Source organism: Xanthomonas sp. LF02-5 (assembly GCF_034105325.1).
Lineage (GTDB): Bacteria > Pseudomonadota > Gammaproteobacteria > Xanthomonadales > Xanthomonadaceae > Xanthomonas_A > Xanthomonas_A sontii.
The window spans coordinates 113,956-170,017 of the sequence record NZ_JAXGGF010000004.1 but is presented as its reverse complement, the minus strand read 5'-3'; the positions used below and the strand labels follow the sequence as shown (position 1 = coordinate 170,017).

The window sequence follows — 56,062 nt, the reverse complement described above, 5'->3', positions numbered from 1 at the left end:
ATGCGCAGCACCCTGACCCTGGCCGGGGTCTCGTGCACCACGCTCGGCGCCTTCTGGACCGTGTGCTACCTGTACTACGGCCGGCCGGAACTGGCGCTCGCCTTCGTCGGGCTCACGGCGGTCGGCCTGCTCGCGCTGTGCCGCCGCCGCCATTGCGACGAGGCCTCGTTGTCGCTGGTGGCGCATGGCGTGTTCGTGGTGGTGCTGGTGATCTCGTTCATCGATGCGCCGATCGGTATGGTGCCGCGCTCGGTGCACACCTTCTTCCTGCCGCTGGCGGCCGGCGCGCTGTTCGTGTTCGACCGCAGCCGCCGCTACCGCGCGCTGGTGTTCCCGCTGGCGTGCCTGGGCGCCTTCGTCGCGTTCGGTTCGGGCGAACTGGACTGGCTGGCGCCAGCGTCCTCGCCGCCGCCGGGGATGCGCCGGCTCGGCGCGATCTCCAACATGGCCTGCGCGGCCGGCCTGCTCGCGGCGATCCTGCACATCTACCGCAACGACGTGAACGCGCGCATTTCGCTGGAGCGGGAACTGGCGCGCGCAGTCGGCAACGGCGAGATCGAGGTGCTGTACCAGCCGCAGGTGAGCGCGAACGGCAGCATGCTCGGCGCCGAGGCGCTGGTGCGCTGGCGCCATCCCAGCGGCAAGCTGCTGACCCCGGACAAGTTCATCCCGCTGGCCGAAGAAAGCCAGCTGATCCGGGACGTGGGACTGGAAGTGCTGCGTCAGGCCTGCAGCACGCTGCGGCGCTGGTCGCACGAGCAGGATCTGCGTGCGCTGGTGGTCGCGGTGAACGTCAGCCCGGTGCAGTTGCTCGATCCCAACTTCGTGGCGTCGGTGAAGCAGGTGATCACCAGCGAGGGCGTGGCGCCGGCATCGCTGGAATTCGAGCTGACCGAATCGGCGCTGTACGTGGACACCGCCGGGGTGCGCGCCAAGATGCACGAACTCAAGGCGTTCGGCATCGGCTGGGCGCTGGACGATTTCGGCACCGGCTTCTCGTCGCTGGCCATGCTCAGGACGCTGCCGGTCACCAAGCTCAAGATCGACCGGCAGTTCGTCAACGACGCCAAGGCCGACGAGTCCTCGCGGCGCCTGCTGGCCAAGATCGTGGAGATCTCGGAGGTGATGGGCATGGTCGCGCTGGCCGAAGGCATCGAGGATGCGCAGCAGTGCGAGATGCTTTCGGCCATGGGTTGCCGGCACTTCCAGGGCTTCCTGTTCGGACGGCCGCAGCCGGCGCACGACCTGGAACGGCTGGCCTTCCTGCAGGCCGGCACCGAGCGCAACCTGATGAGCGGCGCGGCCACGCGCGCCCCGGACGCGCCGCCGCCGTCCAGCGCGTGCTAGGCGGCCGCCGCCTCGCGCGCCACCGCGCGCTTCAACAGCATCTCCAGCGCCTTGCCGACCGCAGCGAAGGCGAACGCACCGGTGATGTGGGTGGCCGCGCCCAGCCCGGCACCGCAGTCCAGGTTCAAGGCCGCATCCGGCCCCAGCACCGGCCGCAGTCCGCAGACGCTGCCATCGGCCTGCGGATAGCGCACGTTCTCCAGCGAGTACACCGCCGGCACGCCGAAATAGCGCTGCGGGTTCTTGGGGAAATTGAACTCGCTGCGCAGCTTCTTGCGGATCAGCGCCAGCATGGCGTCGTGCTCGGTGCGCGACACGTCGCGGATCCGCACCAGGGTCGGATCGGTGCGCCCACCGGCCGAGCCCACGGTCAGCAGCGGCAGCTTGCGCCGGCGGCACCAGGCGATGGTCTCGACCTTGACCCGAAAGCTGTCGCAGGCATCGATCACCAGGTCGAAGCCGGCATCGAGCAACTCGGCGATGTTGGTCGGGGTGAGGAAAGCCTCGACCGCCACCGCCTCGATCTGCGGATTGATCGCCACGCAGCGCTCGGCCATCGCCACCGCCTTGTTGCGTCCGTACTGCCCGGCCAGCGCCGGCAACTGCCGGTTGGTGTTGGACACGCAGATGTCGTCGGCGTCGATCAGGGTCAGATGCCCGACGGCCGAGCGCGCCAGCGCCTCGACCACCCACGAGCCGACCCCGCCCATGCCGACCACCGCCACACGACAGCGCGCCAGCCGCGCGATCGTGCCTTGCCCGTAGAGCCGGTCGATGCCGGCGAAGCGTTCGCGCCATTGTTCGTTCATCCGCGCATTTTAGGGGATTGCCTGGGGAGCCGGGATTGGGGGATTGGGGATTGGGGATTCGCGCCTGGCGTCCGCGCGCCGCCTTGCAGCAGGCGTACCATCGGCACTCCATCCCGCTGCGCATGCCTGCCATGGCCAAGCCGCCCTCATCCCCGCCCGCCTCCACCTCACGCTATCTGTTCGTGCTGCTGGCCGGCCTGTTGCTCGGCCTGGTGCTGACGGTGATGGCGCTGCGCGCGGTGCAGGCGCGGCAGGATCCGTTCCCGCGCAGCCTGATGCAGGTGATGGGCAAGCAACTGGCGCTGCTCGAACGCGACACCGCGCACCGGCAATGCAGCGGCGCGGGTCCGCAGGCGCGGCTGCGCACGCTGCGCCTGCTCGGCGACGAACTGGGCACGGCGTTTCCCGACCTGGCCGACGACAGCCGCTTCCGCGAGCACGCCGATGCGCTGCGCGCCGGTGTGGACGCGGCGCTGGCACAGCCGCCGACCGACTGCGCCGCGCTGGCGCAGGCGCGCCAGCAGATCGACGAACGCTGCGACGCCTGCCACCGCGATTTCCGCTGAGCGTTCGCTGAGAGCGGCGCCGAGCTTGCTGCAGGGGTTTCGCTGACGGACCGACGCAGGCCTCGCTGCGCTGTCGGCGTGGCTTCAGCGCACATGTGCCAGTGCGCGTATCGATGAATTGCCGCTGACGCAAGCCGGCGCGAGGCTGAACGGCACCTGCCAGGGTTGGCGTTTCATTCACGCAGGGGTGGACAGGATGCGTGCGAACGCGGCGCTGCCGCCGCGCTCCATCACTGTCGAGGAGAGCACCCATGAAGATTCAACTGATGGCCACCGCTGCCGTGGCGACCCTGGCGCTGGCAGGCTGCGCCACGTCCCCGGGCTATGGCGGCGGTTACGGCGGCGGCTACAGCCAGCCGGCGCGCGGCGGTTACACGCAGACCCGCTGCGCCGACTGCGGCATCGTCACCCGCATCGACACCGTACCGTCCGGCCGCACCGCGCCGTCGGCCACGGGCGCGATCCTGGGCGGCATCGTCGGCGCGGTCGCCGGCCACGAGATTTCCGACCACACCGGCGGCAGCAAGGGCAACCAGAACGTGTCGGCGGTGGCCGGCGCGGCGGCTGGCGCGCTGGCCGGCAACCAGATCCAGAAGAACGTCACCAGCGACACCTACGACGTGCATGTGCAGATGGACGACGGCCGGGTGATCGTGGTCAACCAGCGCGACCTGGCCGGGGTGCGCGAGAACACCTACGTGCGCGTGGTCAACGGGCGCGTCGTGCCGCGCTGATCGGCCTCGGCGAGCTGCCCCGAAACGCAAAAAGGCCCGCAGCGCGGGCCTTTTTGCTGCGCGCGGCGCCGCGCGCGACAGCGCCTCAGAGCGGCTGCACCGCGTCGGCCTGCAGGCCCTTCTGGCCCTGCACCACGGTGAAGCTGACCTTCTGGCCTTCCTTCAGGCTCTTGAAGCCCTGGGTCTGGATCGCCCGGAAGTGCACGAACACGTCCTCGCCGTTTTCGCGGCTGATGAAACCGAAACCCTTGGCATCGTTGAACCACTTCACGGTGCCGTTTTCGCGATTGCCAGTGCCGTTCATGATCGACTTACTCCTTGGAACACGTCTCAGGGGTGGGTACGCCGTGGGGTGCGGCGGCTGGTTGCAAGGAGGAAGCGAGGTATAACGATGTAGCGGATCGGTGGATCTACCGCATCAGGCCACGATTCACGGTGACCTTTGCAAACGCAGCGGCTGCAACTTACCCCGGTCAAAATGAAAATGCAATCAGCAAAAAGACCCCATCTGTCAACCCCCAAATCTCCCCCGCGGTGAGCCACGTGGACCCTGCGTTCATCTATTACGTCTGTGCCGGTCTCCTGGTTCTGGTCGGGCTGGCAGGGGTGCTGCTGCCGGCCCTGCCCGGCACGCCGCTGATGTTCGCCGGGATGCTGCTGGCGGCCTGGGCCGACGGCTTCCAGCGGCTGGGCTGGCCGACGCTGACCGTGCTGGGCGTGCTCACCGCGCTGTCGCTGCTGGTCGACCTGCTGGCCACCGCGTTCGGCGCGCAGCGCGTCGGCGCCAGCCGCAAGGCGCTGTGGGGATCGGTGCTGGGCGGGATCGCCGGCATGTTCTTCATGCCGATCGGGCTGTTCGTCGGCCCCTTCGTCGGCGCCCTGGTCGGGGAGTACTGGCACGGCCGCGAGCTGCGCCAGGCGACCCGCGTCGGCGTCGGCACCTGGCTGGGCATCGTCCTGGGTACCGCCGCCAAGCTCGGCCTGGCGCTGGCGATGCTCGCGGTGTTCGCGGTGGCCTGGCTGCTCTGACGCAGTACGCCTGAAGCCGGCGTCGCGGCGGCAGCATGAACGTGTGATGACCCTGTTGTCGTCACTTCCTGTATTTTCCCTGCCGGCCATTCACCCCGGCAGCGCACCACCCGCCCGCGCCGCCCGTTGCAGCGAGAACCGCATGTCCCATCGTCAGGTCCGTCCCCTGTTGCTGCTGTCGATCGCGGCCGTGCCGCTTGCGCACGCGCAGGAAGTCCTGCCCACCCCCGCCTCGCCGGAAGCCTGCGTGGCGATTTCCAGCGACGCCGCCCGCCTGGCCTGCTACGACCAGGCGTTGTCGCGCCGCACCGCCGATCCGCAGGCCGCCGATGCCGCGGCAAAGGCTGCCAGCGAACGCCAGAAGCAACAGCTGGACGCCAGCGTGCCAGAAGACGCCGGCGTCGCCGAGCGCACCCGCCAGCGCGCCGCCGCGATCTTCAAGCAGGACCGCTACGACAGCACCATCGCCAATGCCGGCAAGGGCTCGCTGCTGGACAGCCGCTGGGAACTGGCCAAGGACTCCAAGCTGGGCACCTTCCAGCTGCGCGCCTACAAGCCGGTGTACCTGCTGCCGGCGTTCTGGACCAGCAAGAAGAACGAGCTGCCGTCCTCGCCGAACCCGGTCAACACGGTGACCACCGCCGAGCCGCTGGACAGCGTGGAGGCGAAGTTCCAGCTGAGCTTCAAGACCAAGATCGTGGAGAACATCTTCGGCGACAACGGCGACCTGTGGGGCGCGTATACCCAGAGCTCGCGCTGGCAGGTCTACAACGCGGAGCAGTCGCGGCCGTTCCGCGAGACCAACTACGAGCCGGAACTGATGCTGGTGTTCCGCAACAACTACAGCCTGTTCGGCTGGAAGGGACGGATGACCGGCATCCAGCTGACCCACCAGTCCAACGGCCGCAGCGATCCGCTGTCGCGCAGCTGGAACCGGGCGATGCTCAACATCGGCCTGGACCGCGACAACTGGGCGCTGGTGCTGCGTCCCTGGTACCGCATCCCGGAGAGCCGCAAGCAGGACAACAATCCGGACATCGAGGACTACATGGGCCGCGGCGACGCGACCCTGATCTACAACCGCAACGGCCACGAGGTGGCGCTGATGGCACGGCATTCGCTGCGCGGCGGCGACCGCTCGCACGGCGCGGTGCAGCTGGACTGGGGCTTCCCGATCAGCAACCTGCTGCGCGGCCATGTGCAGGTGTTCGACGGCTATGGCGAGAGCATGATCGACTACAACCACCGCGCCACCTACGTCGGCGTCGGCATCTCGCTGCTGGAATGGTTCTGATCGGCCACGGCTGAGCGGCGCACGCGACGCCCGCCTGGGCGTCGCGTGCGCCGGTCGCTCAGAACCGGTAGTTGCCCTTCAGCCAGAGATTGCGGCCCGGTTCGGCGATACGCACCGGGTCGGCCGGGAAGCCGAAATCGGCGCTGCCGGCCAGGTTGAGATGTTCGCTGTAGCGGCGGTCGAACACGTTGTCGATGCCGGCGCTCAGCCGCAGCCCCTCACTGACCCGGTAGCCGCCGCTCACCCCCAGCGTGGCGAAACCGGCGCTGCGGCCGAGGTCGCGGCCGACCACGTTGCCCTGGTCCAACGCCACCCGCCCCTGCCGCGCCACCGCGCGCAGCAGCGCCCCGGCCGACCAGCGCTGCCCTTCCCACTCCAGTCGCAGCCGCGATTCCAGCGGCGGCATCTGCGGCAAGGGCGTGCCGTCGCTGCGGTTCTCGCCCCAGGCATAGGCCAGCGTGCCGCCGAGGGTCAGGCCGTGCAACGGCTGCCAATCCAGTCCCGCCTCGGCGCCGGCGATGCGCGCATCGACATTGTCGACGCGGGTGGTGGTGCCCATCATGCCGCCGTCGGCATAGGTGAAGAGGATGAAGTCCTGCACCCGCCCGGCGTAGGCGGAGACCCAACCCTGCACGGTCGCGCCGCGGTACTGCAGGCCGAGATCGAGCTGGGTGGTGCGTTCCGGGCGCAGCCCGGCGAAGGCGTTGGCCGCGCCCATCGGGCCCATGTCGGCGGAGAACAGTTCCCAGTAGTCCGGCATGCGTGCGCTGCGGCCCAGGCCGGCATACCAGACGGTGTCGGCCGAGAGGTTGCGCTCCACGCGCAGAAAACCGCTGCCCAGGTCTTCGCTGCGCGTCTGTCCGGCAGTGGATTGGGCATGCCCATCATGCCGATGCTGCGCCGGGTGTCCTCGACCTGCGCGCGGTCCAGGCGCAGGCCGGCGATCCAGCGCTGCGCCGTGCCGGCGCCGAAGGTCGCCTCGGCGAAGGCGCCGAGATTGTCGAACCGCGCGTCGGTGCGCCACGGCACGGTCCGGTATGCGCCCTCGCCGCTGGCGCTGCGGTCGCGGTGGCGGCTTTGCTGGGTGTCGACGCCGGCCTGGACCACGACTTGGTCCCAGCGCCACTCCGATTCCACGCGCCCGCCGCTGGTGCGCCGGTCCACGTTGGCGGCCATCGGCATCGGCATCGCCGACTGCGGGTTGGGCCGGCGCAACGTGTAGTTGTCCATGACGTGGTCGGCGTCGTTGACGTAGGCGTTGGCGCGCAGCGCTTCCCAGGCGCCGGGCAGGTCGGTGCGCTCGAAGCGCGCGGCGTAGCTGGTGCGACGGAACTGGGTGCCGTCCATGCTGCGCCCGGCGTAGCGAGCCAGGCCGTCGCCGCTGCCGGCGGAGAGTTCCAGCACGGTGTCCGGGTCCGGAGTCCAGCCGACCGCGGCGTCGGCATTCCACTTGCGCCAGCGCGACGGCACCACTGCGCCGTCGCCATCGCGGTAGTCGCCGGACTCGGAGCGGTTGGCGTCCACGCGGGCGTAGCCGCTGCGGTTGCCGCCGCGCAGGTCCAGATTCTGATCGTTGCGGTTCCAGGACCCGACCAGCGCGCTGGCCTCGCCTTCCAGCGTCGGCGCCGCGTAATGCGGGGTGTCGCGCTCGAAGCGCACGGTGCCGGCGGAGGCGCCGGGCCCCCAGCGCACGGTCTGCGGGCCCTTGACGATGGTGAGCCGGTCGAAGGTCTCCGGCGCGATGTAGGACAAGGCGTTGTCCATCCGCGCCGGGCACGCCCCGACCAGGGTGCCGTCGTTGCTGAGCACGTTGAGCCGCGAGCCGAACATGCCGCGCAGCACCGGATCGCCGTTGGTGCCGCCGTTGCGGATCGCGGCGAAGCCCGGCACGGTCTTCAGATAGTCGGCGCCGTCGCTGGCCGGCACCGGCTGCCGCGGCAGCTTCGGATCGACCGTCCAGGTCAGCGGCGCGACCGGCGCGGTGGCGGTCACCTGCATCCGGTCGAGGGTGGTGGCATCGGGCGCCTCGGCATGGCCGGAAGCGGGAAACAGACTGACAAGAATGCAGCACGACAACGCCGCCCGCGCGGGCGACGGCAGGAACTGAGGCATGAGGTGAACTCCAGAAAAGAACGGCGCCGGCGCGCCTAGCGCACCGGAAACAGGAGAGCGTTCTGGAGATTCGGTGGCGGCCCGCGTGCGCCGTGCGCACGCCAGCGCACGGCGGCATGGACGCGATGACGCAGCGGCGTCGCGGCCCTCGGCGCCGGCAAGGCCGTGGCCAGCAGCAGGACGATCGCCAGCCACGGCAGCAGCCGTGCGGCGAGCAGGCAGTAATCGCAGGCGGCATGCGCCGGGCCATGGTCGCGCTGTGCGCCCGACACCTTGTGGTGATCGGCGTGGATCGCGTGCGCGGCACCGTGTTCCGGTGGCAGTTCCGGCATCGCCTGCAACCCGGCCGTCGTGCACATCGGCACCGACAGGCTTGCGGTCTCCAGCAGCCGGCTGGCCACCGGCGCGACCACCAGCAACAGCGCGGCCAGCAAGGCGGGCCAGCGCATCAGGCGGCGCAGTCGGGCGGGAGCACGGAGGACGGACACCGCATCATTCTAGGCGGCCGCGTCGGCAGCGGGTCGGCCGCAGTGGCGGGTGCGACAACGTGACGCAGGCGGGGGCGCCGCGTGCTGCTCGACGACGCGCGACGCCTCTTGCGCGCGGTGAATCACGTGAGCGGTCAGCGCATGTGCCTGTGAATCAGCGCTTTGCTGATTCGGCTCTCATGTCGAAGACCAGAAAAAAAGGACGAGCGGAGTCTCAACGAACCTATCTTCGTTGTCCGGGGAAGCTGCCGCGCCCCGACAGCCGACGCCCCACGACGTAGCCACCGTTGCTTCCGGAACCACGCTTCCGCGCCATACCTCACGCCCAATCGGTAATGCCTTCCCGCCGATAGGTTTCGTGGAACGCCGGGCGCGCCTTCATCCTGTCGGCCAGCGCCTTCAGCGCCGGCCAGCTGTCGGTGGGCCGCGGCATGTTGCGCGACCAGCGCATCAGCATGACCAGCACGAAGTCGGCGGCGCTGCAGTGCTCTCCCAGCAGATACGGGCCGCCCTGCTCCAGATGCGTCGCCACTTCGTCCCAGGCCTTTTCCAGGAACGCGCGGGCACTGGCGCGCACGCGCTCGGCATTGTCGGCACCGGCCGGTTCGTCGGGATAGAACCAGTCGCGGTAGGCCGGCATCAGAGTGTAGGCGCCGAACAGCATCCAGCGGTAATAGGCCGCGCGTTCATGGGTGCCGGGCGGCGGCGCCAGGCCGGCGTGCGGATAGAGGTCGGCCAGGTGCATGGCGATGGCGACCGATTCGGTCAGCACCTGCCCGTCCAGCACCAGGGTCGGTACCCGCCCCTGCGGGTTGAGCGCCAGGTACTCGGGGCTCTTCTGCTCCTGGCGCTCGAAATCGAGCATGCGCAGTTCGAAATCGACCTGCAGTTCGATCAGCAACCAATGCACGACGAACGAGGCGGTACTGGGCGAGCCGTAAAGCACGATGGACACGACGCTTTCCCCGGAGACGGAACCAGCGCCGATTATTGCCGCGGCGCCGGCGCACCGCCAGCGCCGCACACAACGCCGGCGACTTCGCCGGCGTTCGCGCTGCGGCCGATCAGGCCTCGACCACCACCGGGATCTTGCCGATGCGCGCCTGCCACTCGCGCGGGCCGGTCTTGTGCACCGACTCGCCGCTGGCATCGACCGCCACGGTCACCGGCATGTCCTTGACCTCGAACTCGTAGATGGCCTCCATGCCCAGGTCTTCGAACGCCAGCACCTTGCTGGCCTTGATCGCCTTGGACACCAGGTAGGCCGAACCGCCGACCGCCATCAGGTACACCGCCTTGTTGTCGCGGATCGCGGCGATCGCCGCATCGCCGCGCTCGGACTTGCCGACCATGCCCAGCAGGCCGGTCTGCTCCAGCATCTGCCGGGTGAACTTGTCCATGCGCGTGGCGGTGGTGGGACCGGCCGGGCCGACCACTTCGTCGCGCACCGGATCGACCGGGCCGACGTAGTAGATGAAGCGGTTGGTGAAGTCCACCGGCAGCGTTTCGCCGCGGTTGAGCATGTCGATCATGCGCTTGTGCGCGGCGTCGCGGCCGGTGAGCAGCTTGCCGTTGAGCAGGATCGTCTCGCCCGGCTTGAAGCTGGCCACTTCCTCGCGGGTGATGGTGTCCAGGTTCACCCGGCGCGCATTGGTCGGGTTGTAGGTCAGCGTGGGCCAGTCTTCCAGCGATGGCGGATCCAGCATCACCGCGCCGCTGCCGTCCAGGGTGAAGTGCGCATGGCGGGTGGCCGCGCAGTTGGGGATCATCGCCACCGGCAGGTTGGCGGCGTGGGTCGGGTAATCCTTGACCTTGATGTCCAGCACCGTGGTCAGGCCGCCCAGGCCCTGCGCGCCGATGCCCAGCGCGTTGACCTTCTCGTACAGTTCCAGGCGCAGCTCCTCGGCACGGTTGGACGCGCCACGGGCCTGCAGGTCGACGATGTCGATCGGCTCCATCAGCGCTTCCTTGGCCAGCAGCATCGCCTTCTCGGCGGTGCCGCCGATGCCGATGCCGAGCATGCCCGGCGGGCACCAGCCGGCGCCCATGGTCGGCACGGTCTTGAGCACCCAGTCGACGATGGAGTCGGAGGGATTGAGCATGGCGAACTTGCTCTTGGCCTCCGAGCCGCCGCCCTTGGCCGCGACGATGACGTCGACGGTGTCGCCGGGGACGACCTTCACGTTGACCACCGCCGGGGTGTTGTCCTTGGTGTTCTGGCGCTTGCCGGCTGGGTCGGCCAGCACCGAGGCGCGCAGCTTGTTGTCCGGGTGGTTGTAGGCGCGACGCACGCCCTCGTTGACCATGTCCTCCACGCCCATGGTGGCGTCGTCCCAGCGCACGTTCATGCCGATCTCGAGGAACACGGTGACGATGCCGGTGTCCTGGCAGATCGGCCGGTGGCCCTCGGCGCACATGCGCGAATTGATCAGGATCTGCGCGATGGCGTCCTTGGCCGCCGGCGACTGCTCGCGCTCGTAGGCCGCGGACAGATTCTTGATGTAGTCGACCGGATGGTAGTAGCTGATGTACTGCAGCGCGTCGGCGACGGACTGGATGAGGTCTTCCTGCTTGATCGAGGTCACGGCTGGCTCTGCGGCTGGCGGGGGGAAACCCGCCCATTTTAGGGCAAAGTGGCGGCCCCGCCCGCTGTCACGCCGGCACGCCCTGTTCCGTCCTGGTCATCATGACCCACGATCCGACCTTCGAATCCCACCGCCCCCGGCTGTTCGGCCTGGCCTACCGCCTGCTCGGCAGCCGCGCCGACGCCGAGGACATCGTGCAGGACGCCTGGCTGCGCTGGCAGGCCAGCGACCGCGGCACGATCCGCGACCCCGAGGCCTGGCTGGTGACCGCCACCACCCGGCTCGGCCTGGACCGCCTGCGCGCGGCGCGCAGCGCCCGCGTCCACTACGTCGGCCCGTGGCTGCCCGAGCCGCTGGAGATCGCCAACGACGCCGACCCGGCCGAGCGCCATGACCGCGCCGAGCAGGTGTCGCTGGCGTTCCTGGCATTGCTGGAGCGGCTGAACCCGCACGAGCGCGCGGCGTTCCTGCTGAAGGAGGCGTTCGACTACGACTACGCGCAGATCGGCCGCACCCTGAAGCGCAGCGAGGCCGGCTGCCGGCAACTGGTGCACCGGGCGCGCGAACGGCTCGGCCAGGGTCAGGCCCGCTTCGCGGTCACGCCCGAACGTCACCGCCAGTTGCTGGAGCGCTTCCTGCACGCCTCGCAACGCGGCGACCGCGCCGCCATCGTCGCCTTGCTGCATGCCGACGCGCAGTTGCGCTCCGACGGCGGCGGCAACGTCACCGCCAGCCTGCGCCCGCTGCACGGCGCCGAGCGCATCGGCCGGCTGTACTGGGCCGTGGCGCGGCGCGGCCTGGGCCTGCAGGCGCGGATCGGCACGGTCAACGGCGAACCGGCGATCCTGCGCTTCCTGGGGCCGCGGCTGCAGTCGGCGACGCTGCTGGTGATCGACGGCGAGCGCATCGCCGAAGTGCTAACGCTGATGAACCCGGACAAGTTGCCGGCGCCGACGGCGCGACCTGCAGCCAGCCGTGACTGACCTGCGCCGGCGCTGTCACGCCGCGACGCACCGCCGCGTCCTGGAGGGGAAGGCGGCCATGGTGGCCGCCATGCGCGACCCACCATGCACTTCCATCGCATCGACTACACCCGCCACGAACCCGACGCATTCCGCGCCCTGCTCAGCGCCAGCCAGCAGGTCCACGACGGCACGCTCGGCAGTGCCCTCACCGAACTGGTGTTCCTGCGCGTCTCCCAGCTCAACGGCTGCGCCTACTGCATCGACATGCATGCCACCGCCCTGCGCAGGGCGAGCACCGAACCGCGCAAGCTCGACACCCTCGCCGCCTGGCGCGACAGCCGCTTCTTCGACGCCCGCGAGCGCGCCGCGCTGGACTGGGCCGAAGCGCTGACCACGCTGCCTGCCGGCGCGCCGCCGCAGGCGGTGTACGACGCACTGACGGCGCAGTTCGACCCGGCCGGAATCAGCGCGCTGACCATGGCCGTGGCCCTGATCAATGCCTGGAACCGGCTGGGCGTGGGGCTGCAGCCGGCGCTGCCGTAAGGGTGCTGCGCGTCGGGATTGGGGATTCGGAGGCAGGATCGCGCAACCGGCGGGATGCATAGCGCTTCCGAATCCCGAGTGCTGGCAGCTGGACGTACGGCCTATACGCCAACGCCAGGCAGCCCCCCAGCGCGCGCGGTTCTGCTTGCACGAATCCCCAATCCCGAATCCCCACTCCCGCCACCAAGACCGACATGTCCCCGCAACACGCCGCCGCTAGCGTGGCGCGCATCCCAGACGTGGAGCGCGCGCATGATCGAGAACGCCCTTGCTGTCGGCCTGGCCGACGAGACCGACCTGGCCCTCGCCTCCCCCGAACCGCAGTCCCGCGCCAGCGCCAGCTACCGCCATCGCCTGCTGATGTGCGCGCCGCAGCACTTCGCGGTGGACTACGTGATCAATCCGTGGATGGAAGGCAACGTCCACGCCGCCAGCCGCGAGCGCGCGCAGGCGCAGTGGAACGCGCTGGTGGCAGCTGCCGAGGCGGCAGGCGCCCGCGTCGACTGCATCGCTGCCGCGCCGGGCCTGCCGGACATGGTGTTCAGCGCCAACGCCGGCCTGGTGCTCGGCGACCGTTTCGTGCCCAGCCGCTTCCGCCACGCCGAACGCCGTGGCGAGGAAGCCTTGTTCGCCGCCTGGTGCCGCCAGGCCGGCCTGCGCATCTGCGAACTGCCCGAGCAGGTGTATTTCGAAGGCGCCGGCGACGCGCTGCTGGACCGCGGCGCTCGCCGGCTGTGGATGGGCCACGGCCACCGCAGCGACCTGGCCGCCGCGCACGAGCTGACCGACCTGCTGGACATCGAGGTGGTGCCGCTGCGCCTGGTCGACGCGCGCTTCTATCACCTGGACACCTGCTTCTGCCCGCTGCGCGACGGCTACCTGCTGTACTACCCGGCCGCCTTCGACGCCGACGCGCAACAGGCGATCGCCCAGCACATCCCGGCGTCGCGGCGCATCGCCGTGGGCGAGGCCGATGCCCTCGCCTTCGCCTGCAACGCGGTGGACCTGGACGACACCCTGCTGCTCAACCGCGCCTCGCCCGCGCTGTGCGCCGCTTTGGCCGCGATCGGCTACCGCGTGGTGCAGACCCCGCTGGATGAATTCCTCAAGGCCGGCGGCGCCGCCAAGTGCCTGACCTTGCGTTTGGACGAGTAGGTCGAGCGCGGCGTCATTTGATTGGCCGTTGCACTGCGCAGTGGACTTACGCTCATGGGTTCCTGTGAGTACAGGCGGTCGCGGCTGAAGCCGCTCCTGTAGAAAGCCAGCAAAATCCCTGTAGGAGTGGCTTCAGCCGCGATAGGCTTTGCCGACACGTCCGGCGGGCACAGATTCTCTGCAGCAGTACCACGTCGAACGTCGGCAAGGGCTGGCGCAATAGCACGGTGCGCGGAATGGGCGAATGAGAGTACAGGCGACGCCTCGTGCACCCAACTCCGCGAGACGCTTCGCGCCGCACCCACACCCGTCTCCGGGTGGGAAAGAGGCTAGGTTGTTCCTTCTCCCCTCGGGACCATGGCCCCCTTCTTGGGGGAAGGTGCCCCGAAGGGGCGGATGAGGGTACGGGCGCAGCTTCGCACATCCAACTCCGCGAGACGCTTCGCGCCGGACCCTCACCCCAACCCCTCTCCCGGTGGGAGAGGGGCTTAATCCCCACACTCCCCGCGCACACCCGCCCCCGGCACAATGCGCCGATGGCATCTTCCTCCCCTTCTCATGGCGGCGCCCGCGCCGCGTCCCGCCCCGGCCCGAGCCTGCGCGAGCGCTTCGACGCGATGCGCAACCTGCCGCCGTTCCTGCGCCAGATCTGGCAGACCAGCCGCTGGCTGACCCTCAGCAGCATCGGCCTGCGCGTGATCCGCGCGCTGCTGCCGGTGGCCGCGCTGTACGTCGGCAAGCTGATCATCGACGAGGCCATCCACCTGGTTGGGCAATCGCCCGGGTTCGATTCGCTGGGCCAGGCCCTGGCCAGCGGCCGCCTGAACCGGCTGCTGGAACTGCTGGCCCTGGAGCTGGCGCTGGCGATCGCCTCGGACCTGCTCGGGCGGCTGGTCAGCTATGCCGACACGCTGCTGTCGGAGCTGTTCAACAACACCACCAGCGTGCAGTTGATGGAGCATGCCGCGCAACTGGACCTGGAGGATTTCGAGGATCCGGAGCAGCAGGACCGGCTGGACCGCGCGCGGCGCCAGACCATGGGCCGCATGAACCTGATGAGCCAGTTGTTCGGCCAGGTGCAGGACGCGATCACCGTGGTCAGCTTCGCGGTCGGCCTGCTGGTGTACGCGCCGTGGCTCATCGCCCTGCTGGCGGTGGCGCTGGTGCCGGCCTTCATCGGCGAGGCGCACTTCAACGCGCTGGGCTATTCGCTCAACTTCCAGTGGACGGCCGAACGCCGCCAGCTCGACTACCTGCGCCAGCTCGGCGCCAGCGTCGAGACCGCCAAGGAAGTGAAGATCTTCAACCTGCACAACTTCCTGATCGCGCGCTACCGCGCCCTGGCCGACCGCTACTTCCAGGCCAACCGCGCGCTGGCGCGCAAGCGCATGCTGTGGGGCACGCTGCTGGCGGCGCTGGGTACGCTGGGCTACTACGGCGCCTACGGCTACATCGCCTGGCGCACCGTGCGCGGCGACTTCAGCATCGGCGACCTGACCTTCCTGGCCGGCAGCTTCCTGCGCCTGCGGCAGTTGCTGGAAGGCCTGCTGATCGGCTTCTCGCAGGTGGCCGGGCAGGCGCTGTACCTGGACGATCTGTACTCGTTCTTCCGCATCGTCCCGGAGATCCGCACCCGCCCGGGCGCGGTACCGGTGCCGCGGCCGATCGTGCAGGGCTTCGTGTTCGAGAACGTCGGCTTTCGCTACCCGGACGCCGAACAGTGGGCGGTGCGGCACCTGGACTTCGCCCTGCGCGCCGGCGAAGTGCTGGCCCTGGTCGGCGAGAACGGCGCCGGCAAGACCACCCTGGTCAAGCTGCTGGCGCGGCTGTACGACCCGGACGAGGGCCGCATCCTGCTCGACGGGCGCGACCTGCGCGACTACGACCTGGACGACCTGCGCGCCAACCTCGGGGTGATCTTCCAGGACTTCGTGCGCTACCACTTCAGCGCGGGCGAGAACATCGGCGTCGGCCAGGTCGACGCGCTGGACGACGCGCCACGGATCCGTGCCGCCGCGCAGCGGGCGATGGCCGCCGAGCTGATCGACGGCCTGCCGCAGGGCTACGCGCAGGTGATCGGGCGCCGCTTCAAGACCGGCGTGGACCTGTCCGGCGGCCAGTGGCAGAAGATCGCCATCGCCCGCGCCTACATGCGCGACGCGCAGGTGATGATCCTCGACGAACCGACCGCCGCGCTGGACGCGCGCAGCGAGTTCGAGGTGTTCCAGCGCTTCAAGGAGCTGTCCGACAACCGCACCGCGGTGCTGATCTCGCACCGCTTCTCCAGCGTGCGCATGGCCGACCGCATCCTGGTCCTGGCCGACGGCCGGATCGAGGCCAGCGGCACCCACGACGAACTCATGGCGCAGGGCGGCCGCTACGCGGAACTGTTCGAACTGCAGGCCGCTGGGTATCGTTGAGCCTGGTCCGCCCCTCCCGACACCGCCATGCTCCGCACCCTGCCCTGCCTGTTCGCCGCCGCCCTCGCCGTCCCGGCGCTCGCCGCTCCCGCCGCGGACACGCCGGCGCCCTCCGACTACGCCGCGGCCAAGGCCCTGGCCGACCGCGACGAAGCCGGCCTGCCGGCGGCGATGCAGGAACGCCTGCAGACCCTGCAGCGCGCGGCGCTGGACGAGGGCGTGGCCAGTTGCGCCACGCCGCGTCCGGACACCTCGCCGTTCACCGTGGTGGTGCAGGTGCAGGCCGACGGCAGCGTCGGCGCCAGCTGGCGCAACGGCACCACCCCGCTGGCCCTGTGCCTGGAGCGTTTCCTGCGCCAGCGCCCGCTGCTGGCGCCGCCGCAGGCGCCGCTGTACCTGTCCTACGAGGTCTCGTTCGAGAAGTGAGCCGGATCGCCGTGATCGGCCCGCCCCCAAATGAGATTTGATCTCATTTGAACCGGCATGGGGTAGAATGGCCGCCGTTCCTTCCCCATCACGATCAACGGCATGTCTTCCGCTTTTGGCCCCGAAACGGTGCTCGATGTCCGCCACTGGACCGAGGACTACTTCAGCTTCACCACCACCCGCAACGACGGCTTCCGCTTCGACAACGGCCAGTTCGTGATGATCGGCCTGGAGACGGAGACGCGGCCGCTGCTGCGCGCCTATTCCATCGCCAGCGCCAACTGGGAAGAGCAACTGGAGTTCTTCAGCATCAAGGTGCCGGACGGCCCGCTGACCTCTCGCCTGCAGCACATCAAGCCCGGCGATTCGGTGCTGGTCGGCAAGAAGCCCACCGGCACCCTGTTGATCAGCGACCTGCATCCGGGCCGTCACCTGTACCTGCTGGGCACCGGCACCGGCCTGGCGCCGTGGCTGTCGGTGATCAAGGACCCGGAGACCTACGAGCGCTTCGACAAAGTGATCCTCACCCACGGCGTGCGCTTCGAGAAGGACCTGGCCTACCGCGACTATTTCGAGAAAGAACTGCCGCAGCACGAGTTCCTCGGCGAGACCATCCGCGAGAAGCTGCTGTACTACCCGGCGGTGACCCGCGAGGACTTCCGCAATCGCGGCCGCCTCACCGAGTTGCTTGAGAGCGGCGAAATGCAGCGCACCCTCGGCCTGCCGCCGCTGAACCCGGAACACGACCGCGCGATGATCTGCGGCAGCCCGCAGATGCTGGCCGACCTGCGCCATACCCTGGACGCCCGCGGCTTCGTCGCCTCGCCGCGCATCGGCTCGCCGGGGCATTACGTGTTCGAGCGCGCCTTCGTCGAGAAGTGACGGCGCTGCGCGTCTCCGACCATAGGAGCGGCTTCAGCCGCGACGGGCGTTCCCGGTAAAGCATCGCGGCTGAAGCCGCTCCTGCCGGATAAGCGACACGGCGGCAGGTCAAAGCGAAATAGTGGGGAGTATTTTGTGGGAGGGACTTCAGTCCCGACGCTTTTCAGCTAAACGCGTCGGGACTGAAGTCCCTCCCACAAGAGCACTACCCCAGCAGCTTGGATTCCCCAGGTTGCCTACTCACCCCAGCGCCCGCTCGATATCGGCAGCCAGCGCTTCCGGCTTGTCGGTCGGCGCATAACGCGCCAGCACCTGGCCATCGCGGCCGACCAGGAACTTGCTGAAATTCCACTTGATCGCAGCGATGCCGAGCAGCCCGGATTTTTGCTGCTTGAGCCAGCGCCACAGCGGATGCGCGCCATCGCCGTTGACCTGCACCTTGGCGAACATCGGGAAATCGACGTCGTAACTGAGCGAACAGAACTGACGGATCTCCGCGGCATCGCCCGGCTCCTGATGGCCGAACTGGTCGCAGGGAAAGCCCAGCACCACTAGCCCGCGTTCGCGGTAGCGCTGCCACAGCGCCTGCAGCCCGGCGTACTGCGGGGTGAAGCCGCACTTGGAGGCGACGTTGACGATCAACAGCACCTTGCCGGCGTACTCGGCGAGCGGCTGCTCCTGCCCGTCCAGGGTGGTCGCGGTAAAGGCATAGGCGGTGGTCGGCGTGTCCATGGATCCTCGTGGTGCGGCGCGCCGCAGCGGCGCTGTGTCGAGGCGATGCTACGCGGTGGCCGCAGGCGTCGCCAGCGGGCCGCAGCCGATGCGCGAGGCCGCGTCGCAGACGTCCGCGCGAACCAGCAATACACCGCCAGCGCACCACCGAGGCGTGACTGCACCGGCACAGCCACGCCGAAGAGCGCACTGCATCAAGGTTCACGCCAAATGCCGCAAAGCCTTGCGAAACAAGCGTCGATGCTGCAGCGCTCCCATGGCTTTCGTCACGGGTCACGCCTGCCGGCCTGGGGTAGCCTGCCCGATCACCATGATTGCGGATACCGCTTGATGACCTCTCGCCTCGCCCTTGCCCTCGCCGCCACGCTCGGACTCGCCATGCCCGCCTACGCCGCTCCGGCCACCACGCCCACCGCCGCCACGGCGGCCACGCAGGCCAACCCGTTCTTCGCCGAAAGCCCGCTGCCGCTGCATTACCCGCAGTTCGACAAGATCAAGGACAGCGATTTCGCGCCCGCGTTCGACGCCGGCATGGCGCAGCAGTTGAAGGAAATGCAGGCCATCGCCGATCAGACCGCCAAACCGACCTTCGACAACACCATCGTGGCGATGGAGAAGAGCGGGCAGGTCTTGGACCGCGCCACCACCGTGTTCTTCAACCTGGTCGGCGCCGACACCAACGACACCCGCAAGAAGCTGCAGGCAGAGTACGCCGGCAAGCTGGCCGCGCACCGCGACGCGATCGCGCTCAATCCCAAGCTGTTCGCGCGCATCCAGACGCTGTACGACACCCGCAACCAGCTCGGCCTGGACGCGGAGGGCGTGCGCCTGATCGAGAAGTACCACAGCGACTTCGTCCGCGACGGCGCCAAGCTCAACGACGCCGACAAGGCCAAGCTCAAGGCGATGAACGCCGAACTGGCCGAACTGGGCACTAAGTTCAGCCAGAACGTCCTGGCCGAAGTGAACGCCGCCGCGGTGGTGGTGGACGACGTCAAGCAGCTCGACGGCCTGTCCGACGCGCAGATCGCCGCGGCCGCCGAAGCAGCCAAGGCGCGCAAGCTCGACGGCAAGTACGTGATCGCCCTGCTCAACACCACCGGCCAGCCGCCGCTGGCCCAGCTCAAGGATCGCGCCCTGCGGCAGAAGATCTACGAAGCCTCGGTGTCGCGCGGCAGCCACGGCGGCCCGTACGACAACACCGCGCTGGTGTCGCGGATCATGACCCTGCGCGCCGACCGCGCCAAGCTGCTCGGCTATCCGAACCACGCCGCCTATTCACTGGAAACCCAGACCGCCAAGACTCCCGAAGCGGTCAACGCGATGCTCGGCAAGCTGGCCCCGGCCGCGGTGGCCAATGCCAAGCGCGAGGCAGCCGACCTGCAGGCGATGATCGACCAGGAGCAGAAAGCCGCCGGCAAGCCCGGCTTCAAGCTCGAGGCCTGGGACTGGGCCTACTACACCGAGAAGGTGCGCCAGGCCAAGTACGACTTCGACGAGTCCCAGCTCAAGCCCTACTTCGAACTGAAGAACGTGCTGGAAAACGGCGTGTTCTACGCCGCCAACCAGGAGTACGGGCTGACCTTCAAGCAGCGCACCGACCTGCCGACCTACCGCGACGACGTGCTGGTCTACGACGTGTTCGACGCCGACGGCAGCCAGTTGGCGATCTTCATCGCCGACATGTACGCGCGCGAATCCAAGCGCGGCGGCGCCTGGATGAGCTCCTACGTGTCGCAGTCGGCGCTGACCGGCGACAAGCCGGTGGTCGCCAACCACCTCAACATCCCCAAGCCGCCGGCCGGGCAACCGACCCTGCTGACCTGGGACGAGGTCACCACCGCCTTCCACGAGTTCGGCCATGCGCTGCACGGCATGTTCTCGAACGTGAAGTACCCGTACTTCTCCGGCACCAGCGTGCCGCGCGACTTCGTCGAGTTCCCCTCGCAGGTCAACGAGATGTGGGCCGACGATCCGTCCATCCTCAAGCACTACGCCAAGCACTACCAGAGCGGCGCGCCGATGCCGCAGGCGCTGCTGGACAAGGTGGTGGCCACCGCCAAGTTCAACCAGGGCTTCGCCACCACCGAGTACCTGGGCGCGGCGATGCTCGACCAGCGCTGGCACCAGCTGAGCGCCGGCCAGGTGCCACCGGCATCGGGCGTGATGGACTTCGAGGCCAAGGCGCTGGCCGCCGACGGCATCGCCTATCCGCCGGTGCCGCCGCGCTATCGCACGCCGTACTTCAGCCACATCATGGGCGGCTACGCGGCCGGCTACTACGCCTACATCTGGGCCGAGGTACTGGACGCCAACACCCAGCAGTGGTTCAAGCAGCATGGCGGGCTGAGCCGCGCCAACGGCGACCGCTTCCGCAAGACCCTGCTCTCGCGCGGCGGCAGCGTCGATGCGATGCAGTTGTTCCAGGACTTCGCCGGACACGCGCCGCAGATCGAACCCTTGCTGGAGAAGCGCGGCCTCAACGCCACGCCGGCGGCGACGCCGAGCGCACGCTGAGGCGCAGCGCGCGCTGAGGCGCAGCGCGGCACGGCCCGTGCGGCCGTGCCGCCACGTCGCGACGACGTCGCGGCGGAACACACCCGCGACCGACCGCAGAACGCAACACGCACGACGCCCGGCTCAGCCGGGCGTCGTGTTTTTCAGCCTGCCGTCGCGATGGCGACGCACGGTACGCCGCGCGTGGCCGTCAGCGGCTTACTGGCCGTCGCTGGAGGCGTCGATGCTGGCACCCAGCGAGGCATTGCCGCCGGCCTGCCCCTGCGCCTGACCGCTACCGGCCTGCGCACCGCCCTGGCCACCCGCACCCGCCTGGCCCGACACCGACCCGCCGTGCGTGCCCACGCTGTGCGAGGCGCTGCCGCTGGCCGCACCGTTGGCACTGCCGCTGCCGGACAGCGCCGGCACCGTCGGCACCGTCGGCACCGTCGGCAGGCTGCCGCCGCTGGCGGCGCCGTTGCCGCTGCCGTTACCGGCCGCAGTCGACGCAGCACCGTTACCGGTCACGCCATTGACGGCACCGCCGGCATTGCCGGCGGTCGCCAGCGCCGCCGTGGGATTGGCCGCGCTGGTCGCCGCGCCGAGCGCGCCGTCGGCCTGGCCCATCGCGCTACCGGCCGCGCTGCGTGCCGCCGCACTGCCACTGGCGGCGGCATTGCCGGCCAGCGTGCGGCCCTGGTTCACCGCAGCGCCAGCGGTCTGCGCCGCGCCGTCTGCGGTGGCCGCGCCACGCGCCGCCGCCCGCTGCGCCGCCATCCGCGCACGCTGCGACGACTGCTCGATGCCGCTGCGGGCGCGATCCAGCGGCATTCCGGCGTCCAGGCGGCCGGCGCCCATGCCGTTGCCGCCGAGGCTGCTCCCGCCCAGGCCGCCCAGGGTGCCGTTGACCGCACCGCCCACGCTGCCCGCACCGCCCAGCAACTGCGCGCCGGCCACGCCCGGGATCAGCGCCACCGACGCCACCAGCACCGCGCTCGCCAACAGAGTCTTGCCGTTCATCGCATTCTCCTCGTGTCGCCGCAGGCCATCTGCGGCTCTCATGTCTCCCTACGAATCGAGCGACGCAGAACATCCCGTGCAGGCGGGACGCAGACAGAATGTGTTCAGCCGCCCGGCGCACGCTGCAGCGGCAGGTCCGCGCCGAGCAGCCCGGCGCCGTACACCGGATCGGTGCCGGGCGCACCGAGATCGCGCGCCTGCGCCTGCAACTGCGTGCGCACCTGCGCGGCCGCCTGCGGATTCGGCTGCGGCAAGGCCTGCGCCGCCAGCCGCGCCACCAGCGGCGCCGCGAAGGAGGTGCCGCGCTGCGTCTGCCAGCGGCCCTGCGGTGCCGCGGCGATCAGTTCGCCGACCGCGGCGAAGGCCACCTGCGGCCCTCGCCCCGCCTCCGGCAAGACCCGCGCACGCGCATCCACCGCGGTGACGCCGATCACCCCGGGATAGGCCGCGGGGTACAGCGGCGGTGCCGCCGGGCCGTCGTTGCCCACCGCCGCGACCAGCACGTGGCCGCGCGCGAGCATGCGCTGCACGGCGAGTTGCAGCGCGCGGTTGGGGCCGCCGATCAGGCTGATGTTGATCACCGGCACCTGCTGCTGCGCCATCCATGCCAGTGCCCCGACCAGCTCGACCACGGTGCCGCCATCGGCCTGTCCGCAATAGATGTCGGCCGCATACAGGGTGTGCGCGAACGGCCCGTGCGCCACCGCGCGTCCCGCCAGCAGCGAGGCGACCGCCGTGCCGTGCGGCTGCGCGCGCACCTGCCCGTCGCAGCCCCAGGATTGCACCTGCACGCCGGCCAGCGCCGGATGCGTCGCATCCACGCCGCTGTCGATCAGGCCGACCACGAAGCCGCCCGTCGCGGCACCAGCGGCTGCCGAAGCGGCGGAGGCGCTGGCGGGCGCCGGTGGCGCCGCCGCCGATCCGCTGTAGACGTGGTTGTAGTCGTAATCGCCCTGCGGATCGCGCTCGCGCAGTTGCTGCAGCGCGCGGCGCGTGGACAGGCCCGACGGCACCTGCAGCACCACCAGGCGCAGGCCGAATTCGCCGAAGCTGCGCTGCTCCAACACCGCGAAGCCGGCCGCCTGCGCCGCCTGCAGCGCCGCCGGGTCCGGCTCCAGCGCCACCACCTGCCCGCGCATCACCACCGCGCCGCCCTCGTCGCGCTCCAGCCCGCGCGGATCGCTGCGCAGCAGCGCCTGCAGGCGTTTCAGCCGCAGCCGTTCGAGATCGCCGCGCGCATCCTGCAGCGACTCCCCCACCCGATTCATGCCGCCCTGCATGCCCTGGGTGACGTCCTGCATCAGCCCGCCGGCCGACGGCAGCGCCAGCTGCGCCAACGCTGGTGTCGCCACCGCCAGCCATGCCACGGCCATCCAGCGCATTCGTCTGCCCGTCGCCATGCCCCGCTCCGTTGTCCGCCCCTGTTGGCGTGCCACACTAATCCTGCCATCCCGACACGCGGTGAACGCCGCGCCGCGCCCATGGAAGAAAACCCCTCCGCCGAACGTATCACCGACATGCACGCCGATCCCACGGCCGCCGTCGGCGACGGCATCTGTACCCTGCTGCCGCAGTTGCGGCGCTTCGCGCGTGCCGTCGCCGGCCATCGCGAGGACGCCGACGACCTGCTGCAGATCGCGATCGAGCGCGCCCTGCGCCGCGCCGGGCAATGGCGGCCGGAGACGCCGCTGCAGTACTGGCTGTACGGCATCATCCGCCACGCCTGGATCGACGAGGTGCGGGCGCAGCGGCGACGGCGGCAGGTGTTCGTCGATGCCGCCGAGGGCGAACACGTCGGCGACACGCCGCTGGAGCGGCAGCAGGACTGGATGGCGGTGCAGGCCGCGATGGCCGGCCTGCCCGAGGAACAACGCCTGGCGATCGCGCTGGTGCTGATCGAAGGCCTGTCCTACAAGGATGCCGCGGCGGTGCTGGAGATTCCGCTCGGCACACTCACCAGCCGGCTCGCGCGTGGGCGCGAAGCCCTGCAGGCATCACTGGAGGCGACCGCATGAACACCACGATCGACGCACTCACGCTGCAGGCCTACGCCGACGGCGAACTGGATGCGGCGCAGGCCGCCCAGGTGGAAGCGGCGTTGCGCAGCGACCCGCAGCTGACACAGGCCCTGGAGCGGCTGCGCAGCCTGCAGGCGCGGCTGCGCGCCGGCTTCGCCCCGGTGCTGGACGAAGCGGTGCCCGCGCGCCTGCTCGCCGCCGCGCGTGCACGGCCGGCCGACGCGCCCGGCCAGGACGACGCGGTCGCGACGCTGCCGCCCTCACCCATCCATGCGACGGCGCAGGCAAGCCGGCCGACGCCGCTGCGGCCGCGTGCGCGGCGCCGCTGGGCGCTGCCGGCGGCCTTGGCGGCGGCGCTGTTGCTGGGGCTGTGGATCGCGCAGCGGCAATTGCCGCAGGACGATGCGCACGGCCCGACGGTCGCGGCGGCCCAGGGGAGCGTCGCCGAGGGCGCGCTGGCGCAGGCGCTGACGCAGCAGCTGTCCGGCCAGTCCCAGGGCAGCGTGCGCATCGGCCTGAGCTTCCGCGATCGCGACGGCCATTACTGCCGCACCTTCGCGCTGTCCAACGCCAACGCCGGCCTGGCCTGCCAGCGCAACGGCGCATGGCGGGTGGAACTGCTGGTGCCCGCCGGCGAACGCGAAGACGGCGGCGGCATGCGCATGGCGGCCAGCCCGATGCCGGCCGCGGTGCTGCAGGCGGTGGATGCGCGCATCGCCGGCGAGGCGCTGGATGCCGACGGCGAACAGCGCGCACGCGCACGCGGCTGGCGCTAGGACAGGCCAATGCCCTGCCTGCTTTGGGATGGGCAACGCGCCTAGAACACCTCCGACGCACACCGGAACGCGTCCGGCAGGAGCGGCTTCAGCCGCGACGCGCGTTTCCGACACGCCGGTCGCGGCTGAAGCCGCTCCTGCAGCACATCGATTCACGCTCGATGCCGCGGACGCACCTTCTTCGAGGTGCCCTCAGGGCAGCGCTGCCTGCGTCTTCGACTCGGTGGCAGCGTCGAGACCGTCGATGCCGGCCAGCATCTTCTTCAGCAGTCTCTCCAGTTGCTGCTGCTCGCCGGCATCCAGCGCCGCGGTTTCCGTCTCCAGGAACGCACACACGTCCGGCAGCAAGCGTTCGATCAGGGCGATACCGGCCGGCTGCAGGGTCAGCGCGACCTTGCGCCGGTCTTCCGGACTGGCCGTGCGCGACAGCAGCCCCTTGCTGCACAGGCTGTCGGTGAGACGGGTGATGTTGGCCGGCTTCTCGCTGGCGGCCTCGGCCACCTCGGTGGGGGTGATGCACTGCTCGGGCGTGCCGTACAGCATCATCAGGATCTCGTACTCCGGCGGGCTGATGCCGTACTCCTTTAGCACGCCGCTGGCGTTGGCATGCACGCGCTTGTACAGGTGCTTGACCAGCCGGACCAGGACGGCGGGCTCGCGCGGGAAGGCCGGATAGCGCGCGCAGGTGTGCGCCACGCGCCGCTCGGTCTGATCGAAACTGCCCATAAGAAATCGATTGCAAGTGGGGTAGCCGCCAATGCTACCCATTGCGCATCGTTCCGACGAGGGCACGCGTTGCGTTCCCGCATGCTGTCGACGCGGTGCACCGCACGCCGACGCCGACGCGCGCTGGCGCGCCGGCCACCGCTCAGGCGGCGAACAGCGGCGCGTATTCCGGTGCCACCAGCTCGCGCAGCACGCTGGCCGGCACGTCCACCGTCTGCGTGCCATCGGCGTACGGCCCCACCTGGTACGGCGGAAACACGAAACGCAAGGCGGTGATCTTGCCCGCCGCGTCGACCAACGGCTGGAACTGGCTGAAGTTGCCGGGCTGCGGCTCGGTGCCTTCGGCGATCATCTTGCTGGCGCTGCGCACCTGCTCGTCCTGGTCCTCCGGCGGCACCTGTTCGGCATCCACCCGCGTCTGCACCGCCTGGCGCAGCTGCGCGGCAACGTAGCCGGCCACCTGCTTCCAGTGCGACGCATCCGGGATCAGTGTCTCGGCGGTGAGCATGCGCTGCTGCTGCGGCAGCCACACCCAACGCGCCACCAGCGGTTCGCCGTGCGCACCGCCGGTGTAGCGGCTGCCGTCGGCGCTCAGCGCGACCAGGTCCGGACGCTCCAGCAGCATCTCGAACTGCAGCGAGAGTTCGTAGGGCGCGCGCGGGCGATCGTTGCCGAGCCCGTCGACCGCTTCCATCAGCTCGCTGCGCGCGCTCTGCGCGTAGCGGTTGGCCGCCTCGGCCAGTCCGGGATAGCGGTTGATCGACGGCGGAAAAGTGATGCCGACCACATAGCTGGGGCTGTGTTCGACGATGTCCTTCAGTTCCGGCGGTGTGGTCTGCGCCGGCTCCGGCGCCGCGGAAGCCTCGCTTTGTGCCGGTGCCGCGGCGGGCGCCGGTACGGCGGCCGGTTCCTCGCGTTTGCAGCCGGCCAGTGCCAGCGCCGCGGCGACCGCCAGTGCCGTCCATGCCATCCGCCCGTTGCCCATCGTCTCTGCCCTGCTCACGTCGACTGCCCCTGTTCCTGCAATGCCTGTAAAAGTGGCGCGCATTATCGCGCCGTTGCGGTGCCCGATGCTCAATCGAGCAGCGCCGCGTATTGCGGATGCCGCTGGATGAACACGGCCGCGTACGAACACGCCGGCACCACCTTCCAGCCTTGTGCCTGCGCATGGTCCAGCGCGGCGGCGACCAGTTGCGCCGCCAGCCCGCGCCCGCCGATCGGGCCAGGCACCCCGGTGTGGGTGATGACCATGCGCCCCTGCTCCAGCACGTAGTCGAGTTCGGCGCGATGGCCGTCGACTTGCAGGCTGAAACGGTGCTGCTGCGGATCGTGCGCGATCGGGACGTTCGGTACGGACATGGGAAGTGGGATGTGTCGCGGAGCAGGCAGTGTCCGCTGCGGCTTGCCGCGGCGATGTGAAACACCTGCCCCAGGGCGTCACGCCGCCGACGCGGCGCGTCAGCCGTACGCCGCTCAAGTCGTGCCACGCGCGGCCGATACCGCCAGGACAGGCCGAAAACCTGGCATGGGAGTTGCACCTCCCATCACGCAGCGATCCAACAGGGAACCACGCGCATGAGCGAGACCGAGAGCAAATACGACCGGGGCGACCACAACGCCTCCCTGCTGGAAGGGCTATTCCAACTGTCGGTCAGCGGCGACCACCAGGGCGGCGAGTTCCAGCAGCTCGACGACGAGGTCTACCAGCGCCTCAAGCGCACCTACGAGAACGCCGCCATCGGCAGCGCCAAGGTGCAGTTGCGCGGGCAGCAGACCCGCTGAACCCGGAGGGCGGCCCAACGGACCGCCACCTGCCCAAGCGCGATGCGTGCCCACGACCGCATCGGCGCCACGGCGCATACCCAGCGCAGCGAATGAGAGATGCGCCGATCGCGCGGCGCCGCACGCCCGTGCGGACGCCACCGCGTCGCGGATCAGCCGCGCCCGAAGCGCGGGTTCGCCAGCTCGCCCAGGAAGTGCTGCAGCACCGACGGCTCCATGATCAGCAGGAACATCACGCCGAACGCCGCGCCGGCCAGGTGCGCGCTGTGGTTGACGTTGTCGCCGCCGCGGCGGTCCATCCAGATGCTGTAGCCGACATAGAACACGGCATACAGGATGGCGGGAATCGGAATCGGGATGAAGAAGAAGAAGATCCCGGTCCACGGCGCCATCAGGATGAAGGCGAACAGCACCGCCGACACCGCGCCGGAGGCGCCCAGGCTCATGTAGTTGGGGTTCTTCTGGTTCTTCAGGTAGCTGGGCAGGATCGAGACCACCAACGCCGACAGGTAGAACAGCGGGTACACCAGCATGTTGCCGGTCAGCCGCTCCATCAGCACCTCGATCGGGCCGCCGAAGAAGTACAGCGTGACCATGTTGAACAGCAGGTGCGGGAAATCGGCATGAATGAAGCCGTAGGTCACCAGCCGGTCGTACTGCTTGTGGCGGTCGATCGCCGGCGGCCACAGGATCAGCCGGTCGAGCAGCCGGCGGTTGTTGAACGCCGCCCACGACACCAGCACGGTGAGGACGATCAGGATCAGATTGACGGGGGTGACGGAGGGCATGCGGGGTCTCAGGCGGGGCGGTAGTGGTCGACCATGCGGTAGCGGCGCGCGTACAGCCCGAACAGCAGTGCGGCGACGAACGCGAAGGCAGCGAAGAAGAACATCAGGAACGCGGTCTCGCTGAGCCCGGTGCTGCCGATGTGCGCGGTGACGCGGTCGTTGCGCACCGCCGCGTTGGACAGCAGCACCCACAGGTTGCCGACCGTGGTGGTGAGGTTCCAGAAACTCATCACCACGCCCTTCATCGACTGCGGCGCCTGGCTGTAGGCGAATTCCAGGCCGGTCGCCGAGACCAGCACTTCGCCGAAGGTCAGCAGCGCGTACGGCAGGATCTGCCAGGCGATGGAGAGGGCGTCGCCGCCGTCCATCATCACCTGCAGCGTGCCGACCACGATCCAGGCCAGGCCGCTGAAGGCGATGCCGGCGGTCATCCGCCGCAGCGCGGTCGGCTCGTAGCCGCGGCGGCGCAGCAGCGGATACAGCACCAGGTTGTTGAACGGGATCAGCAGCATCACCAGCGCCGGATTCAGCGCCTGCATCTGCGAGGCGCTGAACCACGCCGGCATCTGCATCTGCTGGCCCTGCAGCACCCAGGTCGAGGCCTTCTGGTCGAACAGCGAGAAGAACGGGGTGACCAGCGCGAACACCACCAGCACCCGTAGCACCGCGCGCACGCCGTCCACCGCCGCATCCGGATGCAGCGCGCGGGCGCGCTCCAGTTGCCACCAGGTGCCGCCGCCGATGCCGGCCAGCAGCAACACCAGCGCCAGGCACAGGCAGATCACCAGGCCCAGGGTCGGCACGAGGGCGAACGTCGCCAGCGCCAGCAGCACCGCCACGCCGGCCAGGGCCAGGCCGGGACGCCCCTGCCCCGGCGCCTGCCGCAGCAGCGCGGTGCGCACCACCTGAGCGAAACCGTGCGGATCCTTGGGCGGCAGCGGCACGCGCACGTAGCGGTGACGCCCGGCCCAGAACACCAGGGTCGCCACCAGCATCAGGATGCCGGGGATGCCGAACGCCCACGCCGGCCCCAGGTTCTTCAGCGCCAGCGGGATCAACAGCGAGGCGAACAGCGAGCCGAAGTTGATGATCCAGTAGAAGGCGTCGAACACAACCTTCGCCAGGTGCTTGTTGCCCTGGTCGAACTGATCGCCCATGAACGAGGCCACTAGCGGCTTGATCCCGCCCGCGCCCAGCGCGATCAGGCCCAGGCCGAGGAAGAAGCCGTTGCGATGGCCCTCGAACAGCGCCAGGCACAGGTGGCCCACACAGTAGATCAGGCTGAACCAGAGGATGGTGCTGTACTTGCCGAAGAAGCGGTCGGCCAGCCAGCCGCCGAGCAGCGGGAAGAAGTACACGCCGATCATGAAGCTGTGCATGATGTGCTTGGCTTCGGCCTCGCGGCCGGGCGCGGTCACTTCCTGAAGCAGCAGCGAGGTGATCAGGAACTGCACCAGGATGTTGCGCATCCCGTAGAAGCTGAAGCGCTCGCAGGCCTCGTTGCCGATGATGTACGGAATCTGCCGCGGCATGCGCGCCGTGGCGCGCTCTTGCGCCGCGCTCATGCGGCGTTCCTCGTGGTGGCTTGGCTGCTCACGGGCCCTCGTCCAGGCAAAATTTTCAGAAGGTTACCCGATCGTTCCGGCGAATCGAACCGCGGTGCTTTCGCAATCGGCGCGCTGCCCGCATCATGGGCGCCTGTCCCGAGACGGTGCCGAGATGATCCGACCCTGGCTGGCCACCCTGTTGCTGCCGATGCTGCTGTGCAGCATGCCGTCGCTGGCCAGCGAGGCGGGCCTGTCCACCGAAGCCGAGCGCAGCGGATTCGCGCGCACCGGCCGCTACGCCGAAACCATCGCGCTGTGCGCTGCCTTCGCGCAGCACTATCCGCAAGCGGTGCGCTGCTTCGACTTCGGCACCACCCCGGAAGGCCGGCCGATGAAGGCGCTGGCGGTATCCACTTCGGGCGCGCTGGATCCGGCGGCCGCGCAGGCACGCAAGCTGCCGGTGGTGCTGATCGAGGGCGGCATTCACGCCGGCGAGATCGACGGCAAGGACGCCGGCTTCCTGGCGCTGCGCCAACTGCTCGACGGCCAGGCCGCGCGCGGCGCGCTGGACAAGCAGGTGTGGCTGTTCGTACCGGTGTTCAACGTCGACGGGCATGAGCGCTTCGGCGCCTGGAACCGGCCAAACCAGCGTGGTCCGGAACAGATGGGCTGGCGCACCACCGCGCAGAACCTCAACCTCAACCGCGATTACGTCAAGGCCGACGCGCCGGAGATGCAGGCGATGCTGCGCCTGGTCGAGCAGTGGGACCCGCTCGTGTATGTGGATCTGCACGTCACCGACGGCGCGCAGTTCGAGCACGACGTGTCGATCCAGGTGGAACCGCTGCACGCCGGCGATACCGCGCTGCGCGGCGACGGCCTGCGCCTGCGCGACAGCGTGCTGGCCGATCTGAAGCGGCAGGGCTCGCTGCCGCTGCCCTACTACCCCTCCTTCGTGGTCAACGACGACCCCGCCTCCGGCTTCGAGGACGGGGTGCCGACGCCGCGCTTCTCGCACGGCTATTTCCAGCTGCGCAACCGCTTCGGCATGCTGGTGGAAACGCATTCCTGGAAGCGCTACCCCGAGCGCGTGCGCATCACCCGCAACACCATCGTCTCGGTGCTGCAGCAGGTGGCGCGGCACGGTGCGCAGTGGCGCGCCGACGCGCTGGCGGCCGACACCCGTGCGCAAGCCCTGGGCGGGAAGACCGTGGCGCTGGACTACCGCACCACCGACGCCTCGCATCTGGTGGATTTCCGCGGCTATGCCTACACGCGCACGCCCTCGCCGGTGTCCGGCGCGCTGATGACCCGCTACGACGAGCGCACCCCACAACTCTGGCGCGTGCCGCTGCGCGACCAGATCGTGCCCAGCGTGGAAGTCGCCGCGCCGCGCGCCGGCTACCTGGTGCCGGCGGCGCAGGCCGCCCTGGTCGGCACCAAGCTGCGCCAGCACGGCATCGCCTTCCGCACGCTGGAGCACGACGCCACCCTGCCGGTGCAGACCTTCCGCGCCGACACCGCCAGCTTCGCCGCCCGCTCGTCCGAAGGCCACCAGCGGCTCAGCGTCGCCGGCGCCTGGAAGCCGGAGACCCGCGCGGTCGGCGCCGGCGCGCTGTTCGTGCCGATCGCCCAGCCCAAGGCGCGGCTGTTGATGGCGCTGCTGGAACCACAGGCGCCGGACTCGCTGCTGCAATGGGGCGAGTTCAACAGCGCGTTCGAGCGCGCCGAGTACATGGAAGACTACGTCGCCGAGGACGTGGCGCGGCAGATGCTGGCCAGCGACCCGGCGCTCAAGGCCGAGTTCGAGGACAAGCTCGAACACGACGCGGCCTTCGCCAAGGATCCGCAGGCGCGGCTGGAGTTCTTCTACCGCCGCCACAGTTCCTGGGACGAGCGCTACCGCCTGTACCCGGTCATGCGCAGCGACGAAGCACCGTCCTGACGCGCGGTTCCACCCTCCCCCCGACTCCCCCCGATGCGCCTTCCCGTCATCTGCTGAAGAGGCTGTTCGCCCCGATATGAAAACGTTTACAGGATCCCTTTGCCTGACCCTCGCGCTGGCCTCGCCTGCCGTCGCCGCGCCGCCGGCGGCGGCCGCGGGCACGGCGTCCACGCCGAACGCCGCCGCTGCGCAGCGCCCGTGGAACGACCGCAACCTGTCGCCGGACCGGCGCGCCGCGCTGCTGGTGCAGGCGATGACCCCGGACGAGAAGTTCCAGATGCTGCACAGCTACTTCGGCCTGGGCAAGGACGGCGGCCCGAAGCCGGCCGGTGCGCTCGGCTCGGCCGGCTACGTGCCGGCGATCGAACGCCTGGGCATCCCGTCGCAGCAACTGGCCGATGCCGGCCTCGGCGTGACCAACCCCGGCAACATCCGCCCCGGCGACCACGCCACTGCGCTGCCCTCCGGCCCGGCCACCGCCGCGACCTGGAACCGCGCACTGGCCTTTGCCGGCGGCGCCACCATGGGCCGCGAGGCCTGGCAGCAGGGTTTCAACGTGCTGCTGGCCGGCAGCGTCAACCTGCAGCGCGACCCACGCAACGGCCGCAACTTCGAGTACGCCGGCGAGGATCCGCTGCTGGCCGGCACGATGGTCGGCGAATCGATCCGCGGCGTGCAGAGCCAGCACGTGGTCTCGACCATGAAGCACTTCGCGATGAACGACCTGGAGACCGGGCGCAACACCCACAGCGCCGACATCGGCGAGCAGGCCATGCACGAGTCGGACCTGCTGGCCTTCGAGCTGGCGCTGAAGATCGGCCAGCCCGGCTCGGTGATGTGCTCCTACAACCGCATCAACGGCGTGTACGGCTGCGAGCACGACTACCTGCTCAACCAGGTGCTGAAGCAGGAATGGAAGTTCCCCGGCTACGTGATGTCCGACTGGGGCGGCGTGCACAGCGGTTCCAAGGCCGCACTGGCCGGCCTGGATCAGCAGTCGGCCGGCGAAGTGTTCGACAAGGCGGTGTACTTCGACCAGCCGCTGCGCATGGCGGTGGCCGCCGGCACCGTGCCGCAGGCGCGCCTGGACGACATGGTCAAGCGCATCCTGCGCGCTTTCATCGCCACCGGCAGCTTCGACAACCCGCCGCAGCACCAGCCGATCGACGACGCCGCCGGCGGCCTGGCCGCGCAGCGCGTGGTCGAGGAAGGCACGGTGCTGTTGCGCAACGAGGGCAAGCTGCTGCCGCTGTCGCGCAACGTGCGCCGCATCGCGGTGATCGGCGGGCATGCCGACAAGGGCGTGATCGGCGGCGGCGGCTCGTCGATGGTCGGCGTCACCGTCAATGGCGGCAACGCGGTGCCGGGGATCGCCCCGACCACCTGGCCGGGCCCGGTGATGTTCCATCCGTCCTCGCCACTGCAGGCGCTGCGCAAGGCCCTGCCCGACGCGCAGATCGACTACGCCAGCGGCGACGACCCGTCGGCGGCGGCCAAGCTCGCGCGCGAGGCCGACGTGGCCATCGTGTTCGCCACGCAATGGTCGGCCGAGTCGGTGGACCTGCCGGACATCGCCCTGCCCGACAAGCAGGACGCGCTGATCGCCGGCGTGGCCAAGGCCAACCCGAAGACCGTGGTGGTCCTGGAGACCAACGGCCCGGTCGCCATGCCGTGGCTGCAGCAGGTGCCGGCGGTGCTGGAAGCCTGGTACCCGGGCATCCGCGGTGGCGAAGGCCTGGCCCGGCTGCTGCTGGGCGAGGTCAACCCGTCCGGCCGCCTGCCGGTCACCTGGCTGCGCGACGTGTCGCAACTGCCGCGGCCGTCGATTCCCGGCCTGGGCTTCAAGCCGGCGCAACCGGCCGGCAGCAACGTCGACTACAACATCGAAGGCGCCAACGTCGGCTATCGCTGGTTCGCCGCGCGCGGCCTGGAGCCGGTGTATCCGTTCGGCTACGGCCTGTCCTACACCACGTTCGCCTACGGCAACTTCAAGGTGCAGGCGGACGGTCACCGTGTCGTCGCCAGCTTCGACGTGCGCAACACCGGCGATAGTGAAGGCGCCGACGTGCCGCAGCTGTACCTGCGCCTGCCGCAGGGCCATCACACCCCGATCCGCCTGGTCGGCTGGGACAAGGTGATGCTCAAGCCGGGCGAGAGCCGCCACGTCAGCATCGTCGCCGAGCCCAAGACCCTGGCCGACTACGATCCGAAGCAGCGCCACTGGCACATTGCCGCCGGCGACTACGAACTGCTGCTGGGCCGTTCGGCGACGCAGGTGGAGGCGCGCGCGCCGCTGCACCTGAAGGACGGCGTGCTGCAGCATTGACCGAGGCGCGCGGCGCACGCGCGCCGTGTGTACCGGTCCCCGCCCCGCCTCCGCGCCTGTGCGCGCCGGAGGTGGGGCGATGTTCGTCATTGCCACCTGCGCGGCACCGATTGTGTGGCGGACGCCGCAGCACCATCGGCTGTATACGCAACCCTGAGACGCTGCGCCGTAGCATCGCCCGCATGACTCCCCGCGTCTTCCAATGGCATCGCACCGGCTGGCTGTTGCTGGCCGTGGCGGCATTGGCGCAGGCGCACGTGGCGGCGGATGCGGTGCCGACGGCCTCGGCCACGGCGGACGCCGCCCTCACCGTGGTCACGCTCACGCTCGCCCCGGATCCGCGCGCCACGCAGGACGGCGACGACTGGATCGCGCGCCGCGAGCGCATTGCCGTGGCCCTGCAGCGCCTGCATCCCGACGCCATCGCCCTGCAGGAGGTGCTGCAGACGCCGGAGATGCCGAACCAGGCGCAATGGCTGGCCGCGCGCCTGGGCTACCACTGCCACTTCATCAGCCCCGATCCGCCGAGCCGGCCGCAACGCCGCGGCAATGCGCTGCTGACCAGGCTGCCGGTGCTGGAAGAGGCCGAGACCTTGCTGCATCCGCTGGAGGACTACAGCGTCGCCGGCCTGGTACGGGTGGACCTGCACGGGCAGCCGGTGAACCTGTACTTCACCCGCCTGCACGCGACGCGCGACGGCGGCGCCAGCCGCCGCGAACAGGCCGAGGACCTGATGGCCTGGATCGATGCCACCGCCGAGGGCGTGCCCTCGCTGCTGGCCGGTGGCTTCTTTGCGGCGGCGCGCGCGCCCGAGCTGGCGCCGTTGGCGGTGCGCTTCGAGGACGCCAGCGTGCGCGGCGAAGCGGCGCGTAACCGGATCGACGTGCGTGCGCCCGGCACGGCGGCGGCCGCCGACCACGTGTTCTTCGAACGCGGCCACTTCCGCCCGCTGCACGGCGCACGCCTGCTCGCGCCGGCGCCCGGCCTGCCCGTGGCCGGCACGCGCGGCCTGCTGATGGCACTGCAACCGCTGGACCCGATACCGACATCGCTGCAACCGGCGCCATAGCGGACGGCAGGCTGGGCACGTTCGCGCGCCGTGCGATCACCGCCTTGCGATGCGGCGCCTGGGGGTGGATCGGCATCGGCATGCCATCGGACCGGAACGATCGGGCATCGCCGATTCCCTGCTTTCGTCACGCACAGCGTCATCTGCAGGAGCGTCTTCGGCCGCGACAAAGCATTCCCGGTAACGCCCATCGCGGCTGAAGCCGCTGCTGCCAGTTGTCTTTCGTCGTTGGCAGAGCTGCCCTGAAGCCGCTCCTGCGCCTGCACGCCAAAGGTTTAGCGCGCCCTGGCGACGCAGCGGCGCAAGCGGCGGCCAATGCGGCATAGGCCGCCATCGCTGCCGAAGCACGCTGGTCACGCGCGCGAGGGCAGCATACCAACCTGGCAGCCACGCCCCACCCGCACTTCCAGCGCTTATGGCGGGCATCCACACAAAAAAAGGCCGGGCGAACCCGGCCTTCTTCATGGTGCAGCGCTGGCGCGCGATCAGCCGATCGCGGCGTGGTAGCGGCGCTCCACTTCCTTCCAGTCGACCACGTTGAAGAACGCGCCGATGTAGTCCGGACGGCGGTTCTGGTACTTCAGGTAGTAGGCGTGCTCCCACACGTCCAGGCCCAGGATCGGGGTGTTGCCCTCGAACAGCGGGCTGTCCTGGTTGGCGGTGCTCTCGACCACCAGCTTCTTGTCGGGGGTGACGCTCAGCCAGGCCCAGCCGCTGCCGAAGCGGGTCAGCGCAGCCTTGGTGAAGGCCTCCTTGAACTTGTCGAAGCCGCCCAGCTCGCTGTCGATCGCCTTGCCGACGTCGCCACTGGGGGTACCGCCGGCGTTGGGCGCCATCACCGTCCAGAACAGCGAGTGGTTGGCATGGCCGCCACCGTTGTTGCGCACCGGGCCCTGCAGGTTCTCCGGCAGCGACTTCAGCTTGGACACCAGCGCCTCGATCGGCAGATCGGCGTACTCGGTGCCTTCCAGCGCGGCGTTGACGTTGTTGATGTAGGTCTGGTGATGCTTGGTGTGATGGATCTCCATCGTCTGCGCATCGATGTGCGGTTCCAGCGCGTCGTAGGCGTAGGGCAACTTGGGGAGGGTGTAGGCCATGCGGTTCTCCTGGACTTTCGCCGTCGAAAGGACGAGCGTTGCGTGAGCAATGGTAGGGACGGTCGGCGACCTTACCAAGGGCGCGGCTGGGGAAACATCGTCCCATCCCGCGGCGGCGGTGCCGGCCGGCCTTGCGAATCGGCGCCTACCATGCCCCACGCCCCGGTTAGTCGGATGTGAATCGTCTGCGTCACGGCGGTGACCGGCGGCGTTTAGAGCGGGAACAGGCAGGCCGGCCCATACTGTGCGCGATGGCGCCATGCCGCGCGCCGCCGCCGTTACTGCAGGAGAGTCCATGCGCAAGCCCGTGCTGTTGATCGCCGCCATCGTGTTGCTGGTGGGCGGGCTGTGGGGCATCCGCGGGCTGCAGCATCCGCCGCACCAGCAATTCGCGCCCTCGCTCGACGCGGCCGCACAGGCGCCGTACACCGCGCCCGGCAAGGCAGCCGCGGCATCGGATGCCGCGACGCCGGAGCTGCCCGCATTCCTGCCGCCCGAAGCCCGCGCCACGGTGGCATTGATCCAGCGCGGCGGCCCGTTCCCGCATCGCCAGGACGGCAGCGTGTTCGGCAACCGCGAGAACCGCCTGCCGGCGCAACCGCGCGGCTACTACCGCGAGTACACCGTCGAGACGCCCGGACTGTCGCATCGCGGCACGCGCCGCATCGTCACCGGCGGCACGCCGCCGCAAGTCTGGTATTACAGCGACGACCACTACGACAGTTTCCGCAGCTTCCAGGTCGGTGGCGCGGAGCCGGCGCGATGAGCGGCTTCCCGTTCGCGCTGAACCTGGCCGAGCCGGCCGCCTCCGGCGTCTACCGCGTCGCCAACCGCGACCTGGACAGCGTCGCCGCCCTGGCCCGCGACGCCGGCCTGCGGCTGTGCCGGATCGACCTGCATGGCTGCACCGGCAAGGCCATGCTGCTGATGCGGCTGACCGCGCAACTGGACTTCCCGCCCGGCTTCGGCCGCAACTGGGACGCGCTGACCGACGGCCTGCGCGACCTGTCCTGGCTGCCCTCGCCGCGCGGCTACGCGCTGCTGCTGGAGGATGCCGGGCAGTTGCAGGCGGTGGCGCAGCCGGCCTTCGACGTGCTGCTGGACATCCTCGACGACGTCGCCCGCGAGTGGGCGCAGGACGGCGTCAGCTTCGTCGCGTTCGTGGGCGGCAGCCGGGACCCGGGACCGGGGACCCGGGACCCGGAAGAGCAGGATCCCGCCTAGCGCCGTTGCCAGCGCGTCCTGCGGGAACCAATGCCACTTGCTTGATTTGCCGTTGCTTTTCCGGGTCCCGGGTCCCCGGTCCCGGGCCCCGGTTTCTCACCCGTCCAGCTCGCTCCACCGCGCATACGCCGCATCCAGGTCCGCCTGCGCCTGGCTCAAGGCCTGCGTGTGCGTGGTCACCGCCGCCGCGTCGCGCTGGTAGAACGCCGGGTCGGCCATCGCCTCGGTCAGCGCCGCGACCTGCTGTTCAAGCGCTTCGATCCGCGCCGGCAACTGCTCCAGTTCCCGCGCGTCCTTGTAGCTGAGCTTGCGCTTGGCCGGCGCCGGCGCCGGCGCCGGCGCGGCTGCAGCGGCCGCGACCGGCGTGGTCGCCGCCGCGGTGGCCGAGGCCTTGGCCACCGCCATCGCGCTGGCCGGCGCCGCCGGGCGCTGGCGCACCCAGTCGCTGTAGCCGCCGACGTACTCGCCGATGCGGCCGTCGCCTTCCATGACCATGGTCGAGGTCACCACGTTGTCGATGAAGTCGCGATCGTGGCTGACCAGCAACAAGGTGCCGCTGTAGTCGCCCAGCAGCTCTTCCAGCAGCTCCAGGGTTTCCACGTCCAGGTCGTTGGTCGGTTCGTCCATCACCAGCAGGTTGGACGGCTGCGCGAACAGCCGCGCCAGCAGCAGGCGGTTGCGCTCGCCGCCGGACAGGCGGGTGATCGGCGCGCGCGCACGCTCCGGGGTGAACAGGAAGTCCTGCAGGTAGGCGTGCACGTGCTTGCGCTTGCCGTTGACCTCGATGAAGTCGCGGCCCTCGGCCACGTTCTCGATCGCGCTCCAGTCCTCGCGCAGGGTGGCGCGGTACTGGTCGAAATACGCCACCTGCAGATTGGTGCCGGCGCGCACTTCGCCACCGTCCGGGGTCAGTTCGCCCAGCAGCAGCTTCAGCAACGTGGTCTTGCCGCTGCCGTTGGGGCCGATCAGGCCGATACGGTCGCCGCGCAGGATTGTGGTGGAGAAGTCGCGCACCATGCTGCGCGTGCCGAAGGCGAAGCTCAGGTCATTGGCCTCGATCACCTTCTTGCCGGAGGACTCGCCCTGCGCGGCCTCCATGCGCACGTTGCCGCCGAGTTCGCGGCGCTGGGTGCGCTCGCGGCGCATCGCTTCCAGCCGCCGCACCCGGCCCTCGTCGCGGGTGCGCCGGGCCTTGATGCCCTGGCGGATCCACACTTCTTCCTGTGCCAACAGCTTGTCGAAGCGCGCGTTCTCCTGCGCCTGCGCATTGAGCCGCTCCTCGCGGCGGCGCTCGTAGTTGGCCCAGTCGCCCGGCCAGCTGCTGACCTGGCCGCGGTCGATCTCGACGATGCGCGTGGCCAGGGCACGCAGGAAACGCCGGTCGTGGGTCACGAACACCACGCTGCCGTTCCAGCCCTTGAGGAAGCCTTCCAGCCAGTCGATGGCCTCGATGTCGAGGTGGTTGGTGGGCTCGTCCAGCAACAACAGGTCCGGCGCCGAGACCAGCGCGCGCGCCAGCAATACGCGGCGCTTCATGCCGCCGGACAACCGCGCGAATTCGGCGTCGCCGTCCAGTTCCAGCCGCGTCAGGGTCTCGTTGACCCGCTGGTCCAGGGCCCAGCCATTGGCGGCATCGATCTTGGACTGCACCGCGCCCAGCGCATCGCCGTCGAATTCGGCGGCATGGCTGAGCCGATGGAACTCGGCCAGCCAATGGCCGAGTTCGCCCAGGCCGTCGGCGACCACGTCGAACACGCTGCCGGCGGCGCCATGCGGCACCTCCTGTTCCAGCCGGGCGATGCGCACGCCCTGCTGCACGCGGACCTCGCCGTCGTCGGGCTTGAGCTCGCCGGCGATCAGTTTCATCAGGGTGGATTTGCCGGCGCCGTTGCGGCCGATCAGGGCGATGCGTTCGCCCGGCTCGATCGACAGGTCGGTCTTTTCCAGCAGCAAGGGGCCGCCGACGCTGTAGTCGAGGTTCTGCAGAGTGATAAGAGGCATGCCGTATTGTACGGGACCCGGGACCCGGGACCCGGAAAGCAAAAAGCGGCGCGTCGTGCGAGTCGAAATGCCCTTTTGCTGTTGACGTTCCGGGTCCCGGGTCCCGAGTCCCGGCCCCACCAGCTAAAATGCCGCATGAACGATTTCGCCACCCTCTCCCTTTCCCCGGCGCTCGCGCCCGGCATCGACGCGCTCGGCTACACCCGCATGACCCCGGTGCAGGCGCAGAGCCTGCCGCCGATCCTGGCCGGCCAGGACGTCATCGTGCAGGCGCCCACCGGCAGCGGCAAGACCGCGGCGTTCGGCCTGGGCCTGCTGCACAAGCTGGATCCGGCACTGAGCCGCGCGCAGGCGCTGGTGCTGTGCCCGACCCGCGAACTGGCAGACCAGGTCGGCAAGCAGTTGCGCAAGCTGGCCACCGGCATCCCCAACATGAAGCTGGTGGTGCTGACCGGCGGCATGCCGCTGGCGCCGCAACTGGCCTCGCTGGAGGCGCACGACCCGCAGGTGGTAGTCGGCACGCCCGGCCGCATCCAGGAGCTGGCGCGCAAGCGCGCGCTGCACCTGGGCGGCGTGCGCACGCTGGTGCTGGACGAGGCCGACCGCATGCTCGACATGGGCTTCGAGGAGCCGATCCGCGAGATCGCCAGCCGCTGCGACAAGCATCGGCAGAGTCTGCTGTTCTCGGCCACCTTTCCCGAGGAAATCCGCGCCTTGGCGCGGGACCTGCTGAAGGAACCGGCGGAAATCACCGTCGAGGGCGCCGACAGCGCGCCGGAGATCGACCAGCAGTTCTTCGAGGTCGACCCCACCTACCGGCAGAAGGCGGTGGCCGGCCTGCTGATGCGCTTCACTCCCGAATCCAGCGTGGTGTTCTGCAATACCCGCAAGGAGGTCGACGAGGTCGCCGGCTCGCTGCAGCAGTTCGGCTTCTCCGCGCTGGCGCTGCATGGCGACATGGAACAGCGCGACCGCGACGAGGTGCTGGTGCGCTTCGTCAACCGCAGCTGCAACGTGCTGGTCGCCAGCGACGTGGCCGCGCGCGGGCTGGACGTGGAAGACCTGGCGGCGGTGATCAACTACGAACTGCCGACCGACACCGAGACCTACCGCCACCGCATCGGCCGCACCGCGCGCGCCGGCAAGCACGGCCTGGCCCTGAGCCTGGTGGCGCCGCGCGAGACCGCGCGCGCGCAGGCGCTGGAAACCGAGCAGGGCCAACCGCTGCGCTGGTCGCGCGCACCGCTGGCCACCGCACGGCCGGCGCAGCTGCCGCAGGCGGCGATGGTCACCCTGCGCATCGACGGCGGCAAGACCGACAAGCTACGTCCCGGCGACATCCTCGGCGCGCTGACCGGCGATGCCGGGCTGTCCGGCGCGGCGATCGGCAAGATCGCCATCTACCCCACCCGCTCCTACGTCGCCATCGCCCGCGCCCATGCCGGCAAGGCGCTGGCGCAGCTGCAGGCCGGCAAGATCAAGGGCCGCCGGTTCCGGGTCGCCAAGCTGTGAGCGCGGCGCAGCAGGTCCTGGCGTCGCTGCAACCGGACGAGGACGGCAACCTGTGGAGCGAGGCGGTGCCGGTGGCGTGGATGCACCATACCTGCTGTTTCATCCTGGAGGACTGCGCCGCCGGCGACATCCCGGCCGACGCCGCGTCCGCCATTGCGACGTTCCTGCAACTCGACGCCGCGGTCTTCGCCGCCGCCGCGCCGCACGTGTTCGCCTACTACACGCACACGCAGGCGCTGTGCGCCAAGTACGGATGGCCGTGCCCGGACATCGCCGGTCCCGACGAAATATGGGCGCACGTGCAGTTCGGCAGCGAGGCGTATCTACGCCGCTACCGCGATGGTCGCCTGCGCATCAGCCTGGAGTGCAACTGCGACTGGGAAGCCGAACACGGACTGCAGCTGGTGTTCGCCGACAACGGCCGGATCTGCAAGGTCGGTCCGTTCGATGGCCACCTAAGCCATGCCGCCGCGCATGCGGACCCCAGCCTGGAAACGGTGATCTACCCGACCTGACACGGTGCCTGCGGTTGCAGCGTCAGGCATCGCGTCAGGCATCGCCCGCGCCATGCGCGATCGCCACGACGCATGTGCGCCGCGGCCGCGCCCAATGCGTCGATCTCCGGCCGCGCCACCTGCGCAGCCAGGAGCAGTGGCCGTGCTCAGTACGTCAGCGTCGCCAGCAGCGGCAAGGTCTCGCTCCAGCGATCGCGTCCACGCAGCGCCTGCAGTTCCACCAGTACCGCGGCGCCGACCACTTCCAGTTCCAGTTGCTGCGCCAACGCCAGGGCCGCGCGCAAGGTGCCGCCGGTGGCGAGCACGTCATCGACCAGCAGCACGCGCGAACCGGCCGGCAGCGCATCGGCGTGCATTTCGATGCGGTCGCTGCCGTACTCCAGCGCGTACTCCTGGGTCACCGTCCTGCCCGGCAGCTTGCCCGGCTTGCGCACCGGCACGAAGCCCGTGCGCAGTTCGTGCGCCAGCGCCGCCCCCAGGATGAAGCCGCGCGACTCGATGCCCAGCACCGCCTGCAGCGGCGTGGTGCGCCACGGACGCGCCATTTCGTCCAGCGCCGAGGCGAAATCCGGGCCGTCGGCCAGCAGCGGGGTGATGTCCTTGAACACGATGCCCGGCTTCGGGAAATCGGCGATATCGCGAATGCGGCCGGACCAGTGGGCCGGTGCGTCGCTGGGCGCGCCGCAGCAGGAGGAATCGTTCATCGCACAGTCGTATGGCGTGGGGGAACGCAAAGTCTAGTCGCAAGGCAGCACCGCGTCGCGGAGCCGCCTCGTCGGTCTACGATTTACGTCGCCGCTGCGCTCGCGTCCTGCCGCGCGGACCCGCGAAACAAGCCGCGCACCAGCACGAAGAACAACGGCACCAGCAACACTGCCAGCACGGTGCCGGTGACCATGCCGCCGATCACGCACACGCCGATCTCGCGGCGGCTGGAGGCGCCGGCGCCGGTGGACAGCGCCAGCGGCAGCACACCGGCAACGAACGCCAGCGAGGTCATCACGATCGGTCGCAGGCGCAGCCGCGCGCCTTCCAGTGTCGCCTCCAGCAACGGTCGCCCGGCACGCTGCCGCGCCTCGGCGAATTCGACGATCAGGATCGCGTTCTTCGCCGACAGGCCGATCGTGGTCAACAGGCCGACCTGGAAGTAGATGTCGTTGACGAAGCCGGCCAGGGTGGTCGCCAGCACGGTGCCGACCACACCCAGCGGAATCACCAGCAGCACCGCCACCGGGATCGACCAGCTTTCGTACAGCGCCGCCAGGCACAGGAAAATGAACAGGATCGAGGCGGTGTACAGCCACAGCGTCTGGTTGCTGGACAACTGCTCCTGGTAGGACAGCCCACTCCATTGCAGATCGAAGCCCTCCTGCTTGGCCACCAGCGCCTGCATCCGCTGCATCGCCTCGCCGGAACTGCTGCCGGCCGCCGCGCCGCCCTGGATCTGCGATGCCGGCAGGCCGTTGAAGCGCTGCTGCAACTGCGGGCCGCGGGTCCAGTGGGTGCTGGCGAAACTGGCGAACGGCGCCATCTGCCCGCCGCTGCCGCGCACGTACCACTGCGCGATGTCCTCCGGCAGCGCGCGGTACGGCGCATCGCCCTGCACGTACACGCGCTTGACCCGGCCGCGGTCGATGAAGTCGTTGACGTAGCTGCCGCCCCAGGCGGTGGCCAGGGTCGCGTTGATGTCGCTCTGCGCCAGGCCCAGCGCGCTGGCCTGGGCGTGGTCGATGTCCACCTGCAGTTGCGCCTTGTCGCCCAGGCCGTTGAGCCGCACCGCGGTCAGCTGCGGATCGTCGCCGGCCTCCTTGAGCACCTGCTGCTGCGCCTTCAGCAGCGCCGCGCGGCCGGCGCCGTCGCTGTCGCGGATCCACAGTTCGAAGCCGCTGGACTGGCCCAGGCCGCGCACCGCCGGCGGCGACAGCACGCTGATCTTGGCGTCGCCGACACCGCGGAAATGCGCGTTGGCGCGGTCGATGATGGCCTGCGCGGTGTTGTCGCGGTTGCGCTCGCCCCACGGCTTGAGCGCCACGAAGGCCTGGCCGGCGTTCTGCCCGGTGCCGGCGTTGTTGCGGCCGACCACCATGAAGATCGCGGTGAGATTGGCCTTCTCGTGGGTCATGAAGTAATCGCTGATGCGCTTGCCCAGCGCCTGGGTCTTGGCCAGCGGCGTGCCTTCCGGGGTGGTGAACTGGATCTGCACCTGGCCCTGGTCCTCCACCGGCAGGAAGCCGGTCGGCATGCGCATGTACAGCACCACCATCGTCAGCGCTACCAGCGCATACAGCGCCATCCAGCGCCGCGGCCGCTGCAGCACCGTGCCGAGGCGGCGCTGGTAGGCCTGCTGGCCACGCTCGACGCTGCGGTTGAACCACTGGAAGAAGCGGCCGAGCTTGCGCTCCTGTTCCACCGGCTTGAGCAGGGTCGCGCACAGCGCCGGGGTCAGGGTCAGCGCGACCAGCGCCGACAGCGCCATCGCCGAGGCGATGGTGATGGAGAACTGCCGGTAGATGATGCCGGTGGAGCCGCCGAAGAACGCCATCGGCAGGAACACCGCGCCCAGCACCACGGTGATGCCGATCAGCGCGCCGGTGATCTCGCCCATCGAGCGCTCGGTGGCCTCGCGCGGCGGCAGGTGTTCCTCATGCATGATCCGCTCGACGTTCTCCACCACCACGATGGCGTCGTCGACCAGCAGGCCGATCGCCAGCACCATCGCGAACAGGGTCAGCGTGTTGATGGTGAAGCCTGCCGCGGCGAGGATGCCGAAGGTGCCCAACAGCACCACCGGCACGGTGATCGCGGGGATCAGCGTGGCGCGCGCGTTCTGCAGGAACAGGAACATCACCACCACCACCAGCACGATGGCCTCGGCCAGGGTGTGCACCACGTTCTCGATCGAGATGCGCACGAACGGCGTGCTGTCGCGCGGATAGGCCACGTCCAGGCCCGGCGGGAAGGTCGGCTTGAGCCGTTCGATGGTGGCGTGGATCGCATCGGAGGTGGCGATCGCATTGGCGCCGGCGGACAGCGTCACCGAGAAGCCGGACGCCGGGTGGCCGTTGAGCGTGGCGTTGTTCTGGTAGTTCTCCGCGCCGATCTCCACCCGCGCCACATCGCCCAGGCGCACGCTGGAACCGTCCGCGCGCGTGGCCAGGATGATCTGCCGGAACTGCTCGGGCGTCTGCAGCCGCGACTGCGCGGTGACCGTGGCGTTGAGTTCCTGCTCGGCGCCGGTGGGCAGCGCGCCGAGTTCGCCGGCGGTGACCTGGGTGTTCTGCGCCAGGATCGCGCTGCGCACGTCGCCCGGCATCAGTTGGTAGGCGTTGAGCTTGTGCGGGTCCAGCCATACCCGCATCGCGTACTGCGCGCCGAACACGTTGATCTCTCCGACGCCGTTGATGCGGCTGATCGGGTCCTGCAGGGTGCTGACCAGGTAGTCGGAGATGTCGACGTTGTCCATGCGGTCGGTGCGGTCGTAGATCGCCACCGCCATCAGGCTGTCGCCCTGCGACTTGGCCACGGTCACGCCCTGCTGCTGCACTTCCTGCGGCAGCCGGTTGAGCGCCTGGTTGACCGCGTTCTGCACCTGCACCTGGGCGATGTCCGGGTTGGCCGCCTGGTCGAAGGTGATGCTGATCCGCGCCTGCCCCGACGAGGAACTGGTCGAGGAGAAGTACAGCAGGTGGTCGATGCCCTTGATCTGCTGTTCGATCACCTGGGTGACGCTGTCCTCCACGGTCTGCGCCGAGGCGCCGTTGTAGGTGGCGGTGACGTTGACCGAGGGCGGCGCGATGTCCGGGTACTGCTCGATCGGCAGGGTGAACACGGCGATGGCGCCGGCGGCCATGATGCAGATCGCCAGGACCCAGGCGAAGATGGGGCGGTGGATGAAGAAACGCGGCAGCATGCCGGCTCAGCCCTGGCCGGCGGCAGGCGCGGCCGCGGCGGCGGCGGTCTTCACCGTCACCTTGGCACCGTCGCTGAGGCCTTGCCGGCCCGCCACCACCACCCGCTCGCCGGGCTTGAGGCCATCGCCGACCAGCCAGCGGTCGCCGACCGCGCGCAGCGTGGTGAACTCGCGCTGGCGCACCACGTTGTCGGCGCCCACCACCCAGGCCACCGCCTCGCCGCGCGGGGTGCGGTCCACCGCCGCCTGCGGCACCAGCAGGGCCTGCTGGCGCACGCCCTGCCCGACCAGCGCGCGCACATACATGCCCGGCAGCAGTTGCGCATCGGGATTGGGGAAGCGCGCGCGCAGGGTCACCGCACCGGTGGTCTCCTCCACGTCGAGGTCGGCGAACTCCAGCGTGCCCGGCAGCGGATACGCGGTACCGTCGGACAGGGTCAGCCGCACCTGCGTGCTGGCCGGCTGCACGCCTCCGGCGGCGATCGCCCGACGCAGCGCCAGGAACTGATTGCCGGACTGGGTGATGTCCACGTTCATCGGATCCAGTTGCTGGATCTTGGCGATGGCATCGGTCTGGTTGGCGGTGACCAGCGCGCCGGGGGTCACCCGCGCGCGGCCGATGCGCCCGCCGATCGGCGCCAGCACCGTGGCGAAGCGCAGCTGCGTGCGCGCGGTGTCCAGCGCCGCGCGTTGCGCGTCGCGGCTGGCCAGCGCCTGCTTGTAGGCGGCCTGCGCATCGTCCACATCCTGCTGCGCGGCCAGCCGGGTCTTGCCCAGGGTGCGGTAGCGTTCTGCGCGCAGCGTGGCGGCGGCGAGCGTGGCCTCGGCGGTGGCCAGGTTGGCCTGCGCCTGGTTGGCCGCGGCCTGGTACAGGGTCGGCTCGATCTGGAACAGCGGCTGCCCGGCCCGCACCGTGGCGCCCTCCTCGAACAGCCGCTGGCGCAGGATGCCGCTGACCTGCGGCCGCACCTCCGATTCTTCCGAGGCCACGGTGCGCCCGGCCAGTTCCACGCTCAGCGGGACGCTCTGCGGCTGCAGGGTCACCACCTCCACCGTCTTCGCTGCCGGCGCCGGGGCCTTGCCTCCCCCCTTGCAGCCGGCGAACGCGAGCACGACGACGGACAGCAGCAACGGCAGCGCGCGGCGGCGCTGGACGAAAGGCGCGGGCATGCGCTTGATCCTGGGGACGGCGGGGAGGATCATTTAATTTACTCAAAGACAAAAAAACAATCATGAAGGGAAGCACAACCCTTCGCCGCCAGGATGCGCAAACTGCGACGGCGACGGCCGAGCCGGCGACAACTGTCGTGCCCGCGCGCCCGCGTGGACGGCCGGCACTGGCGCGGCCACGCCTGCTGGCGGCGGCACGCACCCTGCTGCTGGAACACGGGCTGGACGTGTCGCTGGAACAGATCGCCAGCCAGGCCGGGCTCACCCGGCAGAGCCTGTACAACCATTTTTCCAGCAAGGCCGAGCTGCTGATGCAGGTGTTCGAGGCCCTGGGCGAGGAGCTGCAGACCCGGCTGGAGAACATCGGCAGCGCCACCGCGCAGGACCTGCCCGCAACCCTGCGGCAGATCGCGCTGACCGTGCCGGCGCACCTGTACGCGCCCGACGCCTTGCGCCTGCATCGCCTGCTGGTGCAGGCCAGCGCGCAGATGCCGGACCTGCTGCAGTCGCTGCACCAGCGCCGCGCCGGCCGCCTGCGCGAGCGCCTGAGCGCCTTGCTGCAGACCCTGCACGCGCGCGGCGATGTGCAGGTCGCACGCCCCACCCTCGCCGCCACCGCGTTCATCGGCGCCACCTTCGGCTATGCCTATCCCGGCGCGATGCTCAACGGACAGGCGCCGGACGCGGCCGCGCAGCAGGCGCTGGCGGAGGAAGTGGTGGCGACCTTCCTGGCTGCCTGGCGCTATCGCGGCGCGACCGCGCCCTGAGCGCACGCGCCGGCCTCGCTCAGGAACTGCACGACAGCATCGAACAACCAGCCCGGCTGCGCGCCCAGTCCGGACGCTTCGCGGCGAAGGCCTCGCGCCCGGGCTGCTCGTCGTAGGGACGCCGCATCACCTCCAGCAGCTCGTCGATGCCGCCGGTGTCGCCCTGCTCGGCGCGGTCGATCGCCTGCTGCGCCAGGTAGTTGCGCAGCACGTAGCGCGGGTTGGCCGCGCGCATCTGCTCCGCACGCACGGCGGCGGGCAGCGGATCCTGCTGCAGGCGCTGCGCATAGCGGGCCAGCCAGGCCTCGAACGCCGGCGCCTGCGTCGCCAGCTTGGCGGGGTCGTAAAACGCGTCGGCCAGCGCCGTCAGCGCCTGCGCCGGCGTCCACGGCGGCAGCGGCAATGCGCTCAAGCCGCGGAACCACAGGGTCATGTCGACCTCGCCCTGCTGCAGCAAATCCAGCACGTCGCGCATCAGCGCCACATCGTCATCACCGCACTGTTGCAGACCGAGCTTGGCCGCGATGTTGTCGCGCTCGGCCTGCGCATACTCGGCGCGGAACCGTTCGAGGCCGTCGTGCAGCGGCGCCACGTCGTCGAACAGCGGCGCCAGCGCCTGCGCCAGCCGACCCAGGTTCCAGTACGCGACCTGCGGCTGCGTGCCGAACCGGTAGCGGCGCCCCTGCGCATCGGTGGTGTTGGGCGTCCAGTCCGGGTCGTAGTCGTCGACCCAGCCATACGGGCCGTAGTCGATGGTCAGGCCCAGGATCGACATGTTGTCGGTATTCATCACCCCGTGCACGAAGCCGACCCGCATCCAGTGCGCCACCATGCGTGCGGTGCGCGCACAGATCTCGGCGAACCAGGCCGCATCGCGTGCGCCACCGGTGCCGGACAGCGCCGGGAAATCGCGTGCGATCACCAGATCGGCCAGGCGCCGCAGCAAGGCGGTGTCGCCCCGCGCCGCCGGCAGTTCGAAACTGCCGAAGCGCACGAACGAGGGCGCCACCCGGCACACCACCGCGCCCGGTTCGGCGCGCGGGTGACCGTCGTAGAACATGTCGCGCACCACCGTCTCGCCGGTGCCGACTAGGCTCAGCGCACGTGTGGTCGGCACGCCCAGGTGATGCATGGCCTCGCTGCACAGGAACTCGCGGATCGACGAGCGCAGCACGGCGCGGCCGTCGGCGCCGCGCGAATACGGCGTGGGCCCGGCGCCCTTGAGCTGCAGCTCCCAGCGCCGCCCGTCCACGCCCAGCGCCTCGCCCAGCGAGATCGCGCGGCCGTCGCCGAGTTGCCCAGCCCAATGCCCGAACTGGTGGCCACCGTAGTTCGCCGCATAAGGCTGCATGCCCGGATAACGCGCATTGCCGGCGAACACCGCGGCGAACTCCGGCGCCCGCACCTCCTGCTCGGACAGCCCGAGCAAGGCGGCCACCTCCGGCGAATACGCCAGCAGCCGCGGCGCCGCGACCGGCGTCGGCTCGACCGGCGACCACAGCGCGCCCAGCACCTCGCGGCGCCGCGGACCGGTTTCCGGGTCGCCAGGCAGCTCGGCGACGAAGCGATTGTCGAAACGCAAGGAAGGCATGGGCAAGAGCGTAGAAGTCGCAGGCTTCATTGGAAAGTCCGCGAGGTGAGCATCCAGTGCACGCCAGGTATCGCGAGAGCCCGAAAAGCCCCTCTCCCCCCGGGAGAGGGGTTGGGGTGAGGGTCCGACCACCGCGAACCCAGCGTACGCGCAGTAACCCCCGCTTTGACCACTCCCCACTCCCCACTCCCCACTCCCCACTCCTCACTCCCCGCCCCACCTCCACTCGCCGCCGACATGGGCATCCGGCATGCTCCGCGCTCCTCTCAGGGATCGCCCATGTCCGACCGACCGTCTTCGCCCCGCTGGCCCCGCAACGCCCTGATCGCCCTGTCCTCGCTGCTGGTCTCGGCCTGCAGCAGCCTGTTCTTCGGCGGCCTCAACGCCAGTTCCTCGCGGCATGGCCTCCACGAGCAACGTGGGATCGTCTACGACGCGGCGCATGGCCTGGCACTGGACGTGTATCGCCCCGCCGGGGTGGAGCACGCGCCGGTGGTGGTGTTCTTCCACGGCGGTACCTGGAAGACCGGCAACCGCCAGAACTACCGCTGGGCCGGCGAAGCGCTGGCGCGGCACGGCGTGGTCGCGATCGTGCCGGACTACCGCAAGTATCCGCAGGTGACCCTGGACGGCTTCATGCGCGATGCCGCCACGGCGGTGGCCTGGAGCCAGCACCATGCCGCCGACTACGGCGGCGATCCGCAACGGCTGGTGCTGATGGGCCACTCCGCCGGCGCGCACATCGCCGCGCTGCTGGCGACCGACGCTCATTGGCTGCAGGCGCAGGGCATGTCGCCGCGGCAACTGTGCGGCCTGGTCGGGCTGGCCGGCCCCTACGACTTCCTGCCACTGACCGATCCGGACCTGATCGGCATGTTCGGCCAGGACCCGGCGCAACAGCGGCGCTCGCAGCCGGTGAACTTCGTCGACGGCGACGAGCCGCCGGCGCTGCTGTTGCACGGCGACGCCGACACCGTGGTGGAGCCGCGCAACAGCCAGTCGCTGCAGGCCGCGCTGGAGCGCGCCGGGGTACCGGCCGAACTGAAGACCTATCCCGGCGTCGGCCACATGCGCCTGGTGCTGGCGCTGCGCAAGGATGACCCGGCGCTGCCGGTCATGGCCGACAGCATCGCCTTCGTGCGTGCCTGCCCGGCACGTCCCGCCGCCCGCTGACCCGGACGATGCGGACGGAACTCAGCCGTCCGCGCTGCCGAGCAGTTCGAATGGACCACCCTGCTGCAGCGCGCGCTGATAGGCGGGGCGCTGCTCGATCCGCTGCACGAACCCGGCCAGGTTCGGATGCGTCTGCAGGCCGATGCGCGCCGCGGCGGCCTGCACCGGGAAGCTCATCTGCACGTCCGCGGCGGTGAAGCGGTCGCCGGCGAACCAGCCGGTCTCTGCCAGTTCGCGCTCCATCCAGTCCAGGTGCAGGCGCACCTGCGGACCGACGAAACCATGCATCGCCTTGTCGACGATGGCCTTGGCGATCGGCCGCGCGAAGAACGGCATCTTCGCCGAGCGGATCCGCCCGAACACCAGGCTCATCAGCAGCGGCGGCATCGCCGACCCCTCGGCGTAGTGCATCCAGTAGCGGTAGCGCAGGCGCTCGGGCGAATCCAGCGGCTGCGGCGCCGGCGACAGCGTGCTGCCGGTGTCGTAGCGGTCCACCAGATAGTCGAGGATGGCCCCGGACTCGGCGAGGACGTGACCGTCGTCCACCAGCACCGGCGACTTGCCCAGCGGATGGATCGCGCGCAGCTCCGGCGGCGCCAGCATGGTCTTGGGATCGCGCTGGTACTTGATCACCTGGTACGGCAGCGCCAGTTCCTCCAGCAACCACAGCACGCGCTGCGACCGGGACTGGTTGAGGTGATGCACGGTGATCATGGCGACTGCTCCGGAGCTCGGGGGCCGCCATGGTAGCCGGATGCAGGTGTGAACCCGCGCATGCAGGGCATGGTCGCTGCATCTGGCGCCATGGCGACGGCGCCGCGATCAGCGGAAGTTCGCTGCGCGAAAAAGAAACGCCCAAACAAAAACGCCGGAAGCTTGCGCTCCCGGCGTTCGGCACCTTGCGGTGGCAGACGTCCTTAGACGGCCTGCACCTGGTCAGCCTGCATACCCTTCTGGCCCTGCACGGCGACGAAGGTCACCTTCTGGCCTTCCTGCAGCGACTTGAAGCCGGTGCCCTGGATCGCGCGGAAATGCACGAACAGGTCCGGGCCGCTTTCCGGGGTGATGAAGCCGAAGCCCTTGGCATCGTTGAACCACTTCACGGTACCGTTCTGACGCTCAGACATTGCTAACTCCTGAAACATTGAATTGAAGAAATCGCAGCCATCGGAAATCGAGGCCGAGACTGAGTTGCAGGCGTTAGTAAAGCGAGCGGAACGATGAAGTGGATCGTGAGATCTACTGCACCAAGCCACGATTCACGGTGACTCTAGCAAACACAGTGAGGCCACCATACGCGGGTCGTGATCAAAAAGCGACATGTTTGTGTAGACAAACCGGGATCCACCACAAGGAAGCTGAACCCCACCCTAAAGTTAATGCCGGCGCTGCCGATCCGCCTGCCGATCCGCGGAAACTGCGCAAATCCGCCCTGGACCGGACAACGGCGACTGAGCCTGCGACCACGCCGGAGGTGGCCGTGACTCCCCCTCCCCCCACCCCGGCCCCGGGTCGGACACGCGCCCCCCGTGCCTCGATTCTCCCGCTTCCCCACAAGTTCCCGGCCAGCGGCGGCCCCACACCGTATCCTAGTGCGCCCTCGATCCCGGTAGCCGCATGGCCCTCACCGCCACCCTCCGCAAGGCGGAGCTGCAGATTTCCGACATGGACCGCGGCTACTACGCCGCCCATTCGCTGACCCTGGCGCAACACCCGTCCGAAACCGATCAGCGGCTGATGGCACGCCTGCTGACCTTCGCCCTGTACGCCGAGGAGCGCCTGCTGTTCGGCAAGGGCCTGAGCAGCGACGACGAGCCCGACCTGTGGCGGATGGACTACACCGGCGCAATCGAGCAATGGATCGAGGTCGGCCAGCCCGACGAGTCGCGGGTACGCAAGGCCTGCGGCCGGGCGCGCTCGGTGGTGGTGGCCAACTACGGCGGCCGCGCCGCGGACATCTGGTGGGACAAGAATGCCTCCGCCCTAGGCAAGCTCAAGCAGGTGCAGGTGATCGACCTGCCGGCCGATGCCGTCGCCGCGGCGGCCGAGCTGATCCAGCGCAGCATGCGCTTCGACGTGGTGATCCAGGACGGCGAGGTGCAGTGGCTGGGCGACAGCGGCAGCTTCGCCTTCACCCCCACGGTGCGCAAAGCCGCGGCATGAGCGCCGGGACCGCCCCCCTCCGCACCGATGTCGTGGTACTCGGCGCCGGCGCCGCCGGGCTGATGTGCGCGATCGCCGCCGGCCAGCGCGGGCGCCGGGTGCGGGTGATCGACCATGCCAACAAGGTCGGCAAGAAGATCCTGATGTCCGGCGGCGGCCGCTGCAACTTCACCAATACCGGCACCGGGCCGGGCAACTTCCTGTCGGCCAACCCGCACTTCTGCAAATCGGCGCTGGCCCGCTACCGCCCCACCGACTTCATCGACCTGGTCGAGCGCCACGGCATCGCCTATCACGAGAAGGAACTGGGCCAGCTGTTCTGCGACGTGTCCTCCAAGCAGATCGTGCGCATGCTGGTGGACGAGTGCGCCGCGGCGGGGGTGACGGTGCGCACCGACTGCAGCGTGCGCGCGGTGGAACGCGGCAGCGAAGGGTTCCGCCTGGACACCGACGATGGCCCGGTGCATGCGGCCTCGCTGGTGGTGGCGACCGGCGGCCTGTCGATCCCCAGCCTCGGCGCCAGCGGCTTCGGCTACGAGCTGGCGCGGCAGTTCGGCCACGCGGTGCTGCCGACCCGCGCCGGGCTGGTGCCGCTGACCCTGAGCGGCAAGCACCAGGAACGCCTGCACGACCTGTCCGGCCTGGCGCTGCCGGTGGAGGCCAGCTGCAACGGTGCGCGCTTCCGCAACTTCATGCTGATCACCCACCGCGGCGTCAGCGGCCCGGCGATCCTGCAGATCTCCTCGTACTGGCAACCGGGCGACGACCTGCGCCTGGACCTGTTGCCGGGGCAGGACGCGGCGACCTGGCTGCGCGAACAGAAACGCCTGCGCGGCGCCGCCGAGTTGCGCACGGTACTCGGCGAGGCACTGCCGCGCCGCTTCGCACAACGCCTGTGCGAGGTGTGGCTGCCGGACAAGCCGGTGCGCCAGCTGGACGAGCCACAGCTGCGCGCCGCCGCCGAGCTGCTCGGCGCCTGGCCGCTGGTGGCCAGCGGCACCGAGGGCTACCGCACCGCCGAAGTCACCCTGGGCGGCGTGGACACCGACCAGGTGTCGTCCTCGACCATGGAATCGCGGCGCGTGCCCGGCCTGTACTTCGTCGGCGAAGTGCTCGACGTCACCGGCTGGCTGGGCGGCTACAACTTCCAGTGGGCCTGGGCCTCGGGCCATGCCGCTGGTTTGGCGGCCTAGCGGGCGGGAATGGGGAATCGGGAATGGGGACTCGAAACACCGCTCGTTGCGCGCGCGTCTCGGTCCACCCGCGAACGTGCAGACACGGCAGTCCGCTCTTGCGACTCCCCGTTCCCGATTCCCCATTCCCGAACAACATGGACGCGACCGCGGGCATCGTGTATTAAACCCCGTCCCCGGGAGGCTTCATGCACACAGGCAAAGACATCACCCTCCGCCTGATGATCATCGACGACAGCGGCGAAGACGCCGAGGCGATCGTCAGCAGCCTGCGCAACAGCGGCATCGCGGTGCGCCCGTCGCGGCCGCAGCACGCCGAGGAGTTGTCGGCGATGCTGACCGCGCAGCCGATCGACCTGGTGCTCAGCGCACAGGCGCAGTCGATCCCCCTGCCGCAGGTGCTGCAACGGGTCGCCGCCAGCGGCAAGGACATCCCGGTCATCGTGCTGGCCGAGCGCATCGACGAACAGGAATGGCTGGAGGCGGTGGCCGGCGGCGCGCGCGCGATCGCGCTGCGGCAGCGGCCCGAGCACTTGCTGGCGGTGGTCCGCACCACCTGGGCCGACCTGCAGGCGCGGCGCGGCCTGCGCCGGATCGAAGCGCAGATGCGCGAGACCGAGCGCCGCTGCGACGCGCTGATCGCCTCCTCGCGCGATCCGATCGCCTACATCCACGAGGGCATGCACATCCGCGCCAACGACGCCTACCTGGAGATGTTCGGGTTCGAGTCGTTCGACGACGTCGAAGGCGTGTCGCTGCTGGACATGGTCGCCCCGCAACACGTGGAAGGTTTCAAGCAGTTGCTGAAGTCGCTGAGCAAGGGCGAGCCGCCGCCGGCGCAGTACCAGGTGGACGCGCGCACCCTGGAAGGCGACAGCTTTCCGGCGACGATGGAATTCGCCACCGCCAGCTACGAGGGCGAGGCCTGCGTGCAGGTGGTGTTCCGCCGCCGCGAGGAGTTCGACCCGGAACTGGCGCGCGAGGTCGAGGACCTGCGCCAGCGCGACCAGGTCACCGGTCTGCTCAACCGCCCGACCTTCATGCTGGCGCTGGAAACCGCGGTGGCCCAGGTCGGCCGCGGCGAGGGCCAGTACGGCTTCCTGCTGGTCGAGCCGGATCATTACGCACGCCTGTTGGCCGACATCGGCCTGGATTCGGCCGATGCGCTGGTCGCCGCATTGGCCCAGCACCTGGCCGCGGCCATCGACGGCGACGTGCAGGCGGCGCGCTTCGGCGAGCACAACTTCGCACTGCTGCTGGAAGGCGACTACGCGCGCACCGCGGCGCTGGCCGAGCGCCTGCTGCAGGCCTACGCCAGCCAGGTGTTCAGCGTCGGCGAGCGCTCGGCCACGGTCACCGTCAGCATCGGCGGCGTGCAGATCGGCGAGAAGATCGCCAGCGTCGGCCAGGTCCTGGCCCGCGCCAGCGAGAACGTGCAGGCGACCGTCGAACTGGGCGGCAACGCCTGCAAGATCTTCGACCCGGGCGCGGCCGACCGACTCGAGGAAGAGCGCGTGCAGCGCTGGGTGCAGCACCTGCGCGAGGCCCTGGCCGGCGACGGCTTCCTGCTGCACTACCAGCCGGTGCTGAACCTGCAGGGCGACCAGCACGAGCTGTACGAGGCCTACCTGCGCCTGGAGCGCAACGACGAGCTGATCGGCCCGTCGACCTTCCTCGGCATCGCCGCCGAGCATGGCCTGACCGCCGAGATCGACCGTTGGGTGGTCGCGCGTGCGATCGCCGTCATCGGCGAACGCCAGCGCGCCGGCCACGCCACCAGCCTGCTGGTCAAGGTCAGCCCGGAAGCCTTCGCCGACACGCAGATGGTCGACCTGATCCGGCGCGAACTGGCGACGCACGGCGTGCCCGGCGACCGCCTGTGGCTGCAGACGCCGGAGGCCAAGGTGTTCACCCACCTGCGCAACGCGCAGCAGTTCCTGGCCGACGCCACCGCCCTGGGCTGCAAGGTCGGGCTGGAACAGTTCGGCTCCGGCCTGGACTCGTTCCAGTTGCTGGCGCACTTCCAGCCCTCGTTCCTGAAGCTGGACCGCGGCTTCACCCAGGACCTGACCCAGACCCGCGAGCACCAGGACAAGATCCGCGAGATCACCGCGCGCGCGCAGTCGGCGAGCATCCGCACCATCGCCGAGTTCGTGTCCGACGCGACCTCGATGAGCCTGCTGTTCAGCGCCGGCGTCGACTACGTGCAGGGCGAATTCGTCGGCCTGGCGGCGCCGGGGATGACGTTCGATTTTGCCTGAGGGGCCGCGATTCGGGATTGGGGATTGGGGATTCGCAAAAGCAACGGCCGGCGGAGCCCGCGCTCCGCCGGCCGGCGTTTCGATCTAGCGAACTATCAGCTCACCGTCGCGTTGACGTGCGAGGCGCGCAGGGTGGCGATGCGCTCGGACAGCGGCGGGTGGCTCATGAACAGCTTGCGCAGGCCCTGGCCCAGGCCACCGGCGATGCCGAAGGCCTGCACCTGCGACGGCAAGGTGCTCTGGCCATGGTTGAGTTCCAGCCGCTGCAGCGCCGCGATCATCTTGGCGCGGCCGGCCAGGCTGGCGCCGCCGGCGTCGGCGCGGAACTCGCGGTAGCGCGAGAACCACATCGCGATCATCGTCGCGAACAGGCCGAACACCAGCTCCAGCACCATCACGATCGCGTAGTAGGCCAGGCCGCGGCGGCCGTAGCGGTTGCCGGACAGGTAGCTGTCCACCACGCCACCGACCACGCGCGCCAGCACGATCACGAAGGTGTTGAGCACGCCCTGCAGCAATGCCATGGTCACCATGTCGCCGTTGGCGATGTGGCTGATTTCATGGCCCAGCACCGCCTCGGCCTCGTCCTCGGTCATGTTCTGCAGCAGGCCGGTGGAAACGGCGACCAGCGCATTGTTGCGGTTGGCGCCGGTGGCGAAGGCGTTGATCTCCGGGCCGTCGTACACGGCGACCTCGGGCATGCCGATGCCGGCGGCCTGCGCCTGGCGCTGCACGGTCTGCAGCAGCCAGCGCTCGGTGTGGTTGCGCGGCTCGGTGATCACTTGCGCACCGGTGGCGCGCTTGGCCATGAACTTGGACAGCAGCAGCGACACCAGCGAGCCGCCGAAGCCGAAGATCGCGGCCATCACCAGCAGGCCGCCCATCTGGTTGGGGTTGACCCCGA

General features: G+C 69.8%; 49 protein-coding genes and 1 pseudogene (2 of these 50 running past the window's edge). 27 read left to right on the top strand and 23 right to left on the bottom strand.

Going from position 1 to position 56,062, the window contains the following annotated elements; genetic code table 11:
* Positions 1–1,347, top strand: partial view of an EAL domain-containing protein gene (locus SLW52_RS12185; protein WP_320740468.1) — the 3' portion only. Its footprint begins 90 nt before the window's first position; 1,347 of the gene's 1,437 nt are visible here — the last part of the coding sequence; its start codon lies off the left edge, out of view; its stop codon occupies positions 1,345–1,347.
* Here SLW52_RS12185 and SLW52_RS12180 read toward each other — a convergent pair.
* Positions 1,344–2,156, bottom strand: a complete 813-nt coding sequence (locus tag SLW52_RS12180; RefSeq protein WP_320740469.1) for a tRNA threonylcarbamoyladenosine dehydratase — start codon at positions 2,154–2,156, stop codon at positions 1,344–1,346. The genes SLW52_RS12185 and SLW52_RS12180 overlap by 4 nt on opposite strands.
* Positions 2,157–2,287: 131 nt before the next feature.
* On the opposite strand from SLW52_RS12180, the gene SLW52_RS12175 reads away from it, so the two are divergent.
* Together SLW52_RS12175 and SLW52_RS12170 are read left to right on the top strand one after the other, a co-directional pair.
* Positions 2,288–2,722, top strand: coding sequence for a hypothetical protein (locus SLW52_RS12175; protein WP_320740470.1), 435 nt, complete (start codon positions 2,288–2,290; stop codon positions 2,720–2,722).
* A 251-nt stretch (positions 2,723–2,973) separates the two neighbouring features.
* Positions 2,974–3,456 (top strand): glycine zipper 2TM domain-containing protein, encoded by a 483-nt coding sequence (locus SLW52_RS12170; RefSeq protein ID WP_017912805.1) that lies wholly within the window; start codon positions 2,974–2,976, stop codon positions 3,454–3,456.
* Positions 3,457–3,541: 85 nt separating this feature from the next.
* Here SLW52_RS12170 and SLW52_RS12165 read toward each other — a convergent pair whose 3' ends face one another.
* Positions 3,542–3,760: a cold-shock protein gene (locus SLW52_RS12165; RefSeq protein WP_017909030.1), complete on the bottom strand. Its 219-nt coding sequence runs from the start codon at positions 3,758–3,760 to the stop codon at positions 3,542–3,544.
* A 239-nt stretch (positions 3,761–3,999) separates the two neighbouring features.
* Here SLW52_RS12165 and SLW52_RS12160 point away from each other — a divergent pair, with 239 nt between their 5' ends.
* On the top strand, positions 4,000–4,485 hold the full coding sequence (locus SLW52_RS12160; protein WP_026144378.1) for a DUF456 domain-containing protein: 486 nt from the start codon (positions 4,000–4,002) through the stop codon (positions 4,483–4,485).
* Between the two features lie 142 nt (positions 4,486–4,627).
* A complete protein-coding gene (locus SLW52_RS12155) occupies positions 4,628–5,779 on the top strand; it encodes a phospholipase A (protein WP_026143478.1) in 1,152 nt (383 codons plus the stop codon).
* A 58-nt stretch (positions 5,780–5,837) separates the two neighbouring features.
* Here the strand turns inward: SLW52_RS12155 and SLW52_RS12150 are convergent.
* The 4 genes and pseudogenes from SLW52_RS12150 to SLW52_RS12135 all read right to left on the bottom strand — a co-directional run bounded on the left by SLW52_RS12150 (position 5,838) and on the right by SLW52_RS12135 (position 10,964).
* Positions 5,838–7,891, bottom strand: a pseudogene (locus tag SLW52_RS12150) (TonB-dependent copper receptor).
* Positions 7,892–7,926: 35 nt separating this feature from the next.
* Entirely contained in the window at positions 7,927–8,340 is a 414-nt protein-coding gene (locus SLW52_RS12145; protein WP_319017678.1) for a DUF2946 family protein, read from the bottom strand.
* A 358-nt stretch (positions 8,341–8,698) separates the two neighbouring features.
* Entirely contained in the window at positions 8,699–9,334 is a 636-nt protein-coding gene (locus SLW52_RS12140) for a glutathione S-transferase family protein (protein WP_267119433.1), read from the bottom strand.
* 109 nt (positions 9,335–9,443) lie between these two features.
* Positions 9,444–10,964: a fumarate hydratase gene (locus SLW52_RS12135; RefSeq protein WP_320740471.1), complete on the bottom strand. Its 1,521-nt coding sequence runs from the start codon at positions 10,962–10,964 to the stop codon at positions 9,444–9,446.
* Between the two features lie 101 nt (positions 10,965–11,065).
* Between SLW52_RS12135 and SLW52_RS12130 the strand changes: the two genes are divergently transcribed.
* From SLW52_RS12130 to SLW52_RS12105, 6 genes are all read left to right on the top strand, one after another.
* Positions 11,066–11,947, top strand: a complete 882-nt coding sequence (locus tag SLW52_RS12130) for an RNA polymerase sigma-70 factor (protein ID WP_320740472.1) — start codon at positions 11,066–11,068, stop codon at positions 11,945–11,947.
* 84 nt (positions 11,948–12,031) lie between these two features.
* Positions 12,032–12,472, top strand: a complete 441-nt coding sequence (locus SLW52_RS12125; protein WP_295968530.1) for a carboxymuconolactone decarboxylase family protein — start codon at positions 12,032–12,034, stop codon at positions 12,470–12,472.
* Between the two features lie 252 nt (positions 12,473–12,724).
* Positions 12,725–13,627: an arginine deiminase-related protein gene (locus tag SLW52_RS12120; protein ID WP_152237124.1), complete on the top strand. Its 903-nt coding sequence runs from the start codon at positions 12,725–12,727 to the stop codon at positions 13,625–13,627.
* 536 nt (positions 13,628–14,163) lie between these two features.
* Positions 14,164–16,047: an ABC transporter ATP-binding protein gene (locus tag SLW52_RS12115; protein WP_320740473.1), complete on the top strand. Its 1,884-nt coding sequence runs from the start codon at positions 14,164–14,166 to the stop codon at positions 16,045–16,047.
* Between the two features lie 27 nt (positions 16,048–16,074).
* Positions 16,075–16,473 carry a hypothetical protein gene (locus SLW52_RS12110; RefSeq protein ID WP_017909042.1) on the top strand — a complete coding sequence of 133 codons (399 nt, stop codon included), beginning with the start codon at positions 16,075–16,077 and terminating at the stop codon, positions 16,471–16,473.
* 102 nt (positions 16,474–16,575) lie between these two features.
* Positions 16,576–17,355: a ferredoxin--NADP reductase gene (locus tag SLW52_RS12105; protein ID WP_026143480.1), complete on the top strand. Its 780-nt coding sequence runs from the start codon at positions 16,576–16,578 to the stop codon at positions 17,353–17,355.
* Between the two features lie 240 nt (positions 17,356–17,595).
* On the opposite strand, the gene SLW52_RS12100 is transcribed toward SLW52_RS12105, so the two are convergent.
* The gene (locus SLW52_RS12100) at positions 17,596–18,087 is read right to left on the bottom strand and encodes a glutathione peroxidase (protein WP_295926024.1); all 492 of its coding nucleotides are present in this window, start codon (positions 18,085–18,087) and stop codon (positions 17,596–17,598) included.
* Between the two features lie 330 nt (positions 18,088–18,417).
* Here SLW52_RS12100 and SLW52_RS12095 point away from each other — a divergent pair, with 330 nt between their 5' ends.
* A complete protein-coding gene (locus SLW52_RS12095; protein WP_320740474.1) occupies positions 18,418–20,604 on the top strand; it encodes a M3 family metallopeptidase in 2,187 nt (728 codons plus the stop codon).
* A gap of 198 nt (positions 20,605–20,802) precedes the next feature.
* On the opposite strand, the gene SLW52_RS12090 is transcribed toward SLW52_RS12095, so the two are convergent.
* Positions 20,803–21,603, bottom strand: coding sequence for a hypothetical protein (locus tag SLW52_RS12090; protein ID WP_320740475.1), 801 nt, complete (start codon positions 21,601–21,603; stop codon positions 20,803–20,805).
* A gap of 104 nt (positions 21,604–21,707) precedes the next feature.
* On the bottom strand, positions 21,708–22,976 hold the full coding sequence (locus SLW52_RS12085) for a S8 family serine peptidase (RefSeq protein ID WP_320740476.1): 1,269 nt from the start codon (positions 22,974–22,976) through the stop codon (positions 21,708–21,710).
* A gap of 108 nt (positions 22,977–23,084) precedes the next feature.
* Between SLW52_RS12085 and SLW52_RS12080 the strand changes: the two genes are divergently transcribed.
* The gene (locus SLW52_RS12080) at positions 23,085–23,618 is read left to right on the top strand and encodes an RNA polymerase sigma factor (RefSeq protein WP_017907990.1); all 534 of its coding nucleotides are present in this window, start codon (positions 23,085–23,087) and stop codon (positions 23,616–23,618) included.
* Entirely contained in the window at positions 23,615–24,397 is a 783-nt protein-coding gene (locus SLW52_RS12075; RefSeq protein ID WP_295910689.1) for a hypothetical protein, read from the top strand. The genes SLW52_RS12080 and SLW52_RS12075 overlap by 4 nt, the downstream gene beginning before the upstream one ends.
* Before the next feature lie 192 nt (positions 24,398–24,589).
* Here the strand turns inward: SLW52_RS12075 and SLW52_RS12070 are convergent, their stop codons facing one another.
* The 3 genes from SLW52_RS12070 to SLW52_RS12060 all read right to left on the bottom strand — a co-directional run bounded on the left by SLW52_RS12070 (position 24,590) and on the right by SLW52_RS12060 (position 26,482).
* Positions 24,590–25,123 (bottom strand): MarR family transcriptional regulator, encoded by a 534-nt coding sequence (locus SLW52_RS12070; protein WP_043092243.1) that lies wholly within the window; start codon positions 25,121–25,123, stop codon positions 24,590–24,592.
* Positions 25,124–25,265: 142 nt separating this feature from the next.
* A complete protein-coding gene (locus SLW52_RS12065) occupies positions 25,266–26,093 on the bottom strand; it encodes a DUF3298 and DUF4163 domain-containing protein (protein ID WP_150410210.1) in 828 nt (275 codons plus the stop codon).
* Between the two features lie 104 nt (positions 26,094–26,197).
* Complete coding sequence (locus SLW52_RS12060; protein WP_017915076.1) at positions 26,198–26,482, bottom strand: GNAT family N-acetyltransferase; 285 nt, start codon at positions 26,480–26,482, stop codon at positions 26,198–26,200.
* A gap of 216 nt (positions 26,483–26,698) precedes the next feature.
* On the opposite strand from SLW52_RS12060, the gene SLW52_RS12055 reads away from it, so the two are divergent.
* Complete coding sequence (locus SLW52_RS12055) at positions 26,699–26,905, top strand: hypothetical protein (protein WP_320740477.1); 207 nt, start codon at positions 26,699–26,701, stop codon at positions 26,903–26,905.
* A gap of 152 nt (positions 26,906–27,057) precedes the next feature.
* Here SLW52_RS12055 and SLW52_RS12050 read toward each other — a convergent pair whose 3' ends face one another.
* Together SLW52_RS12050 and SLW52_RS12045 are read right to left on the bottom strand one after the other, a co-directional pair.
* Positions 27,058–27,693, bottom strand: a complete 636-nt coding sequence (locus SLW52_RS12050) for a rhomboid family intramembrane serine protease (protein WP_017912452.1) — start codon at positions 27,691–27,693, stop codon at positions 27,058–27,060.
* 8 nt (positions 27,694–27,701) lie between these two features.
* Positions 27,702–29,258: an oligopeptide:H+ symporter gene (locus SLW52_RS12045; RefSeq protein ID WP_148829726.1), complete on the bottom strand. Its 1,557-nt coding sequence runs from the start codon at positions 29,256–29,258 to the stop codon at positions 27,702–27,704.
* 154 nt (positions 29,259–29,412) lie between these two features.
* On the opposite strand from SLW52_RS12045, the gene SLW52_RS12040 reads away from it, so the two are divergent.
* The 3 genes from SLW52_RS12040 to SLW52_RS12030 all read left to right on the top strand — a co-directional run bounded on the left by SLW52_RS12040 (position 29,413) and on the right by SLW52_RS12030 (position 34,581).
* Entirely contained in the window at positions 29,413–31,185 is a 1,773-nt protein-coding gene (locus SLW52_RS12040; RefSeq protein ID WP_320740478.1) for a M14 family metallopeptidase, read from the top strand.
* A gap of 76 nt (positions 31,186–31,261) precedes the next feature.
* Positions 31,262–33,511: a glycoside hydrolase family 3 C-terminal domain-containing protein gene (locus SLW52_RS12035; RefSeq protein WP_320740479.1), complete on the top strand. Its 2,250-nt coding sequence runs from the start codon at positions 31,262–31,264 to the stop codon at positions 33,509–33,511.
* 182 nt (positions 33,512–33,693) lie between these two features.
* On the top strand, positions 33,694–34,581 hold the full coding sequence (locus SLW52_RS12030) for an endonuclease/exonuclease/phosphatase family protein (RefSeq protein WP_320740480.1): 888 nt from the start codon (positions 33,694–33,696) through the stop codon (positions 34,579–34,581).
* Between the two features lie 485 nt (positions 34,582–35,066).
* Here the strand turns inward: SLW52_RS12030 and SLW52_RS12025 are convergent, their stop codons facing one another.
* Entirely contained in the window at positions 35,067–35,678 is a 612-nt protein-coding gene (locus SLW52_RS12025; protein WP_048492197.1) for a superoxide dismutase, read from the bottom strand.
* Between the two features lie 295 nt (positions 35,679–35,973).
* On the opposite strand from SLW52_RS12025, the gene SLW52_RS12020 reads away from it, so the two are divergent.
* Positions 35,974–36,444: a ribonuclease domain-containing protein gene (locus tag SLW52_RS12020; protein ID WP_320740481.1), complete on the top strand. Its 471-nt coding sequence runs from the start codon at positions 35,974–35,976 to the stop codon at positions 36,442–36,444.
* Positions 36,441–36,902, top strand: a complete 462-nt coding sequence (locus SLW52_RS12015; protein WP_267118117.1) for a barstar family protein — start codon at positions 36,441–36,443, stop codon at positions 36,900–36,902. The genes SLW52_RS12020 and SLW52_RS12015 overlap by 4 nt, the downstream gene beginning before the upstream one ends.
* 96 nt (positions 36,903–36,998) lie before the next feature.
* Here SLW52_RS12015 and SLW52_RS12010 read toward each other — a convergent pair whose 3' ends face one another.
* A complete protein-coding gene (locus SLW52_RS12010; RefSeq protein WP_320740482.1) occupies positions 36,999–38,903 on the bottom strand; it encodes an ATP-binding cassette domain-containing protein in 1,905 nt (634 codons plus the stop codon).
* A gap of 135 nt (positions 38,904–39,038) precedes the next feature.
* On the opposite strand from SLW52_RS12010, the gene dbpA reads away from it, so the two are divergent.
* Positions 39,039–40,415 carry an ATP-dependent RNA helicase DbpA gene (dbpA, locus tag SLW52_RS12005; RefSeq protein ID WP_320740483.1) on the top strand — a complete coding sequence of 459 codons (1,377 nt, stop codon included), beginning with the start codon at positions 39,039–39,041 and terminating at the stop codon, positions 40,413–40,415.
* A complete protein-coding gene (locus tag SLW52_RS12000) occupies positions 40,412–40,930 on the top strand; it encodes a hypothetical protein (protein WP_295975715.1) in 519 nt (172 codons plus the stop codon). The genes dbpA and SLW52_RS12000 overlap by 4 nt, the downstream gene beginning before the upstream one ends.
* A gap of 146 nt (positions 40,931–41,076) precedes the next feature.
* On the opposite strand, the gene SLW52_RS11995 is transcribed toward SLW52_RS12000, so the two are convergent.
* The 3 genes from SLW52_RS11995 to SLW52_RS11985 form a co-directional block, all read right to left on the bottom strand.
* The gene (locus SLW52_RS11995; protein WP_017909319.1) at positions 41,077–41,634 is read right to left on the bottom strand and encodes an adenine phosphoribosyltransferase; all 558 of its coding nucleotides are present in this window, start codon (positions 41,632–41,634) and stop codon (positions 41,077–41,079) included.
* A gap of 83 nt (positions 41,635–41,717) precedes the next feature.
* Entirely contained in the window at positions 41,718–44,840 is a 3,123-nt protein-coding gene (locus SLW52_RS11990; protein ID WP_320740484.1) for an efflux RND transporter permease subunit, read from the bottom strand.
* A gap of 6 nt (positions 44,841–44,846) precedes the next feature.
* A complete protein-coding gene (locus SLW52_RS11985) occupies positions 44,847–46,010 on the bottom strand; it encodes an efflux RND transporter periplasmic adaptor subunit (RefSeq protein WP_150410216.1) in 1,164 nt (387 codons plus the stop codon).
* Positions 46,011–46,147: 137 nt separating this feature from the next.
* Here SLW52_RS11985 and SLW52_RS11980 point away from each other — a divergent pair, with 137 nt between their 5' ends.
* Positions 46,148–46,777, top strand: a complete 630-nt coding sequence (locus SLW52_RS11980; protein WP_267084534.1) for a TetR/AcrR family transcriptional regulator — start codon at positions 46,148–46,150, stop codon at positions 46,775–46,777.
* A gap of 19 nt (positions 46,778–46,796) precedes the next feature.
* On the opposite strand, the gene SLW52_RS11975 is transcribed toward SLW52_RS11980, so the two are convergent.
* Positions 46,797–48,368, bottom strand: coding sequence for a protein adenylyltransferase SelO family protein (locus SLW52_RS11975; RefSeq protein ID WP_320740485.1), 1,572 nt, complete (start codon positions 48,366–48,368; stop codon positions 46,797–46,799).
* A 279-nt stretch (positions 48,369–48,647) separates the two neighbouring features.
* Here SLW52_RS11975 and SLW52_RS11970 point away from each other — a divergent pair, with 279 nt between their 5' ends.
* Positions 48,648–49,541 carry an alpha/beta hydrolase gene (locus SLW52_RS11970; protein WP_320740486.1) on the top strand — a complete coding sequence of 298 codons (894 nt, stop codon included), beginning with the start codon at positions 48,648–48,650 and terminating at the stop codon, positions 49,539–49,541.
* A gap of 21 nt (positions 49,542–49,562) precedes the next feature.
* Here the strand turns inward: SLW52_RS11970 and SLW52_RS11965 are convergent, their stop codons facing one another.
* Both SLW52_RS11965 and SLW52_RS11960 read right to left on the bottom strand, forming a co-directional pair.
* Complete coding sequence (locus SLW52_RS11965; protein ID WP_017909326.1) at positions 49,563–50,255, bottom strand: glutathione S-transferase; 693 nt, start codon at positions 50,253–50,255, stop codon at positions 49,563–49,565.
* A gap of 203 nt (positions 50,256–50,458) precedes the next feature.
* Complete coding sequence (locus SLW52_RS11960) at positions 50,459–50,668, bottom strand: cold-shock protein (protein WP_017909327.1); 210 nt, start codon at positions 50,666–50,668, stop codon at positions 50,459–50,461.
* A 490-nt stretch (positions 50,669–51,158) separates the two neighbouring features.
* Here SLW52_RS11960 and SLW52_RS11955 point away from each other — a divergent pair, with 490 nt between their 5' ends.
* The 3 genes from SLW52_RS11955 (at position 51,159) to SLW52_RS11945 (ending at position 55,158) form a co-directional block, all read left to right on the top strand.
* Positions 51,159–51,704 carry a YaeQ family protein gene (locus SLW52_RS11955; protein ID WP_209244615.1) on the top strand — a complete coding sequence of 182 codons (546 nt, stop codon included), beginning with the start codon at positions 51,159–51,161 and terminating at the stop codon, positions 51,702–51,704.
* The gene (locus tag SLW52_RS11950) at positions 51,701–52,897 is read left to right on the top strand and encodes an NAD(P)/FAD-dependent oxidoreductase (RefSeq protein WP_267094311.1); all 1,197 of its coding nucleotides are present in this window, start codon (positions 51,701–51,703) and stop codon (positions 52,895–52,897) included. Before SLW52_RS11955 ends, SLW52_RS11950 begins: the two co-directional genes overlap by 4 nt.
* A 188-nt stretch (positions 52,898–53,085) precedes the next feature.
* Positions 53,086–55,158, top strand: a complete 2,073-nt coding sequence (locus SLW52_RS11945) for an EAL domain-containing protein (RefSeq protein WP_320740487.1) — start codon at positions 53,086–53,088, stop codon at positions 55,156–55,158.
* Between the two features lie 95 nt (positions 55,159–55,253).
* On the opposite strand, the gene htpX is transcribed toward SLW52_RS11945, so the two are convergent.
* Positions 55,254–56,062, bottom strand: partial view of a protease HtpX gene (gene htpX, locus SLW52_RS11940; RefSeq protein ID WP_320740488.1) — the 3' portion only. 76 nt of this gene lie beyond the right edge of the window; 809 of the gene's 885 nt are visible here — the last part of the coding sequence; its start codon lies beyond the right edge, outside the window; the stop codon is at positions 55,254–55,256.

Excerpts from the sequence above, each read along its gene's own strand:
- SLW52_RS12180 (WP_320740469.1), bottom strand. The coding sequence starts at position 2,156 with ATGAACGAACAATGGCGCGAACGCTTCGCCGGCATCGACCGGCTCTAC.
- SLW52_RS12175 (WP_320740470.1), top strand. The coding sequence starts at position 2,288 with ATGGCCAAGCCGCCCTCATCCCCGCCCGCCTCCACCTCACGCTATCTG.
- SLW52_RS12170 (WP_017912805.1), top strand. The coding sequence starts at position 2,974 with ATGAAGATTCAACTGATGGCCACCGCTGCCGTGGCGACCCTGGCGCTG.
- SLW52_RS12165 (WP_017909030.1), bottom strand. The coding sequence starts at position 3,760 with ATGAACGGCACTGGCAATCGCGAAAACGGCACCGTGAAGTGGTTCAAC.
- SLW52_RS12155 (WP_026143478.1), top strand. The coding sequence starts at position 4,628 with ATGTCCCATCGTCAGGTCCGTCCCCTGTTGCTGCTGTCGATCGCGGCC.
- SLW52_RS12145 (WP_319017678.1), bottom strand. The coding sequence starts at position 8,340 with ATGCGCTGGCCCGCCTTGCTGGCCGCGCTGTTGCTGGTGGTCGCGCCG.
- SLW52_RS12130 (WP_320740472.1), top strand. The coding sequence starts at position 11,066 with ATGACCCACGATCCGACCTTCGAATCCCACCGCCCCCGGCTGTTCGGC.
- SLW52_RS12125 (WP_295968530.1), top strand. The coding sequence starts at position 12,032 with ATGCACTTCCATCGCATCGACTACACCCGCCACGAACCCGACGCATTC.
- SLW52_RS12120 (WP_152237124.1), top strand. The coding sequence starts at position 12,725 with ATGATCGAGAACGCCCTTGCTGTCGGCCTGGCCGACGAGACCGACCTG.
- SLW52_RS12115 (WP_320740473.1), top strand. The coding sequence starts at position 14,164 with ATGGCATCTTCCTCCCCTTCTCATGGCGGCGCCCGCGCCGCGTCCCGC.
- SLW52_RS12110 (WP_017909042.1), top strand. The coding sequence starts at position 16,075 with ATGCTCCGCACCCTGCCCTGCCTGTTCGCCGCCGCCCTCGCCGTCCCG.
- SLW52_RS12105 (WP_026143480.1), top strand. The coding sequence starts at position 16,576 with ATGTCTTCCGCTTTTGGCCCCGAAACGGTGCTCGATGTCCGCCACTGG.
- SLW52_RS12100 (WP_295926024.1), bottom strand. The coding sequence starts at position 18,087 with ATGGACACGCCGACCACCGCCTATGCCTTTACCGCGACCACCCTGGAC.
- SLW52_RS12095 (WP_320740474.1), top strand. The coding sequence starts at position 18,418 with ATGACCTCTCGCCTCGCCCTTGCCCTCGCCGCCACGCTCGGACTCGCC.
- SLW52_RS12090 (WP_320740475.1), bottom strand. The coding sequence starts at position 21,603 with ATGAACGGCAAGACTCTGTTGGCGAGCGCGGTGCTGGTGGCGTCGGTG.
- SLW52_RS12085 (WP_320740476.1), bottom strand. The coding sequence starts at position 22,976 with ATGGCCGTGGCATGGCTGGCGGTGGCGACACCAGCGTTGGCGCAGCTG.
- SLW52_RS12080 (WP_017907990.1), top strand. The coding sequence starts at position 23,085 with ATGGAAGAAAACCCCTCCGCCGAACGTATCACCGACATGCACGCCGAT.
- SLW52_RS12075 (WP_295910689.1), top strand. The coding sequence starts at position 23,615 with ATGAACACCACGATCGACGCACTCACGCTGCAGGCCTACGCCGACGGC.
- SLW52_RS12070 (WP_043092243.1), bottom strand. The coding sequence starts at position 25,123 with ATGGGCAGTTTCGATCAGACCGAGCGGCGCGTGGCGCACACCTGCGCG.
- SLW52_RS12065 (WP_150410210.1), bottom strand. The coding sequence starts at position 26,093 with ATGGCATGGACGGCACTGGCGGTCGCCGCGGCGCTGGCACTGGCCGGC.
- SLW52_RS12060 (WP_017915076.1), bottom strand. The coding sequence starts at position 26,482 with ATGTCCGTACCGAACGTCCCGATCGCGCACGATCCGCAGCAGCACCGT.
- SLW52_RS12055 (WP_320740477.1), top strand. The coding sequence starts at position 26,699 with ATGAGCGAGACCGAGAGCAAATACGACCGGGGCGACCACAACGCCTCC.
- SLW52_RS12050 (WP_017912452.1), bottom strand. The coding sequence starts at position 27,693 with ATGCCCTCCGTCACCCCCGTCAATCTGATCCTGATCGTCCTCACCGTG.
- SLW52_RS12045 (WP_148829726.1), bottom strand. The coding sequence starts at position 29,258 with ATGAGCGCGGCGCAAGAGCGCGCCACGGCGCGCATGCCGCGGCAGATT.
- SLW52_RS12040 (WP_320740478.1), top strand. The coding sequence starts at position 29,413 with ATGATCCGACCCTGGCTGGCCACCCTGTTGCTGCCGATGCTGCTGTGC.
- SLW52_RS12035 (WP_320740479.1), top strand. The coding sequence starts at position 31,262 with ATGAAAACGTTTACAGGATCCCTTTGCCTGACCCTCGCGCTGGCCTCG.
- SLW52_RS12030 (WP_320740480.1), top strand. The coding sequence starts at position 33,694 with ATGACTCCCCGCGTCTTCCAATGGCATCGCACCGGCTGGCTGTTGCTG.
- SLW52_RS12025 (WP_048492197.1), bottom strand. The coding sequence starts at position 35,678 with ATGGCCTACACCCTCCCCAAGTTGCCCTACGCCTACGACGCGCTGGAA.
- SLW52_RS12020 (WP_320740481.1), top strand. The coding sequence starts at position 35,974 with ATGCGCAAGCCCGTGCTGTTGATCGCCGCCATCGTGTTGCTGGTGGGC.
- SLW52_RS12015 (WP_267118117.1), top strand. The coding sequence starts at position 36,441 with ATGAGCGGCTTCCCGTTCGCGCTGAACCTGGCCGAGCCGGCCGCCTCC.
- SLW52_RS12010 (WP_320740482.1), bottom strand. The coding sequence starts at position 38,903 with ATGCCTCTTATCACTCTGCAGAACCTCGACTACAGCGTCGGCGGCCCC.
- dbpA (WP_320740483.1), top strand. The coding sequence starts at position 39,039 with ATGAACGATTTCGCCACCCTCTCCCTTTCCCCGGCGCTCGCGCCCGGC.
- SLW52_RS11995 (WP_017909319.1), bottom strand. The coding sequence starts at position 41,634 with ATGAACGATTCCTCCTGCTGCGGCGCGCCCAGCGACGCACCGGCCCAC.
- SLW52_RS11990 (WP_320740484.1), bottom strand. The coding sequence starts at position 44,840 with ATGCTGCCGCGTTTCTTCATCCACCGCCCCATCTTCGCCTGGGTCCTG.
- SLW52_RS11985 (WP_150410216.1), bottom strand. The coding sequence starts at position 46,010 with ATGCCCGCGCCTTTCGTCCAGCGCCGCCGCGCGCTGCCGTTGCTGCTG.
- SLW52_RS11975 (WP_320740485.1), bottom strand. The coding sequence starts at position 48,368 with ATGCCTTCCTTGCGTTTCGACAATCGCTTCGTCGCCGAGCTGCCTGGC.
- SLW52_RS11970 (WP_320740486.1), top strand. The coding sequence starts at position 48,648 with ATGTCCGACCGACCGTCTTCGCCCCGCTGGCCCCGCAACGCCCTGATC.
- SLW52_RS11965 (WP_017909326.1), bottom strand. The coding sequence starts at position 50,255 with ATGATCACCGTGCATCACCTCAACCAGTCCCGGTCGCAGCGCGTGCTG.
- SLW52_RS11960 (WP_017909327.1), bottom strand. The coding sequence starts at position 50,668 with ATGTCTGAGCGTCAGAACGGTACCGTGAAGTGGTTCAACGATGCCAAG.
- SLW52_RS11955 (WP_209244615.1), top strand. The coding sequence starts at position 51,159 with ATGGCCCTCACCGCCACCCTCCGCAAGGCGGAGCTGCAGATTTCCGAC.
- SLW52_RS11950 (WP_267094311.1), top strand. The coding sequence starts at position 51,701 with ATGAGCGCCGGGACCGCCCCCCTCCGCACCGATGTCGTGGTACTCGGC.
- SLW52_RS11945 (WP_320740487.1), top strand. The coding sequence starts at position 53,086 with ATGCACACAGGCAAAGACATCACCCTCCGCCTGATGATCATCGACGAC.